The sequence below is a fragment of the Microtetraspora glauca genome (assembly GCF_040656155.1).
Lineage (GTDB): Bacteria > Actinomycetota > Actinomycetes > Streptosporangiales > Streptosporangiaceae > Microtetraspora > Microtetraspora glauca.
Window position 1 is genome coordinate 190,978 of sequence record NZ_JBFALK010000006.1, and the last position, 56,896, is coordinate 247,873.

Consider the following 56,896-nt stretch of genomic DNA (forward strand, 5'->3'; position numbering starts at 1 on the left):
ACGTTGACGACCTCGGTCTCCTCCATGATCACCTGCTGGGTGCGCAGCGCGATCTCGGCGGCCTTCTCCGAGGGCAGCGCGAGCACCTCGTCGAGCGCGTTGGTGTGCAGCGAGTTGGTGCCGCCCAGGACCGCGGCGAGCGCCTCGACGGCGGTGCGGACGATGTTGTTGTCCGGCTGCTGCGCGGTCAGCGAGACCCCTGCCGTCTGGGTGTGGAACCGCAGCCACTGGGCCTTCTCCGTGCGGGCGCCGTACACGTCGCGCATCCAGCGGGCCCAGATCCGGCGCGCGGCCCGGAACTTCGCGATCTCCTCGAAGAAGTCGATGTGCGCGTCGAAGAAGAAGGACAGGCCCGGGGCGAACACGTCCACGTCGAGGCCGCGCGAGAGGCCGAGCTCGACGTAGCCGAAGCCGTCGGCGAGCGTGAAGGCCAGCTCCTGCGCGGCCGTGGATCCGGCCTCCCTGATGTGGTAGCCGGACACCGACAGCGGCTTGTACGCGGGGATCTCGGCGGCGCAGTACTCCATCAGGTCGCCGATCAGGCGCAGGTGCGGCTCCGGGGCGAACAGCCACTCCTTCTGGGCGATGTACTCCTTGAAGATGTCGGTCTGCAACGTCCCGTTGAGCCGACCGGCCGGCACGCCCTGGCGCTCGGCCGCGACGACGTACATGCAGAAGATCGGGACGGCGGGGCCGCTGATCGTCATCGAGGTGGTCACGTCGCCCAGCGGGATGCCCTCGAAGAGCACGTCCATGTCGAGGGCGGAGTCGACGGCCACGCCGCAGTGGCCGACCTCGCCGAGGGCGCGGGGGTCGTCGGAGTCGCGGCCCATGAGCGTCGGCATGTCGAAGGCCACCGAGAGGCCGCCGCCGCCCGCGCCGAGGATCATCTTGTAGCGCTCGTTGGTCTGTCGCGCGTTGCCGAATCCGGCGAACTGCCGGATCGTCCAGGGCCGCCCGCGATATCCGGTCGGGTGCAGGCCCCGCGTGAAGGGATACTCCCCCGGCCAGCCGATGCGCTCGAACCTCGGGTCATCGCCGTCCGGCCCGTAGACCGGCGCCACTTCCACCCCGGACAGCGTCCGGTGCTCCCGCCACGGGGCGCGTGTCACCGCCGCGTCGTACCGCGCCTGCCAGCGGGCCCGTCCGGCCTCGATCTCGTCCGCGTTCATGGTCCCCTCCTCGCGAAAATACTAGGACGTCCTAGTAAATCGCGCCAGGGGATCGCCTCTGCGGTCACTCGCGCCAGCGAATGTCACACCTTGGTCGCAATACTCCACGGATCTATGACAGAGGTCGTCAATACCGAAATATGAGACGCGCATGGTTGATGTCCACAGGGAGGTGGATGTGAAGCGCGTCATTGTCGTCGCCGCAGCCGCGGCACTCGCCGCGGCCACGCTGGCGTCGCCGGCGCAGGCGGTGCGCACCGCGGCCGAACCGGCCGCGGAGACCGAGTACGTCGTCCTTTACAAGGAGGGCGCCAACGCGGCCGATGCCCAGAAGGCGATCGAGGCCGCGGGCGGTTCCATCGTGAAGGTCAACACCGCGGTGGGACTGGCGACGGTCACCACGACCAACAGCGGGTTCTTCGCCGCCGTCAAGGACAACTCCGCGATCGAGGGTGTCGCACGCAACCGCGTCATCGGCACCGCGCCGAAGGCGGCCAGAGTCCAGGCGGGCGCCGCCAAGGCCATCCAGGCCAAGGCCGTCGAGAAGGAGGGCAGGGCCGGAGCCACTCCGGTCAAGAGGGGCAAGAACCCCAAGGCCGAGCCGCTCAGCGATCTGCAGTGGGACATGCAGCAGATCCACGCCAACGAGGCGCACAAGTACGAGACGGGCGACAAGCGCGTGCTCGTCGGCGTTCTCGACACCGGGGTCGACGGATCCCACCCGGACATCGCACCCAACTTCAACAGGGCCCTGAGCCGTAACTTCACCGTCGACATCCCCACGGACGCCAACGGCGACGTCGTGGACGGCCCCTGCGAGGTGGCCTCCTGCGTCGACCCGGCGGACGTGGACGACGACGGCCACGGCACGCACGTCGCCTCGTCGATCGCGTCCCCGGTCAACCGGCTGGGCGTCTCCGGCGTGGCCCCCAACGTCTCGATCGTGAACATCCGGGCGGGTCAGGACTCGGGCTACTTCTTCCTGCAGCCGACCGTGGACGCGCTCACCTACGCGGGCGACATCGGCATCGACGTGGTCAACATGAGCTACTACGTCGACCCGTGGCTCTTCAACTGCGTGGACAACCCCGCCGACTCCCCCGAGAGCCAGCTCGAGCAGGCCACGATCATCCGCGCCACCCAGCGGGCCCTCGACTACGCGCACAACAGGGGTGTGACCCTGATCAGCGCCGCGGGCAACGAGGCGATGGACTACACCAAGACCAACACCGACACGAGCAGCCCGGACTTCGTGAGCGTGCCCGGTCAGGCCCCCTACTCCCGCACGATCCCGCCGAGCTGCAAGTCGATGCCCGGCGAGGGCGACCATGTGATCTCGGTCTCGTCGACCGGCATCAGCAAGCGCAAGGCGTACTACTCCAACTACGGCGACGGCTTCGTCGACGTCGCCTCCCCCGGCGGCGACGTGTACGACACGTCCGACAACACGCGGGACATCACCAAGGCGACCCTCTCGGCGTACCCGAAGTCGCTCGCCGTCGCCAACGGCGAGATCGACGAGAACGGCGAGCCGACGGTCCCCTACGTGGTGAAGGACTGCAACGGCAGCGTCTGCGGGTACTACCAGTACCTTCAGGGCACCTCGATGGCCTCGCCGCGTGCGGTGGGCGTCGCCGCCCTGATCGTCAGCAAGTACGGCAGGCCCGACCACCGGCACCCGGGCGGGCTGACCATGGACCCCGCCGCCGTGGAGCGGATCCTCAAGGGGACGGCCACCCCCACCCCGTGCCCCACTCCGGCGGCGTTCACCTACACGCGGCACCTGCCGGCCGGTTCCACCGTGACCGCGACGCACACGTGTGAGGGCGGCGGCGCCGGCAACGGCTTCTACGGCAGGGGCATCGTCGACGCCCTGCGCGCCGTGGGCCGCTAGCCGGACACCGGCGGCCGGAACCGACGGCCGACACCCCGGACGTACCAAGCGGCACCCCGCTGACGGCACACCGTCGGCGGGGTGTCGCCGGTTCAGGAGGCGAAATCGCCGGCGGCGACCCTGAGGGTCCGCAGGAGGTCGAACATCTCGCCCAGGTCCTCCTCGCCGTACATGGCCAGGCCGAAGTCGGCGGCCATCAGGTCGGCGGTGGCGAGCCGTACGACCTCGCGGCCCCGGTCGGTGATCTCGGCGAGCACGCCGCGCCCGTCCCGAGGGTTGCGCATGCGGCGCACCAGCCCGGCGCGCTCCAGCCGGTCGACCGTGTTGGTCACGCTGGTCGGATGGACCATGAGGCGCTCGCCGATCTTGGAAAGAGGCAGCGAGCCCGCCTTGCTGAACGTGAGCAGAACCAGCGCTTCGTACCGGGCGAAGGTCAAATCGTACGGCTTGAGCAGCGCGTCCAGTTGCGCCAGGAGTATCTGGTGAGCTCTCATGATCGAAGTGACGGCGGCCATCGCGGAGGACGGCCCGAAGTTCGCTCGCCAGCTCTCGGCAGCCCTGTCGATGGGGTCGAACGGGAGATTGAGCGGCTTCGAGATGAACACAGCGATACGGTAGCGCGACGATAGTCCCAATTGCGCTGCGTACGCTGTGTAACCAAATTGATTCCTTGACCCCAGAACTCCGGCGTCAAACATCACGCTCCGTTATGGTTGCCACGTCAAAAGGTGAGGCGGCGGCAAACCCGGAGGGCAACGCGAGCCAAGTCTGCTAGTCGGCAGGCACGGCGCGCACGTCCTGCGGACCAGCGCCACGGGGACCGGCGCGGTCCGACGCCACCGCCCACCCGCACGGGGGGTTTGGTCGATGGGCAACAAGCAGACGACGGCGCTGGAGCAGCGTCGCGCACGACCGTGGGCGTGGCCGCATGCCGCGCCCGGTCGTGGATAGCCGCGGAGGCGTTTCACGCGAGGAACTCAAGCAGGGCGCGGTCGTGCTTCTGGCCGTGCTGCTCGTGCTCGGGCTCGTCTGCGCGTGGAGCGTCCTGATTCCTGGCGTCATGGACTGGGACAACATCGTGGTCGCGGTCATCGGGTCGCTCCGGCTGACCGGTCCGGTCGCCGCGGCCTTCGCCGCGTGGGTCGCGGCGCGCAGACGCCGCGCGGGCCGCCGCCGAGCGCTCACCACATGGCAGGCGATACGACCGCCGCTCGCGATCCTCGTGGTCGTCGTGGGCTCCTTCGCCGCCACCATGACGGTGCTCACCGTGCGCGCCCTGCTGACCGGGGAGGGCAACGGCCTGCTCCCCGGCGGGGTGGCCATGAGCGCCGCCGGACTCGCTCTTTACGTGGTCGCGGGATGGGTCGTCGGCTGGCTCGCACCGGTGGCCGTCGCGCCGCTGGTCGCCGGTTTCGGCACGTACGCGCTGTTCACCTGGGTCGCCTCGGGCGCGCCGTGGGCCGACCGGCTCGCCCCCGCCGCGCGGGAGCCGTACGACGCCTTCCGGCTGATGCCTCTGGGCGCGTTCACCGACCAGGCGCTGTGGCTGGTGGGCATCAGCGCCGCGCTTCTCCTCGGCTGGGCCGCGTTCATCACCAGGCAGGCGCTCGCGCTGGCCGCGGCCATGGTCGCGCTGCTCGCCGCCGGGACCGGCGTGGCGCGGCTGCTGAGCGAGCCGCAGGAGGTCGCGGCGAGCGAGAGCCTCGCCTACAGCTGCCAGGAGTGGCCGATCGTCGTCTGCGTGCATCCGGGGATACGCAGCGGCCTCGGCGAGCTGGGCGGCACCTTCACCACGATCGCGGCCCGCCTGGCCGGCACCCCCGCGGCGTTCAACCGGGTCGAGCAGCGCTCGCGCTCGGACACCGACAAGGTCGGCAAGGGCGTGGTGCCCATCTACGTAGACGATCTCGACGCCGGATACGCGGACCGCGCGGCCTCCGAGTTCGTCGAGCGGCTCGCCCGGCCGTGCCCCGGCTCCCCCGCCGACGGGTACCGGGCGATCGTCATCGCCTGGCTGCGCGACGAGCCGCTGCCCTCCGGCCCCCTGCCCGAGCAGCGGCGCGCCGCGACCTGGTTCGCCCACCTGACCGAGACCCAGCGCCGGGACTGGCTGAGGATGTTCTACACGGACTTCGCCACCTGCCGGTTGCAGAGCAGGTACTTCGGCGGAGACGTCCGGCGGGACGCCCCCGCCACCCCCAGCTATCCCATGAACCCGCCGTACGGCCACGAGACCCCCACGCCGGCGGACGCTCCGGCTGACCACGAAACTTCGCCGGGCGAATCACTACATGCCCCGCCAAGGTGAGATCGGGCCGATCTCGGGAAGATTCCTTCCGTGAACCGCCAGACCGGAGCCCCCCACGGGTCGCCGCCCCCCGCAGAGCCGGCGAACCGGCGCTCCCGACGCGGCTGGCGGTGGCTCGCCGGCCTCCTCTTCGTCGCACTGCTCTTCGTCGTCGGCGCGCGGCTCGCCCTCTCCTGGCTCGACCCGTTCGGCGAGCGGACCGTGGACCGAAGCGGTCCGGTGCTGCTGCAGTCGATCCACAACCTGAGCCGTTTCGAGGCCGCCACCGGCAACTTCCAGGTCGTCGTCGATCTGGAGAAGGACGCCGCGTTCCTCCCCGACGCCATCAAGGGGACCAGGACCCTGTTCGTGGGAGCGGGGAACGTCGACGCCTATGTCGACTTCGGCTCTCTCACCAAGGACGCGATCACCGTCTCGCCCGACCGCACCACCGTCACCGTACGGCTCCCGCGCGCACAGCTGGAGAAGCCCAACCTGGACAACAAGCGGTCGTACGTGTTCGCCCAGCAGCGCGGGCTGCTCGACCGGGTGTCGGACTTCCTCTCGTCCTCGCCGCAGAACCAGCAGGAGCTCTACGTACTGGCCGAGAAGAAGATCGCCGACGCGGCCGTCTCCAGCGACCTGCGCGCCCGAGCCGACCAGAACACCCGGGCCATGCTGGAGGGCATGCTGACGTCGCTCGGCTTCACCAAAGTGGTGATCCAGTACTCGTCCGAGCCCTGACGCCCTCGTACGCCCCGTCGGGGTCAGCCGATCGCGGCGAGCAGGTCGTCGGCGGCGGTGTAGGGGTCGGTCTCGGCCGCCAGCAGGCGTTCGGCGAGGAGGTCGAGCTGCCGCTCGCGGCCCGCCAGCGCGAACCGCGCCCTCAGCTGGGCGAGCGCGATGGACTCGATCTCGTCCCGCGCGCGGGCCAGCCTGCGGCGGCGGAGCTCCCCCGACTCGTCGAGGTAGGCGGCGTGCTTGTCGAGCGCGGCGAGCAGCTCGTCGGCACCCTCGCCTCTCGACGCCACCGTGGAGACGATCGGCGGCTTCCATGGCGCGTGGATCAGCCCGACCATGTTCCGTAGCTCGCGGACCACCGCCTGGGCGCCGTCGCGATCGGCCTTGTTGACCACGAACACGTCCGCGACCTCCAGGATGCCGGCCTTGGCCGCCTGGATGCCGTCGCCCATGCCCGGCGCGAGCAGGACGATCGTGGTGTCGGCGAGCCGCGCCACGTCGACCTCGGCCTGGCCGACCCCCACGGTCTCGATCAGGATCACGTCGCACCCGGCCGCGTCCAGCACGCGGAGGGCCTGGGGGGTGGCCCACGCCAGCCCCCCGAGGTGACCCCGGCTCGCCATGCTCCGGATGAAGACCTCGGGATCGGTCGCGTGCTCCTGCATGCGCACCCGGTCGCCGAGCAGCGCGCCGCCCGTGAACGGGCTGGACGGGTCCACGGCCAGCACGCCGACCCGATGGCCCCGCTTGCGGAACGCCTGGATGAGCATGCCGGTCGAGGTCGACTTCCCCACGCCGGGGGATCCGGTCAGTCCGATCACCCGCGCGCCGTACGGCCCGCGCCCGGCACCGGGGCCCGTCTCCGTCGCGAACGCCGCCATCACCTCGCGCAGCGGATCGTCACCGCCCGGCACCGCGGTCGCGTTCTCGACCAGGGTGATCAGCCGAGCGACGGCGCGGGGCCGTCCCCGCCGCGCGTCCGCCACGAGCGCGCCGACGTCCATGGAAACCTCCCGTTTCGGTCGCCCGGAGTCCAGCCTAGACGCTTGATCGCGTACGGTCCCGCCGCGCGGGCGATGACGCCCGCGCGGACAGGGTGCTCCGCGGTCCGATCAGTCGGCTAGCAATCAGCCGAGTAATCAGCTGAGCAGTCGGCTGGTCAGTCGCGGGAGGGGACGCGGATGATCAGGGCGTCGCCCTGGCCGCCGCCGCCGCACAGGCCCGCCGCGCCGACGCCGCCGCCGCGCCGCCTGAGCTCGTGGGCCAGCGTCAGCACGATGCGCGCGCCGGAGGCGCCGATCGGGTGGCCGAGCGCGATGCCGCCGCCGTTGACGTTGACCTTGTCGAGCGGAACCCCGAGCTCCTTCACGGACTGGAGCACCACCTGGGCGAACGCCTCGTTGATCTCCAGCAGATCGAGATCGTCCGGGGTGAGGCCCTGCTTGCCCAGGGCGTGCTTGATCGCGTTGGCCGGCTGGGACTGGAGGGAGTTGTCCGGACCGGCGACGTTTCCGTGCGCGCCGATCTCGGCCAGCCACTCAAGGCCGAGCTCCTCTGCCTTCGCCCGCGACATGACGACGACCGCGACGGCGCCGTCGGAGATCTGGGAGGCGGATGCCGCCGTGATCGTCCCGTCCTTGACGAAGGCGGGACGCAGCCCGGCGAGCGTCTCGGCCGTGGTGTCGCCGCGGATGCCCTCGTCGGCGGAGAACACGATCGGCTCGCTGCCCTTACGCGAGGGCAGGGTGACGGGCACGATCTCGTCGTCGAAGACGCCGGTCTTGGTCGCCTGGGCCGCGAGCTGGTGGGAGCGGGCGGAGAACTCGTCCTGCTCTTCGCGGGTGATGCCGAACCTGGCGTTGTGCTGCTCGGTCGACTCGCCCATGGCGATCTGGTCGAAGGCGTCGGTGAGCCCGTCGAAGGCCATGGAGTCGACGATGCCGGCCGGGCCGTACTTGACGCCCTTGCGCAGGCCGGGCAGCAGGTGCGGCGCGTTGGTCATGGACTCCATGCCGCCCGCGACCACGATGTCGAACTCACCCGCCCGGATGAGCTGGTCGGCCAGGGCGATGGCGTCCAGCCCCGAGAGGCACACCTTGTTGATCGTCAGGGACGGGATGGTCATGGGGACGCCCGCCCTGACGGCGGCCTGCCGCGACGGGATCTGGCCGGCGCCCGCTTGGAGCACCTGCCCCATGATCACATATTGCACGTCGGAGGGGGCGACGCCGGCACGCTCCAGCGCGGCCTTGATGGCGAGGCCGCCGAGGTCGACTGCGGACAGGCCGGCGAGCGAGCCGAGCAACCGCCCGATGGGCGTACGAGCTCCTGCGACGATCACGGAACCGGACATTGGAGGGGCCTCCATCACGGGATCGGGGCGACGATGTCACGATACCCAGGAGTGTCCGAGCGACCGCCATGGTGGTCGGCCACATGTTCCGTGCCCGGAATCCGGGCCGGTGCCACTGGCGGGAGCGCGGACTGTGACGCGGACGGAGTGAGACATGCTGCTCAGGATCGATCATGTGGGCATCGCCTGCCACAACCTCGAAGAGAAGATCGAGTTCTACGAGTCGACGTTCGGGCTCACGGTGGTGAGCCGGGAGGTCAACGAGGAGCAGGGCGTGAAGGAGGCGATGCTGCACGTGACTGACGGCCCCAGCGGCGCCTCGTACGTGCAACTGCTTGAGCCCCTTCACCCGGACACCGCCGTGGGGAAGTTCCTGGCCAAGCGCGGCGAAGGCGTGCATCACATTGGCTATGGCGTGGCCGATGTCACGCAAGCCTTGCAGGATATCGCCGCAAAGGGCATAAAACTCATCGATGAGCGTCCGAGGCACGGTTCAATGGGCGCGTCAATCGCGTTTCTCCACCCGAAAGACGTGGGAGGAGTGCTGACGGAGCTGGTCGAGACAGCGCGGCTTTGACTCCTGGACGTAAGAAAGGTTCATACGTAACAAGTCGCGCATAAAGTCGGAGGGGGCCGCCAAGGCGGCAGTACCGGAGTACGCTGGCCTATCACCGGACGTGGATCCCGTGATGGGCTCCCCGCCTCGGCTGTCCGAACCCCCCGTCCGGCCCCTGTAGCCGTCTCGACAACCCAGGATCGAGCCTCATGCAGTCCGACATCGACGCCCAACTCAACAATTTCTTTGAAGACGCCCCTTCTCGGGAATTCGACGTGGTGCTCCGGGGCTATGACCGGCACCAGGTCCACGACCACTTGAAGACGCTCGACACCGAACTGCGTCAGGCCCGTGAGCAGGTCGGAGCGCTCCAGCGGGACCTTTCGGACTCGCAGCGCCAGTTGCAGGAGCAGGAGCGTCCGACCTATTCGGGACTCGGCGCCCGCATTGAGCAGTTGCTTCGTCTTGCGGAGGAGCAGGCCACCGAGCTGGTCCAGGCCGCCAGGTCCGAGGCGAACGAGATCAAGGCCGCGGCCAAGGTCGACGCCGCCGACCTGCGCGCCGCCGCCGAGAACGAGGCCGCCGAGAAGCGCGCCCTCGCCTCGCGTGAGGCCGAGGACATGCGCAGCACGGCCGAGCGGGACGCCGAGGAGATCCGTTCGACCGCCAAGCGGGAGGCGGACGAGCTCACCTCGACCACCGAGCGGGAGGTCGCCAAGGTACGCGCCACCGCCGACCACGAGGTCGCGGAGAAGCGCGCGGACGCCGAGCGTGAGATCGCCAAGCTTCGCACCACCACCGAGCGCGAGGTGGCCCAGCTTCGCGCGTCCACCAAGCGCGAGCGTGACGAGGTGCTCACCACCGCCAAGCGCCAGGCGGACGAGATGCGCGCCCAGGCACAGCGTGTGCTGGAGGAGTCCGAGGCCAAGCGGGCACAGGACGAGGCGGAGTTCGAGATCCAGCTCGCGTCCCGCCGCGAGGAGGCGGAGCGGCAGGAGGCCGAGCGCCACGCCACCGCCCAGTCCAACACCCAGAAGCTCGTCGCCGAGGCGGAGCAGCGCGCCGCCACCGCCGAGCAGCGGGCCAGCAAGGCGACCCAGCAGGCCGAGCAGACCCGGCGCGAGGCCGACACCCACGCCAAGCAGCTGCTCGCCAACGCGAGGAAGAACGCCGACCAGCTCGTGGCCGAGGCCAAGTCCAGCGCCGATTCGATAGTGACCGACGCCAAGAACGAGGCCGAGCGCACCCGCACCTCCATGCAGCGCCAGGTCGACGAGCTGACCCGCCAGCGCGACAGCATCACCAGCCACCTCGCGCAGCTGCGTCAGCTGCTCGGTGGCGCCCCGCTGCCCGGCATGGACCCCGAGCCCGCCCCGGTCGCGGCCGCTCCGGCCAAGCCCGCGCTTTCGGCGGCGCCGAGCAGTGTCGACAAGCCCGTCTCGGTCGCCAAGCCCGTCGAGACCAGCAGCAAGGCCGACGACGACGCCGAGTGGTGGCAGGAGTAACGACCGGCGCTTTCGGGGAGTTGGCGACGGCTGCACCGGTACACCGGGTGGGGCCCGGCGGATCATATCCGCCGGGCCCCACTGTGCTTGTTGCGCTCGCTGCGCTCACGCGGGCTCGGGGCGCCTGAAGTCGGCTCGTGCCCTCGTCACGTCCTCGCTCCTTCGTCGCTCCGGGCGTTCCTCGGTTGCTGCACCGCCGCGCCCGAGCGTGATGGCCGGCACCGTAAGGAGTGCCGGTGCGTCAGATCCAGCCGCGACGGGCGGCCTGGACCCCGGCCTGGAACCGGCCGGTCGCACCCAGACGGCCGAGCAGAGAAGCGATCCTGCGCCGCAGGGTCCGCTCGGAGATGCCGAGGTGCCGCAGGATCGCCTCGTCCTTCATCCCGACCGCGAGCAGCTCAAGGATCTGCCGGTCGACCGCGTCCAGAGTCGGTACGGACGGCGTCCCCGCGAGGGGGGCCGCCTCGCGCCACAGCGTCTCGAACAGCGCCACCAGGGCATCCGTGAGCGCGCTGTGCCGTACCACCACGGACGTGAAGCGGATGCCCTCCTCGTTGCCGGTGAGCGGCAGCAGGGCGGTCGTGCCGTCGACGAGCACCAGCTTGATCGGCAGGTTGGCGTGCACCCGTGACTGCTCGCCCAGGCTCATCATCTGCCGGATCTCGTCGAGCTTGGCGGGCAGGTCGAGCACGGCCGACGAGTAGATCGCCCGGCAGCGCACCCCGCGCGCCAGAGCCGACCCCTCGGCGCTGATCGACGTCCCCGAGGCGGCGTACGGCGGGGCGTCCAGCGCGAGCACCTCCTTGGACGCGCCGGCCAGCAACTCGCCCACCCGCCTGCCCGCCGCGGCCGAGCCCTCGACGACCTCGATGACGCGTTCCGGATCGGCGCGCAGCAACCCCTCCTGGAAGGAGGCCGCCAGTTCGTCGGCCTCAAGCGTCAGCCGGTCGAGCTCGGCCCTGCGGCGGCGGATCGCCCCGCCGAGGCCGATCCTCGGGTCGGCGGCGCGCAGGCCGTACCTGTCACCGGACGACTCCAGCAGCCCGAGCTCCATGAGCCGGTCGACCGAGGCCTGCACGGCGTCCGGCGACGCCTCCAGCCGCCGTGCGCACTCTTCCACCGAACAGCGGGGGTCACGGAGCAGCAGGCGGTAGATCCGTTCCTCGAGGACGTCAAGACCGATGGCGTCCCACACGTGCACCTCCGTGGCATGTTCCGGTCAATGGCCGGATCAGGTCACCAGTTTGTACCACAATCGGGGTGTCGCTCCGCAAAGGTAGCGGCATGGGGCGCACACGGAGCCGGGCTTCATGCGCTCCCGAGGGAGGAAGCAGAGGGAGGGGACGCAGGCCTGGACGGTGACCCCGTCCGCCGCGTCCGCCCCTCGCTCATCGTCTCCGGCACCTCGCCCATCATCTCCGCACTTCGCTCGTCATCCCCGTCCCGCGTTCGCGGTCTCCGGATCCTGCGCTCCGCTTCTCCGGATCCGCGCTCCGACCAAGGCTGGATGTCAGGCGACGGACCGGACGAAGTCCGCCACGGCGCGGTTGAACGCCTCGGGCTGTTCCATGGCGGACAGATGGCCCGCCGTCTCGATGACGACGAGTCTGCCGTCGGGCACCGCCCCGGCCATCGCCTCGGCCTCGGAAGGCGGCGACAGCTCGTCCTCGTCCCCCACGACGACCAGAGCGGGCACCTTCAGACCGCGGAGCGTGTCGAAGGAGTCCGGGCGGGCCGCCATCGCGCGCTGTGCCCACGCCACGGCCGCGGGCGGCGCGCTCTGGACGAGGCCGCGGACCCGTCCGGTCACCATGGGTCTGCTGCGCTTCGTGGTCGCGCCGAGCTGCGGCGGCAGGACCTCCTCCACGAGGATCGCCGACCCGTCGCGGAGCACGGCCTCCGCTATCCGCTCCCGGTTGTGCCTGGCGGGCTCCGGGTCGGCCGCCGCCTTCGTGTCGGCGAGAACCACGCCGAGCAGGCGGTCGGGGTGGCGCCGGCAGAAGGCCATCGTGACGTAACCGCCCATCGACTGGCCGCCGACCACCGCCCGCTCGACGCCTTCGCGGTCGAGGAGCCGCGCCACGTCGTCGGCCATGACGTCGAGCGAGGGCGCGTCGTCTCCCAGCGGCGAGCCGCCGAAGCCGCGCATGTCCGGGGTGATCACCTGGCAGGCCGGTGCCAGCCCCTCACGCTGCGCCAGCCACATCGCCGAGGAGAGCGGGAAGGCATGGAGCAGGACCAGGGGCGTCCCGGAGCCGGCCGATCGTGAGTACAGCTGCATCAGGTCACCGTAACCCGCGATCGTCCCCCTGCCATCCCCCTCGGCCCGGGGTCCGCTCACCCGCTCCGTCCAGCCCGCCCCGCCCGGTCCGGCCCCGCTCGGTGGCGGGGTCGCGGCGAGTCCTGACGCGGCGGCCTCAGGCCGTGCGGTCTGGCCTCAGGCCGTGCGGTCTGGCCTCAGGCCGTGCGGTCTGGCCTCAGGCCGTGGCGGTCTGGCCTCCGTCGACGTACATGACCTGCCCGGTCATGTACGCGGAGGCGGGGCTGGCGAGGAAGAGCGCGGGATAGGCCATCTCGTCGGGGGTTCCCCAGCGTCCCATCGGGACCCCGCTGATGGTGGCCCTGCTGGCGTTCTCGTCCTCCCACAGGTTGCGGTTGAGCTCGGTCGCGGTCCATCCCGGGCACAGCGCGTTCACCCGTACGCCACGGGACGCCCACTCCAGCGCGAGGGTCTTGGTCAGGGCCACCAGACCGGCCTTGGCCGCCGCGTACGGGGCGAGGAACGGGGCGCCCTTTGCGGCGACGGACGCGACGTTGATGACCGACCCGCCGCCGCGTTCGAGCAGGTGAGGGGCGAGCGCGTGCAGGACGGCCATCGCCGAGTCCAGGTTGAGCCGCATGAGCTTGTCCCAACCGGGGAGCCGCAGGTCCTTGAACTCGACCAGGAAGCTCGAACCCCCGGCGTTGTTGACGACGATGTCCACGTGACCCAGCGCCTCGATCGCGGCCTGGACGGCCGTCGCGACGGCATCACGATCGGTCACGTCGCAGGGGATGACGTGGGCCCGGCGGCCGAGGTCCTCGACCTCCTTGGCCACCTGGGCGAGGCTCTCCGCGGACCGGGACACCAGAGCGACGTCGGCTCCCGCCTCCGCGTACGTGAGGGCGATGGCCCTGCCGATGCCTCGGGACGCCCCTGTGACGAACGCCTTCTTACCGGAGAGATCGAACGCCTGCACGGTGCCTCCCTGGAACAGAACATAGCTCTACTGTTCCTGTTTTATACCGCTTCGGCATCCCGCACCGCACCCGGTCCCCCGGAAGCGCCGCACCCGCTCCCCCGGAAGCTCAGACCCGCGTGGGCAGCGGGCCCGCCGCAGGGTTCACCCGCTTGACGATCTCGTCGAGCACGATGCGCACGGACGGCTCGCCGACCCACAGGTGCTTGGCGCCGTCCACCCCGACGACCTCGGCCTGCGGCACGCGGACGAACCGCGTACGCGCCTCCTCCGGCCGCAGGTAGTCGTCCAGTTCGGGTACCAGCGCGACCAGCGGCCTGCCGAACTCCGCCCACGCGTCGAGATCGGCGTCCGACGCGCGGCGCAGCGGCGGCGAGAGCAGGATCGCGCCCGCGACGAGGGGATCGCGGCCCCACTTGAGGGCGAGCTCGGTGCCGAACGACCAGCCGACGAGCCACGGCTGCGGCAGGTCGTGGAACTCGGCGTACTCCAGGGCCGCCGCCACGTCGAACCGCTCGTCCTCGCCGTCGCCGAAGGCACCCTGGGACGTCCCCCGCTCGGAGGTCGTGCCACGGGTGTTGAAACGCAGCACCGCGAGGTCGGCGAGCGCCGGCAGGCGGTAGGACGCCTTGCGCAGCACGTGGCTGTCCATCATGCCGCCGTGCGTGGGCAGCGGGTGCAGGCAGACCAGTGTGGCGACCGGCGGCCGGTTCTCGGGCAGCGCGAGCTCCCCGACCAGCGTCAGCCCGTCGGCCGTGTGCAGCTCGATGTTCTCGCGCCGCGCGGGCAACACCGTCGACGCCCGGATCTCCGCCACCATCCCGAAACCTCCTGCACGATCAGATGAATGCCCGCTATGTGAAGCTCGCCCCAGTATTCCGCGCGGGCTCGACTGCCCCGCCCGCCGTACGGCGCCGCCCGTACGGCACCGCCGGGTACGGCAACCCGTACAGCACCACCATTCAGCACCGCTGTCCGTGCCGCCCGTTCAGCAACGCCGTTCAGCTGCGCCGTTCGACAGCGCCGTTCGGCGGCACGGTTCGACAGCGCCGTCAGTAGCGGGTACGGCCGGGCCCGCGGTTGACCCGGTTGCGCCAGCAGGCGGTGTGCCAGTGGCGCCGCTCGTTCTCGCCGCCGGTCCAGTTCGGCCAGGACACGACGTGTGCGAGGCCGACCCGGATCTCCTGGTCGCAACCGGGACAGCGGTAGACCTTGTCCGCCGCTCCGCCCACGATGCGCCGTACCTGCCACTCGCCGTCCGGCCACTCCTCGACCTGGCCGATGCCGAACCGCCCGGCGAAACCGAGCCCCTCGTCGTCGCCTCCGCCGGAGGCCGGACGCCGCGAGCGGCGCGAGGCGCCGTCCGAACGGCGGGCGCGGCGCGGGCTCACCGGACCTCCTCGCGCGTACGGCGCGGGCGCGTCACGGCCTCGTCGCGCGTACGACGGGCCGGGGTGACGGTGGGCGTGGCAGAGAACGCGGCCGGCGTGACAGGGGGCATGGACGGCGAGACGGGGGTCATGTCAGACAGAACGGACGGTCAGCCGGCGTATTCCCGGATGCTCGGCACTCCGGCGGTGACGAGCTGGTCGAGCAGCGGCACGGGCGCGAAGGACGGCTCACGGTACTCCGCGTAGAGGGCGCGGAGCCCGTCCCTGACCGTCTCCAGGCCGATGGCGTCGAGCATCTCCAGCGGCCCGGCGGGGTATCCGCAGCCGAGCCTCATCCCGGTGTCGATGTCGCCCGCCGAGGCGTACCCCGACTCCAGCATGCGGACGGCGTCGTTGAGATACGCGTACAGCAGGGCGTTGACGACGAACTCCGCCCGGTCCCCGCACATCACCGGCGTCCGTCCGAGGATCTTCACCAGATCGCGTACGGCGCCGGCGGTCTCCTCGGAGGTCAGCACGGTGGAGGCGACCTCGGCCACGTCGTCGCCCACGAGGTGCAGCCCGGCCAGCCGGTCGGGGTGCGGGATCCGTACGGCGAGCTCGACGATGGGGCGGTCGGACAGCGCGACGATCACGTCGGCGTCCGCCACCGGCGCCAGGTCGGAGTTCTCCGCGACCACGGCCTTGAACCCCGCGCCGTCGAGGGCCGCGACGAGCGCGGCCGCCTCCGGCCCGGCGCCGACGATCCCGACGGTGGAGACGGACGCCGCCCGCCGGTCTCCCTCGGCAGCGGGGGCGCCTTCCGCGTCGGAGTAGAACCCGCGGCCGGTCTTGCGGCCGAGCAGCCCGGCGGTGACCAGCTCGCGCAGTACGGGCGCGGGCGCGTGCCGCCGGTCCCGGGTCTCGCGGAACAACACCTCGCACACCTCGTAGGAGGTGTCCAGGCCGATCAGGTCGAGCAGCGTGAACGGCCCCATCGGCAGGCCGACGCCCAGCTTCATGGCGGCGTCGATGTCGTCCCGGCCGGCCAGGCCGGACTCCAGCAGGGCGCAGGCGTGGTTGAGATAGCCGAGCAGCAGCCGGTTGACCACGAACCCGGCCCGGTCACCGGCCGTGATCGGCGTCTTGCCCAGCCGCCGGGCGAGCGCGGCGATGTCGTCGGCCAGACCGTCGTCGGTGACGACCGTGTGCACGACCTCGACGAGCTTCATCACCGGGGCGGGGTTGAAGAAGTGCATGCCGATGACCCGTCCGGGCCGCGACGTGCTCGCGGCGATCGCGGTGACGGAGAGCGACGAGGTGTTGGTGGCGAGCACCGCCGACGGCTTGCAGATGCGGTCCAGGTCCGCGAACAGGCCGCGCTTGAACTCCATGATCTCGGGAATCGCCTCGATCACCAGGTCGGCGTCCGCCAGGTCCTCGCGCGACGTGGTGAGGGTGATCCGGCCGAGGATCTCGCTCCGGTCGTCCTCGGTGAGCTTGCCCTTCGTCACGGCCCTGCCGGTCGAACGGTCCAGGTGCCCGCGCCCCCGGTCCAGGGCCGCGTCGTCGGCCTCTACCCCGATCACCTGGACGCCCGCGCGGGCGAAGACCTCGGCGATCCCCGCTCCCATCGTGCCCAGTCCCACCACACCGACAGTCTCAAACGTCTGCGCCATGGGGTCAGTCTCGCAGAGGGGTCCGATCCGGCAGAGAGCAGGCGGCCCGACCGGTAGGGTTGGCGGCTATGCGGCTGGTCATCGCGCGGTGCAGCGTGGATTACGTGGGGAGGCTGACGGCCCATCTGCCCATGGCGCCCCGCCTCATCTTGATCAAGGCGGACGGCAGCGTCTCGATCCACGCCGACGACCGGGCGTTCAAACCGCTCAACTGGATGAACCCCCCGTGCAAGCTGCGCGAGGACGAGGGCACCTGGACCGTGACCCACGGCAAGACCGGCGAGAAGCTCATCCTCACGATCGAGGACGTGCTGCACGACACCAGCCATGAGCTGGGCATCGATCCCGGGCTCCAGAAGGACGGCGTCGAGGCGCATCTCCAGGAACTGCTCGCCGAGCACATCACCACGCTCGGCGACGGCTGGACGCTGGTCCGCCGCGAGTACATGACGGCCATAGGCCCGGTGGACATCCTCTGCCGCGACCAGCGCGGCGGCACGGTCGCCGTGGAGATCAAGCGCCGCGGCGAGATCGACGGCGTCGAACAGCTCACCCGCTACCTGGAACTGCTCAACCGCGATCCGCTGCTCGCCCCGGTCAAGGGTGTCTTCGCGGCCCAGGAGATCAAGCCCCAGGCCCGGGTGCTGGCCGCCGACCGCGGCATCGACTGCGTCACCCTCGACTACGACGCGCTGCGCGGCATCGAGCCGGAGAACCCGACGCTCTTCTGAGGAGCCCGCCGGGTCGTGTGTCCACCGATCGATGGACACACGGATTCATCCGGGTGGGGGTGTCCAAGGACAAAGGCCAGGTAGATCCTTATGGCATGACAAACGCCATACAGGTCCGTGGACTGACGAAGCGGTACGGGGACGTACAGGCGGTCAAGGGCATCGACCTCGACATCCGGCAGGGCGAGGTGTTCGCTATCCTCGGCCCGAACGGGGCGGGCAAGTCCACGACGGTGGAGATCCTCGAGGGGTACCGCAAGCGCGACTCGGGCGAGGTCTCCGTGCTCGGCGTCGACCCGGCCCGGCCGACCCGGGAATGGCGGTCACGCATCGGCATCGTCCTGCAGACCGCCAACGACGCCGCCGAGCTGAGCGTGCGGGAGACCGTACGCCATTTCGCGGACTACTACCCGAACCCCAGGGACCCCGACGAGGTGATCGCCGCCGTCGGGCTCACTGAGAGCGCGAACAAGCGGGTCCGCCAGCTCTCCGGCGGGCAGCGGCGGCGGGTCGACGTCGCCCTCGGCGTCCTGGGCCGGCCCGAGCTGATCTTCCTGGACGAGCCCACCACCGGTTTCGACCCCGAAGCCCGGCGACAGTTCTGGGAGCTGATCGAAGGGCTGGCACACGACGGCAGCACGATCGTGCTGACCACGCACTACCTGGACGAGGCCGAGGCGCTCGCCGACCGGGTCGCGGTCATCGCGGGCGGCACGATCGTCGCCGAGGGCGAGCCGGGAACGCTCGGCGGCCGGGCCACCGCGAAGGCCACGGTGAGCTGGGCGGATGGCTCCGTCGAGACCGACACCCCGACCAAGACCGTCCTGGAGCTCAGCCGCCGATTCGACGGGGAGGTCCCCGGCCTCACCGTCGCCCGCCCCACGCTCGAAGACATCTACCTCACGCTGATCGAGGCCCCCCGTGACTGAGACCGCCACCGGCTCCGCCCCCCGTACGGCCACCACACGCGCGCTGCCCTCCACGCTGAAGCTGGGCCTGTCCCGCGGCGCGGTGGAGACGAAGATGTTCTTCCGCGAGAAGGACGCCGTCATCTTCACCTTCGCCTTCCCGATCATCATGCTCGTCCTGTTCGGCTCGATCTTCGCCGGCAGCCTGGAGGGGACCGGGGTCACCGTCTCCCAGCTCTACACCGCCGGGCTGATCGGCGCCGGCGTGATGGGCGCCGGTTTCCAGAACCTGGGCATCGGCATCGCGGCCGACAGAGACGACGGCACGCTCAAGCGGCTGGCCGGTACGCCGATGCCGCGCAGCGCCTACTTCATCGGCAAGATCGTCAACGTGCTGGTGATCGCGTTTCTCGAAGTGGTGATCCTGCTCGCCATCGGCGTCCTGCTGTACGACCTCGACCTGCCCTCGCAGGTGTCGAGCTGGGTGACGTTCGCCTGGGTGTTCGTGCTCGGCGTCACGGCCGCGGCGCTGCTGGGCACCGCCGCGAGCAGCCTGCCCCGCTCGGCCAAGAGCGCGGCGGCGGTCATCAGCATGCCCTTCGTGGTGCTGCAGTTCATCTCGGGGGTCTTCATCCCGTTCACCCAGATGCCCGAGTGGCTGACCAACATCGCCTCGGTGTTCCCGCTGAAGTGGATGTGCCAGGGGTTCCGGGCCGTGTTCCTCGGTGACGGCGGCGTCACGCTGGAGCTGACGAAGTCGTACGAGCTGGACCGGGTGGCCCTGGTCCTGGCCGCATGGGTGGTCGGGGGCCTCGTGCTGTGCCTGACGACCTTCCGCTGGAAGGGCCGCCGGGACGGATGAGCACGGCCTGGCGCCGGAACCGGCGCTCCCTCGCCGAGGGCGTCGCCGCTCCCGGCGAGGACGGCGAGCCCGGCGACGGCCACGCGTGGAAGGCGTTCCGCGGCTGGGAGACGCTGTACTCCGTGGTCTTGGCCGTCACGATCGCGCTCGTGTTCGCGGACGACGACCTGACCCCGGCCACCAGGACGATCGCGCTCGCGCTGCTCGGCTGCTGCGCGGCCGGGTATCTGCTCCTCGGCCGCCCAGCGCTCGGGGATGGCGGCGCCCGCGACCGCCGCGGCCTGCTCTATGTGGGCGTGATGATCGCGACCTTCGTCCCGGCCACCATCATCACGACTTCGGCGGCCATCGGGCTGTTCGCGCTCTGCCCGCAGGTGTTCATGCTCCTGCGTGACCGATACGCCGTCGCGGTACTGCTGGCGCTGAACGTCGGCCCCGTGACCATGTTCCTGGCGGCGTACGGCGGGACCGGGCAGCTCGGGTTCGTCTCCATCGTTTTGATCGGCGTCGCGTTCGCCGCCGTCCTCGGGTCGTGGATCAGCCGTATCATCACCCAAAGCACCGAACGCGCGCGGCTCATCGAGGAGCTGTCCGCCAGCCGCGCCGAGGTCGCCCGCCTGTCCGCCGAGCGTGGCGCGCTGACCGAGCGCGAGCGGCTGGCCCGTGAGATCCACGACACCCTCGCCCAGGGGTTCACCAGCATCATCATGCTCATCCAGGCCGCGGAGGCGCAGCCGGGGACGGCGCCGGGATCACGGCATCTGGCGCTTGCCGTACAGACCGCCAGGGAGAACCTGGCGGAGGCGCGCGCCCTCGTCGCGGCGCTCAGCCCGGCCCCGCTGGACGGCTCCACCCTGGATGAGGCGCTGCGGCGGCTCACCGCCCGGCTGGGCGAGGAGCTGGGCCTCCACGCGTCCTTCGCGGTCGAGGGCGTTTCGCGCGCGCTGCCGGCCAACACCGAGGTGGTGCTGGTGCGAGCGGCGCAGGAGGCCCTGGCCAACGTCCGCAAGCACGCCGCCGCGTCGACCGTCCAGGTCCACCTCGTGTACGGCGTGGCCGAGGTGACGCTGACGGTCCGCGACGACGGGTGCGGGCTCGGCCCCGGCCCGACCTCGGGGTACGGCCTGCGCGCCATGCGCACCCGCGTCGAGCAGGAGGGCGGCTCAGTGTCCGTAACCGACGCCATGTCCGTAACCGACGCCATGTCCGTAACCGACACCATGTCCGTAACCGACACCGCGTCCCCACCCGGAGCCGCGTCGGTCGTAGCCGACGCCGCGTCTACACCCGGGGCCGTACCCATCACCGGGGCCGTGTCCGTGGCCGACACCGTGGCCGACACCGTGGCCGACACCGTGGCCGCACCCGGCACGACCCTGACCGTCACCCTGCCCGCGGCCCCGCCGGCGCCAGGTACCCGAGATGGAGAGTGATCCTCCCGTGATCCGCCTGATGATCGTGGATGATCATCCCGTCGTGCGCGAAGGGCTGCGCGGCATGTTGGAGTCCGACCCCGGCGTCGACGTCGTCGGCGAGGCCGGATCGGGCGACGAGGCGGTCGCCCGCGCCCGCGAGCTGCGGCCGGACGTCATCCTGATGGACCTGCGCATGCCGTCGGGCGATGGCGTCAGCGCGACCAGCCGGATCCTGGCGGACCGCCCGGAGAGCCGGGTGATCGTCCTGACCACGTACGAGACGGACCAGGACATCGTGCGCGCGGTCGAGGCCGGGGCGGCGGGGTACCTGCTCAAGGACATCTCCCGGGCCGACCTGCTCGCCGCCGTCGCGTCGGCACTGCGGGGCGAGACCGTGCTGGCCCCTTCCGTCGCCACCAGGCTCGTCACGCGGATGCGCGCGCCCGTCGCCGAGTCCCTGTCCAAGCGCGAGACCGAGGTGCTCTCGCTCGTCGCCCGGGGACTCACGAACGCGGAGATCGGGACGGCGCTCTTCATCAGCGAGGCCACCGTGAAGACCCATCTGCTCCGGGTCTTCGCCAAACTCGGCGTCTCCGACCGCACGGCGGCGGTCACGACCGCGCTCGGCCGCGGTTTTCTGTGAGCCGTCCGGATGCCCGTGAAAACGGCGAATCAAGATCGAATAGAGGGCTGTCTTGACGCCCTTGTCAAGGAAAAGATCTTCCTTTCGGGCGCCCGAAAGCGCTAATTTATAGATACTTTCGCATAAAGGATCTTGCGTCCATAATGGTTGCTCCTGGGGGGCCATGACGGCGCGAGGTGAAGTAGTGGCGGGACGGGAATACCGGGGGATGTCAGCCGAGCAACGGCTGGCCGACCGAAGAGAGCGGTTGATCACTGCCGCATATACGTTGTTTGCCAATCCAGGCTTTCACGGCACGACGATCGAGCGGCTCTGCGCGACCGCCCGCATCTCGAACCGGGCGTTCTACGAGTGCTTCTCGGGCCGGGACGATCTCATGCGCGCGGTCTACGACCGCTGCGTCGACGAGACGCTCGCGTCCGTCTCAGCGGCCATCGAGCAGGCACCGCCCACGCTGGACGACCGCATCGTGGCGGGCATCGGGGAGTACGTCCGGTTCGTGACCAAGGACGTCCGGCGGGCGCGCGTCATGCACCTGGAGGTCCGCCGCGCGGGGGACGTCCTGAGCGTCGCACGGCAGCGCTCGGTGCACGAGTTCACCGATGTGATCGAGCGAGCCGTCCACGACGTACGGCACCGGCCCCCGCTGGAGCCGCACCTGCTCTCGCTCGGCCTGATCGGGGCCATCACGGAGCTGCTCATCGAGTGGGTGCTGACCGACCCCGCACCGCCCGTGGACCGGCTCGTCGCCACGGCCATCCACATCTTCCGCAGCTCGTTCGAGACGTGATCTCGGGACGGCGGGACCGGGATCAGATCCACCCCATGTCCTGGGCGGCGCGGATCGCGGTGATGCGGTTTCCGGCCCCCAGCTTGCTGATGGCGTTGGACAGGTAGTTCCGTACGGTCCCCTCGGTGAGGTGCAGCGAGGCGGCGATCTGCGCCACCGACGCGCCCTTCGCCGCCAGGGCGAGGGCGTCGCGCTCCCGCTCCGTCAGCGGGCTCTCTCCCGCGGTCATCGCGGCGGCCGCCATCTCCGGGTCCAGATAGCGGCCGCCCGCGTGCACCTTACGGATGGCGCCCGCCAGCTCGTCGGCGGACGCGTCCTTGGGCACGAACCCGCGCACCCCGGCCGCGAGCGCCCGTCGCAGATATCCGGGCCGCCCGAAGCTGGTGAGGATCAGCATCGCCCGGCCGGGGAGGCTCTCCGCGACGGACAACCCGTCCATGCCCGGCATCTCGACGTCCAGCACGAGCACATCCGGCTCGTGCTCGCGTACGGCCTGGGCCACCGCGTCGCCCCGGCCTACCTGGGCGACGACCTCGATGTCGGGCTCCAGGCCGAGCAGCATCGCGACCGCCTGCCGGATGAGCCGCTCGTCGTCGGCGAGCAGGACGCGGATCACGCGCCGACCTTCGCGGGAATCGGGGCGACGGCCCGCAGGACGAACTCGCCCGACCCCGTGGGCCGGGCGTTCAGCGTTCCGCCGACCGCCGCCAGGCGCTCACCCAGGCCCGCCAGTCCGCTCCCGACATCCTCGACCGCCCGCCGCGCGACCCCGTCGTTGCGCACCTCGAGCACCGCCTCCTCCTCCGAGTGGCGCACGGTGATGTCACACCGAGACGCCGAACTGTGCCGCAGGATGTTGGTCGCCGCCTCACGGATCACCCACGCGAACACCGCGGCCACGTCGTCCGGCACCCCACGGTAGGGCAGGTGGAGGTGGCAGCTCACCCCCGCCGCCTCCAGCACTCCGCGTATCGTCGCCAGTTCGGCGCCCAGGTCGAGCGTCCGGTAGCCGCGCACCGTCTCCCGCAGCTCGCGCAACGCCGTACGGGCCAGGCCGCGTACCTCGGCCATCTCGTCCCTGGCCGCTGCCGCGTCCTCGGCGGCGGACAGCCGTACGGCGAGCTCGCTCTTGACCGCTATGGCGGAGAGCTGGTGGCCGACCAGGTCGTGCAGGTCGCGGGCGAACCGCAGCCGCTCCTCGGCCACGGCCAGCCGGGCCTGCGCCTCGCGACCCGCGTGCGCCTCCTCGGCGAGCCGCCAGATCCACACCCAGAGCCGGTTGGTCCAGGGGAAGAGGGCGCACATCACCACGTAGTAGAAAGCCACGCCGGCGATCACACCGGCGACGCTCGCCTCGTCGGTCGGGAAGGTGGGGTCTCCCCCGGCCAGCGTCGAGATCACGGCCAGAGGGATCACCACCACGGCCGTACCCGCCCCGAGTGCCACCGCGGCCTTCTTGGACAGCCCGACCGCGGCGATCGACAGCCACGCCAGCGGCACGAACCCCCAGCCCAGCGCCTGGGATCCGCCCACGACCATGACGAACAGGGAGAGGGGACCGGACGCCACGACCTCGCGTCGCGCGTAGCGGTGGTCCAGGACCGCGCCCGTGATCCGGAAGAAGAGCCAGCTGAACACGACCAAGCCGGCGACGGCGGGCAGGACGCGATGCCAGCCGGTCGTGTCGGTGGCGAACCCGGCGAGCACGGCGACGCCCACGACGAACCAGACAGCGACCAACGTCACGTTCAGCGTCCATCGGACGATCTTGCGTGCGCGTCCGAGCCCATCAGCCACCATTTACTCCACTTTATCGAGACGTGACCACATCGCGGAGCCGGACCCGCGCCCCCGTCCGGAGCACAGCCCGCTCGTAGATCCGGGCGGCCAGCAGCACGACGCCCACGACGGCCAGGACCATCAGCCCGGCGGAGACCAGCACCTGCCAGAAGGGGATCTCCGCGGCGGCCGACCGCACCGGCATCACCATCGACGAGAACGGCGGGACGTACGAGGCGATCGTGGCCACCACGCTCGTGGGCTCCGTGACGGAATAGAAGGCCACACCGTAGGACGCCATCATCGTCATGGTCATCGGGGTCAGGACGTTGCCGACCTCCTCCTGCCTGGAGACGAGCGACCCCAGCGCGGCGGCGAACGCGGCGAAGAACGTGTAGCCGAGCACGAACCACACGACCACGCCGGCCACGATCCCGGCCATCCCCGGCGGGAAGTCGACCGCCAGCCCGGAGGCCAGCGCGCCGCCGAGGCCCGCCACCAGCACCGCGACCAGGTTGATCAGGCCCACCGCGCCCAAGCCGAGGATCTTGCCGCCGAGGAGCTGCCAGGGCCGTACCGAGGTGAGCAGGATCTCGACGATCCGGCTGCCCTTCTCCTCGACCACACCCATCGCGACCATCATGGGCGTACCGATGATCAGCATGAAGAGCACGATCACCAGCACGACCGCGATACCGGACCGGGTCTTCTGGTACCGCGTGTCCGCGCCGACCGACTCCATGGCGAGCGGAGTGATCTTCACTCCGGCCGAGCCGATCTGGGCCTCACGGTTGGCGCTCTGCAGCAGCAGGCCGAGCTGGTCGTCGATCTCACCGTCGGTCAGCACCCTGGTACCGCCGACGAGGGCGGCGTCCACGTCGCCGTCGAGCACCGCCCGGCGGGCCCCGGCCTCGTCGGCGTAGTCCTTCCACTCGATCGGCGTGTCACCCCAGACCGGCAACTTCTGGGAGGAGACGACACCCACCCGGTACGAGTCCGGGCCGCCCAGGAGCTTGGGCGCGAACGAGATCGCCCCCACCAGCAGCACCATGATGACGAGGCCGACGACGAATCCCTTCGACCGCACCTGGGTCCGGATTTCGCGCCCGGCCACCAACAACAGCCCGTTCACGCCACGGCCTCCTTGAAGATCTCGGTGAGCGTCGACCGCTCGACCCCGAAGTGTTCGACCCGCCCCGCGCTCACAGCGGCGCGCAGGACCCGCTGGTCGTCGTCCTCCGTCGTGACCAGCACGTCACGGCCGCCTTCGACGGTGAGCTCGCCGGGCAAGCCGTCCGCCCATCCCGGCGTGGGGTCGGCGACGACCACCCGCAGCTTGCGCCCCTCGGCCGCCCGCAGCTCGTCCACCGTGCCGCTCGCCACCATCCGCCCGGCGGAGATGATGCCGACCGAGTCGCACAGCCGCTCCACCAGATCGAGCTGGTGGCTGGAGAAGATCACCGGTACGCCGCCCCTGGCGCGCTCACGCAGCGCCTCCGCCAGGGCGTCCACCGCGATCGGGTCGAGCCCGGAGAACGGCTCGTCCAGGATGAGGACGTCAGGATCGTGGACCAGGGCGACGGCCAGCTGCACCCGCTGCTGATTGCCCAGGGACAGCGACTCGACGGCGTCCTTCGTCCGCTCGGTGAGCCCCAGCCGCTCGACCAGCTCGGCGGTCGCCTTACGGGAGGCCGCGGGCGACAGTCCGTGCAGCCGCCCGAAGTAGTCGATCTGCTCGGCGACCCTCATCTTCTGGTACAGGCCGCGCTCTTCCGGCATGTACCCGAACCGCCGCCGTTCGGCGAACCCCAGCGGGCCGCCCTTCCAGCGGACCTCGCCGGCGTCGGCCTGGAGAACCCCCATCACGATGCGCATCGTCGTGGTCTTCCCCGCGCCGTTCGCGCCGACGAACCCGAACATCTCGCCCGGCCGTACGGCGAAGCTCACCCGGTCGAGGGCCACCTTGCCCGTCCCGAACGTCTTGCGCAGCTCCTCTGTCTCCAACATGTGATCGATGATGTCCCGCCCGGCCCACCGACCAGAAGACGTCGATATCAGCGCTTCCGGATGACATCTGTCATCTCGCTACGCTGATCCGTATGACGCGTGCTGACAACGACAAGCCGGTCGTCCTGTCGAAGATCTATACGAAGACGGGCGACGACGGCACCACCGCTCTCGGGGACATGAGCCGTACGACCAAGACCGACCCCAGGCTGGCCGCCTACGCCGACGTGGAGGAGGCCAACGCCGCCATCGGAGCCGCGCAGGCGCTCGGCCCGCTCCCCGAGGACATCACCGCCACGCTGACCCGGGTGCAGAACGAGCTCTTCGATCTGGGGGCGGATCTGTGCACCCCGGTCACGGAGAACCCCGAGTATCCCCCGCTGCGGGTGGAGGCGTCCTACATCACCTGGCTGGAAGAGCAGTGTGACCGGTTCAACGAGGAGCTGAAGCCGCTGCGCAGCTTCATCCTGCCCGGTGGAGCCCCCGGGGTCGCGCTCCTGCACCTCGCCCGCACGACGGTACGCCGGGCCGAGCGGTCCACCTGGGCCGCGCTGGAGGTCCACGACGACATCAACCCGCTGACGGCGAAGTACCTCAACCGGTTGTCGGACCTGATGTTCATCCTGTGCCGTGTCGCGGCCGCCGGCGACGAGATCCTCTGGGTTCCCGGCGCCTCACGCCACTGACCCGCCCCACCCCGTCATCGACACCTACGACGCCCAGCCATCCCGCTCGGGGCGCGGCGGTGAAGTAACCGAGGAACGCCCGGAGCGACGAAGGAGTGAGGATGTGACGAGGGCACGAGCCGACTTCGGGCGCCCCGGGCCCGCCGGGCCGAAGGCGCGGTAAATCCTAAGCGGCGTCGAGGTGGGCGCTGGGTGGGGCGGATTCGAGCCAGGCGAGGAAACCGGTGAGGGCGTCCTCGCTCATGGCGAGGGCGAGTGCGCCCCGCTCGGCCGAGCACTCGACGGTCCAGTAGCCCTCGGGCCCCTCACCGGTGCCGAGCCTCCTGCGCCGGGAAACCGTGAGGCCGCGCCTCGCGATTGCGTGGCGCGGCCTCAGGCGGAGTCCGAAGAACGGGATCCAGTGCAGCTCTCCCCCGGCGTAGCGGGCTACACCGGCTTTCCAGCCCTGGTTTCCCGTGCGTACCCGACAGACGACAGTGCCCCGGCTCCGGGCCAGGGCGATACCGCGTACGACGAGGAGGGCAGCGACAAGAGATACGCCTGCGAGAACGTCGAGCGCCGTCATCGCCGCCCTCCTTCACAAAAGAATCAAACCTCTTCCCCGGCTGCGCGCAGCCGGGCCCTGGCACGCTTGGCCGCGAGACGGATGTCCGCGTCCTCCTGGCCGGCCTCGATCGAGGCCTGCGCCCGCTGCAGCGCGTCCCTGGCGGCGGCGACGTCGACCTCGGAGCCGAGCTCGGCGGCCTCGGCCAGGATCGACACATCGTTGTTCGCGACCGAGATGAACCCGCCGTGGACGGCGGCCACCAAGTCACTCTCGCCGCCGCGCTTGACGCGCAGCACACCGCCCTCGACGAGAACGCCGAGCACGGGAGCGTGTTCCGGCATAATACCGATCTCGCCGTCCACGGTCTTCGCAATCACCATGTCGGCTTCGCCCGACCAGATCTCACGTTCCGGCGACACGACGCCAACGCGAAGCTTTGCCACTTCTGGCTCCCTTTCGATAGACGCCTGTACGGCTCACGCGGAGCCGTACAGGCGTCGGAGGCGTCTTAGCGCTCGAGTTCCTTCGCCTTCGCGATGGCCTGGTCGATGCCGCCCACCATGAAGAACGCCTGCTCGGGCAGGTGGTCGTACTCACCGGCGCAGAGGCCCTTGAAGGAGGCGATGGTCTCGTCCAGCGGCACGAACTCGCCCGGCTGGCCGGTGAACGCCTCGGCGGCGTACATCGGGTGCGAGAGGAACCGCTCGATACGGCGGGCCCGGTTGACCGTGACCCGGTCCTCCTCGGAGAGCTCGTCGATGCCCAGGATGGCGATGATGTCCTGCAGTTCCTTGTACTTCTGCAGGATCCGCTTGGTCTCCTGGGCCACCGCGTAGTGCTCGTCGCCGACGACCTGCGGGTCGAGGATCCGCGAGGAGGAGTCGAGCGGGTCCACCGCGGGGTAGATGCCCTTCTCCGAGATCGGACGGGAGAGCACCGTCTGGGCGTCGAGGTGCGCGAACGCGTTGTGCGGCGCCGGGTCGGTGATGTCGTCCGCGGGGACGTAGATCGCCTGCATGGAGGTGATCGAGTGACCGCGGGTCGAGGTGATGCGCTCCTGGAGGACACCCATCTCGTCGGCCAGGGTCGGCTGGTAACCCACCGCGGACGGCATACGGCCGAGCAGGGTGGACACCTCGGAGCCGGCCTGGGTGAACCGGAAGATGTTGTCGATGAAGAGCAGCACGTCCTGCTTCTGCACGTCGCGGAAGTACTCCGCCATGGTCAGAGCGGACAGGGCGACCCGGAGACGGGTGCCCGGCGGCTCGTCCATCTGGCCGAAGACGAGCGCCGTGTCCTTGAGGACGTTGGCCTCCTCCATCTCCAGCCAGAGGTCATTGCCCTCACGAGTGCGCTCGCCGACGCCCGCGAACACCGAGGTGCCCGAGAACTTCAGCGCGACGCGGCGGATCATCTCCTGGATCAGAACGGTCTTGCCGACGCCCGCGCCGCCGAACAGACCGATCTTGCCGCCCTTGACGTACGGCGTGAGCAGGTCGATGACCTTGATGCCGGTGGGCAGCATCTCGGTGCGCGACTCGAGCTGGTCGAACGCCGGGGACGGACGGTGGATGCCCCACTTCTCGGTGATCTGGAGCGACGCGGTCGGCACGTCCAGCGCCTCGCCGAGGGCGTTCCAGACGTGGCCCTTGACGACGTCGCCGACCGGCACCGAGATCGGCTTACCGGAGTCGGTCACCGCGGCGCCGCGCACGAGGCCGTCGGTGGGCTGCATGGAGATGGCCCGGACCAGGTTGTCACCCAGGTGCTGGGCGACCTCCATGGTCAGGGTCTTGGTCTCGTCGCCGACGGTGACGTCGACGTTCAGAGCGTTGTAGATGTCCGGCATCGCCTCGACGGGGAACTCCACGTCGACGACGGGACCCGTGACGCGCGCCACGCGACCAACGGTGGCCACGGCGGTCTCAACAGTCATTGTGGTTACTCACTCTTTCCCCGCTGCGGCGTCAGCGAGCGCGTTGGCGCCACCGACGATCTCGCTGATTTCCTGGGTGATCTCGGCCTGCCTCGCCTGGTTCATCTGCATGGTGAACACGCGGATGAGCTCGTTGGCGTTGTCGGTCGCCGACTTCATGGCCCGGCGACGCGAGGCCTCTTCCGACGCCGCGGACTGGAGCAGCGCGTTGAAGATGCGCGACTCCACGTACCGCGGCAGCAGCGAGTCGAGCACCTCTGCGGCGTTCGGCTCGAACTCGAAGTACGGCGGGATCGTGTCGGTGGACTCGGCCTCCGACTCGACGACCTCCAGCGGCAGGATGCGCCTGACCACGACGTTCTGCGTGAGCATCGAGACGAACTCGGTGGAGACGATGTGGATCTCGTCGATCCCGTTCTCCTCCTTGAACGACTCGATCAGCGTGTCGGCGATCGCCTTGGCGTCGGCGTACGACGGCCTGCGCGAGAAGCCCTCCCAGCGGCCGCCCATCTTGCGACTGCGGAAGGTGTGCCAGGTGACACCCTTGCGGCCGACGACGAACGGCACGGCGCGGATGCCGCGCTCCTCCAGGAGGCCGCGCAGGGCCTCCGCCTCACGGAGGATGTTGGCGTTGAAGCCGCCGCAGAACCCGCTGTCGCTGGTGACGATCAGCACGCCCGCGCTGGACGGCTTCTCCTTCTCGACGGTCAGCGGGTGATCGACGCTCGCCGTGTTGCTGACGACGCCGGACACCGCCCGCGTGATCTCCTGCTCGTACGGCACCGCCGCCTGCATGCGCTGCTGCGCCTTGACGATGCGCGACGACGCGATCAGCTCCTGCGCGCGGGTGATCTTCGCCGTGGACTTGACCGACTTGATCCGCCGCCGCAGCAATCTCAGCTGGGCACCCATGGGCTACTTCTTCTCGGTCTTGCGGACGTGCTTGACGATCTTCTCCTGGCCGACCTCTTCGGCCTCCAGGGCCTCGACCGGGACGTCCCTGACCAGCAGCTCACCCGACGAGGTGGTGAAGCCCTTCTTGAACTCCGTGATCGCGTCCTTGAGGACGGTGATCGTGTCGTCCGAGAGGTCCTTGGTCTCGCGGATGCTGTCGAACACACCCTTGGCCTGGCTGGACAGGTAGTCCAGGAACTCGCCCTCGAAGCGGCGGATGTCCTCGACCGGGACGTCGTCCAGCTCACCGGTGGTGCCGGCCCAGATGGAGACGACCTCCTTCTCGACCGGGAAGGGGCTGTACTGCGCCTGCTTGAGCAGCTCGACCAGGCGCTGGCCGCGCTCGAGCTGCGCCTTGGACGCGGCGTCGAGGTCGGACGCGAAGGCGGCGAAGGCCTCCAGGTCGCGGTACTGGGAGAGCGCCAGACGGAGCGTGCCGGCGACCTTCCGCATCGCCTTGCTCTGCGCCGAGCCACCGACTCGGGAGACCGACACACCGACGTTGATGGCGGGACGAACACCGGCGTTGAACAGGTCGGTCTCGAGGAAGACCTGGCCGTCGGTGATGGAGATGACGTTGGTCGGGATGAACGCCGACACGTCGTTGCCCTTGGTCTCGATGACCGGGAGACCGGTCATCGACCCGGCGCCCATGTCGTCGGAGAGCTTGGCGCAGCGCTCCAGCAGACGCGAGTGCAGGTAGAACACGTCACCGGGGTACGCCTCACGACCCGGCGGACGACGCAGCAGCAGCGACACGGCGCGGTAGGCGTCGGCCTGCTTGGTCAGGTCGTCGAAGACGATCAGGACGTGCTTGCCCTGGTACATCCAGTGCTGGCCGATGGCCGAACCGGTGTAGGGGGCGAGGTATTTGTAGCCCGCGGGGTCGGACGCCGGAGCGGCGACGATGGTGGTGTACTCCATCGCGCCCGCCTCCTCGAGGCGGCCCTTCACCTGGGCGATGGTGGAGCCCTTCTGGCCGACGGCGACGTAGACGCAGCGGACCTGCCGTGCCGGGTCGCCGGAGAGCCAGTTCTCCTTCTGGTTCAGGATGGTGTCCACGGCGATCGCGGTCTTGCCGGTGCCACGGTCACCGATGATCAGCTGGCGCTGGCCACGGCCGATCGCGGTCATGGCGTCGATCGCCTTGATGCCGGTGGCGAGGGACTCCTTGACCGGCTGGCGCTGCACGACCGACGGGGCCTGCAGCTCCAGGGCGCGGACACCCTCGGCCTCGATCGCGCCCTTGCCGTCCAGCGGGTTGCCCAGCGGGTCGACGACGCGGCCGAGGAAGTTGTCACCGACGGGAACGGAAAGGACCTCGCCGGTGCGGCGAACCTGCTGCCCTTCCTCGATCTTGCTGAAGTCGCCCAGGATAACGACACCGATCTCCCGGACGTCCAGGTTCAGTGCCAGGCCACGCGTGCCGTCCTCGAACTCGAGCAGCTCGTTCGCCATCGTCGAGGGCAGGCCGGAGACATGGGCGATGCCGTCGCCACAGTCGACGACGGTCCCGATCTCCTCGCGCGCGGCACCTTCCGGCTCGTACGCCTGGACGAAGCGCTCAAGCGCGTCCCGGATCTCGTCCGGCCGGATCGTAAGCTCCGCCATCTCTCTTCTGTCTCCCTATTCGCCTAGCCGGCCAACCGGCGGCGGACTTCTTCGATACGTCCAGCGATGGTGCTGTCGATCAGATCGTCACCGATCTGGACCGAGAACCCACCGAGCACCTTGGGATCCACCTCGACGTTCAGGTGGACGTCACGGCCGTACGTGTTGCTCAGCCAGGCGGCGAGGCGCTGCTTCTGGCCATCGCCGAGCGGTACGGCACAGCGCACCAGCCCGACCAGACGCTGCCGCTGCTGGGCGACGATCCAGCCGTACTCGTCGAGGCCTGCCTCCAGGCTACGTCCTCGCGGGTGTGCGGAAAGCTGCGTGACCAGGCGCAGGGTGGAGGGCGCGACCTTGTCCGCCAGCAGGCCGGCGAGCAGCTCCCGCTTACGCTCCCCCGAAACGGCGGCGTCGCTCAGCACGCGCCGCAGATCCGGGTTCGCCGCGAGGATGCGACCGAACCGGAACAGCTCGTCCTCGACGTCGTCGAGCCGACTCTGGCTCTCGGCCTCGGCCGCGCTGGCCACCACCGACAGCCGCTCCAGGGCGTCGGCGAGGTCACCGCTCCGCGACCACTTGGCCTCGACGGCCGCGACCGTCGTCTCCAGCGCGGGCTCGCTCACCTTGCCGGCCAGCAGCGCCCGTACGGCCTGGGCCTTCTGCTCGGCGGGACGTGAAGCGTCGGAGAAGCCGCGGCGCAGCCCGTGCTCGCGGTCGAACAGGTCGGCCACCGCGCTGAGCTCATCGGCCAGCGTGCCCAGGTCGGCGGACCCGGCCACGCTGTTGAACCGCTCTTCGACCTCTGCCAGCGAGGCCCTGCTCAGGCCGCGCATCAGCGGACCGCCTGCGACGTTCCCTCGAGCTCCTCAAGGAACCTGTCGACGACGCGCCGCTGGCGGGCCTCGTCCTCAAGGGATTCGCCCACGATGCGACCGGCGAGGTCGGTGGAGAGGCGGCCGATCTCACCGCGCAGCTGGGCGAAAGCCTGCTGGCGGTCGGCCTCGATCTGGGCGTGAGCGGCCTGGATGAGGCGGCGAGCCTCTTCCTGGGCCTCCTCGCGCAGCTCGGCCTTGATCTGGGCGCCCTGCTCGCGCGCCTCTTCCCGCAGCCGGGCCGCCTCCTGGCGGGCCTCGGCGAGCTGGGCGCGGTACTGCTCCAGCGTCCGCTGAGCCTCCGCCTGGGCGTCCTCGGCCTTCTTGATGCCGCCTTCGATCGCCTCGGTGCGCTCGTTCAGCGTCTTCTGGATGCGCGGCGTCAGGATCCTGCCGACGAAGATCAGGACGAAGAGGAACGCGAAGACGCCGACGACGAGTTCGTACAGGTGCGGCATGATCGGGCTGTTGCCCTCAGCCGCGAGAAGCGTAGCTGCCGCTTTCATGGATGCAGCCTTCCGTCAGGGGTCTTGCGTCAGCCGTAGATGAACGGCGCGACAAGACCGATCAGAGCGAGGGCCTCGACGAGAACGAAGCCGAGGAGCATGTTCTGCCGGATCAGGCCGTACGCCTCGGGCTGGCGCGCGATGGCCTGGAGGCCGTTGCCGAAGATGAGGCCGACGCCGATGCCGGGGCCAAGGGTGGCCAGGCCGTAACCGATGGCACCGATGTTGCCGGAGACCTCAGCGAGAACGCTCATTGCTTTTCCTTTACTGGACGGCCGGTGCAGGGTGTCACCGGTCTGGACTAGGCGGGAAGGGGTCTTAGTGCTCGGCGTGCAGGGAACCGCCGATGTACATGGCGGCGAGCAGCGCGAACAGGAAGGCCTGCAGGAACTGGATGAACAACTCGAAGCCGGTCATGGCGATCGTGAAGACGACACCCAGTACTCCCACCGGCGCTCCGAGCGGAGTCAGCTTCTCGAAGAGGAACCAGAAGCCGACCATGCTGAAGAACGCGAGGATGATGTGACCGGCGAACATGTTCGCGAACAGTCGCACCGCGTGCGTGAACGGGGCCACGATCATGTTGGAGAGGAACTCGATCGGGGCCAGCAGCACGTAGATCGGCTTGGGCAGCCCGGGCGGGAACATCATGTTCTTGAAGTAGCCGAGCGCGCCCTGGTGCTTCATGCCCAGGTAGATCTTCATGCCGTAGACCACCAGCGCCAGCACGGCGGGGAAGGCGATGTGCGCGGCGACCGGGAACTGCAGGACGGGCACGACGCCCATCAGGTTCCAGATCCAGACCAGGAAGAAAAGGCTGAGCAGCAGGCCCATGTAGCGGTCGGCGTCCTTGCCCAGGAACGGGCGTGCCACCTGATCCCGCACGAACATGTAGCCGTACTCGCCGATGTTCTGCACGCCCCGCGGCACCAGCTTGGGATTGCCGAAGGCCGACCAGCAGAAGCCGACGACCACCAGTGAGCTCAGGATCGCGAGAAGGACCGGCTTCGTCAGCCAGAAGGGCGCCCCCGCCCAGAGTGTGGGGAAGTCGAACAGTTCAAGCCCCGGGGCCTTGAACTCGTCGGCGGCGAGAACCGTCAGCGCGCTCACGCGGCGTTCCCTTCAACGTGGTGATGGATCAGAATGGCTTGCCCAGAGGGGTGACCGTCAGCTGAGTTCAGCGACCGTACTTCACGTAGACGAGGTAGATCGCGAGCACTACCCCGGTGAGGATGCCTATGGGAATGAAGGCATGCACGCCAGTCCAGCGGCTCAGCAACCAGCCGGAGCCGCCCCAGATAATCATTCCCGAGATCAGATAGCTGGGAATCGACCAGGCGGCGTTGGCGAAGTCGCGGCCGTCCTGTTCGGGGCTGCGCTCCATTTCGCTCATCGCGGGCACGACGATAGCAGGCGAGGAGCGGACTAGTCATATCGGACTGCTCCATGAGCATGGTCACGGGGAGCATGGTCACGGGTGTCCCTGCCCGGAGATCCGGGCCTCGGGCTCGACGTAGAGCAGTTTCAGCTTCATGAAGCCGCGCATCTCACCCACGGTCCAGGCGACGGTGCAGGCGACGACGGTCAGCGCGAACGCGCGCGGGTGGAAAGCGGTGGCGCTCTCGAATGCCTTCAGCAGGGCGATGATGAGCAGGACCTTCACGGCATAGGTCGCGACCGCGGCCATCATCATCATCGCGGGCGAGATCCGCCCCGCCCAGGAGACCGCGGCCAGGCCGACGGTGAAGAAGACACCGACCAGCGCGATGCCGATGAGTGCGCCGAACGCGCCCTGAAGTCCGGCGAAGATCACCGCGACGACCACGGCGACCAGGCCCACCGCGAGGGTGGGGATGGCGGCGCCCTTGAGCACGCGCACGTCGTTGGCCTGCATCGGAACTCCATCAACCGGTTGTCAAGCGAGCGATTGCTTCCTTAGGGATTCCAGCATATGAAACCCCTGCTAGTGAAAGCTATCACAAGCTCGGCGGGGGCTGCCTTTACCTGCCTGTTCGTCGGCAGGTGTTCACAGTGTCGTCGCCCGCGCGCGTGTCGTGGCGCTCGCGGCCGCCGTACCCGGGTCGGACGGATCCGTGGTTCCGAGCCCGGAGGCGTGACCACCCGGAAGGTGCGCGCCTCCCTGCCCCGGTTCGCCCTTGTCACGCGCGCGCTTGTCGCGCCGCCCGCCCTTGCGCGACCTCCATCGCGGCGAGGCCATCATGATCAGTACGGCGATCGCCAGCACCACGGTCAGCGGGAACACGATCAGCGGAACGCCGCCGATCGACAGGCCGACCAGCGTGAACGAGAACAGGAACGTCCAGCCGTACATGATCAGGACGCTGCGGCGCTGCGAGTGGCCGATGTCGAGCAGGCGATGGTGCAGATGGCCGCGGTCGGGCGCGAACGGCGACAGGCCGGCGGACGTCCTGCGGACCACCGCCATGACCAGATCGAGCAGCGGAAGGATCATGACCGCGATCGGCAGCAGGAGTGGCAGCACGACCGGGAACTTGTTCATCCGGTCGATGGCGCCGGAGTCGACCGACGAGATGATGGTGATCAGCGAGGTGGCGAGGAGCATCCCGATCAGCATCGCCCCGGTGTCGCCCATGAAGATCTTGGCCGGGTTGAAGTTGTGGGGCAGGAAGCCCAGGCACATCCCGATAAGGATCGCCGCGATGGCCGCCGTCACGTTGATGCGGGATCCGCTGCTGTCCTGGGAGAGCGCGATGGAGTAGGCGAAGGTCGCGAGCGCGGCGATCCCCACGATGCCCGCGGCCAGGCCGTCCAGGCCGTCCACGAAGTTGACCGCGTTGATCACGACCACCACGATCATGATCGTGATGATCGTGCGTAGGTTGGGGTCGAGCCCGGTCGAGCCACCCATGTCCTTGGGCAGCGGCAGCCAGGGCAGGTACATCCCGAAGTAGACGAGGAGGCCGCCCGCCGCGACCTGCCCACCGAGCTTGACCAGCGCGTCCATGCCGAGCCAGTCGTCCAGGAAACCGGTCAGCACGATCACCCCGCCCGCGACGAGCAGGGCCGTCACCGTCTGCCCCGCCTGACCGGTGGCGAGCGCGCCCCCGACGTAGGGCAGATGTGTCGCGAGTAACAGCCCGGCGGCCATCCCGCCGAACATCGCCAGGCCGCCCAGTCTCGGGATCGGCACCTTGTGCACGTCCCGCTCCCGCACCTCCGGGGCCGCGCCGATGCGCAGTGCGAACACCCGGACCGGAGGCACCAGCAGGTAGGTGACCGCGGCCGTGACGAGCGCCAGGAGCAGATATTCGCGCACGGACCTAGTTTCTCGCTTGGGCGGACCAGTTGTGACGGGAAAACGTCGCGAAACGCCTCATTCGCCGGGATAAGCCGGATGCGTGGCGGTCAGCGCCCTTACCCGTTCGATCACTGACGTTATAGCACCAGGGTTGCACACGGCTTGCACGACAGCGGAAGCGATCTCTTTCATCTCCCCCGGCCCCATCCCCTGGGTCGTCACGCACGCGGTGCCCACTCTGATGCCGGAGGTGATCGTGGGCGGTTCCGGGTCGTACGGGATGGCGTTGCGGTTGAGCGTGATCGCCGCCTCCTCACAGCGGCCCTCCGCCTCCGCGCCGGTGACGCCGGCCCCGCGCACGTCGAGCAGCACCAGGTGGGTGTCCGTGCCGCCCGACACCGGGCGCAACCCCTCGGTGGCGACGGCCTCGGCGAAGGCCGCGGCGTTCTCCACCACCGCCGCGGCGTACGTGCGGAACTCCGGCCGCAGCGCCTCGCCGAACGCGACCGCCTTCGCCGCCACGGAGTGCATCAGCGGGCCGCTCTGCGAGAACGGGAACACCGCGCGGTCGATCCTGGCCGCCAGCTCGGCGGTGCAGAGGATCGCGCCGCCGCGCGGCCCCCGCAGCGTCTTGTGCGTCGTGAACGTCACCACGTCGGCGTACGGCACGGCGGACGGAACGGCCTCCCCCGCCATCAGCCCGATCGTGTGCGCGGCGTCCACGAGCAGCCAGGCGCCGGTCTCGTCGGCGATCCCGCGGAACGCCGCGTAGTCGATCAGCCTGGAGTAGGTCGCCGCGCCACAGATGATCATTTTCGGCCGGTGCATGAGCGCGAGGTCGCGCACCTCGTCGTAGTCGATGAGCTCGTTGTCCCTGCGCACGCCGTAGGCGACGACGTCGAACCACCTGCCGGAGAAGTTGACCTTGGAACCGTGGGTCAGGTGGCCGCCGTGCGAGAGCGCCATCGCGAGCACGGTGTCGCCCGGCCGCAGCAGGGCCGCGTAGGCCGCGAAGTTCGCCGACGCCCCGGTGTGCGGCTGGACGTTGGCGTGGTCGGCGCGGAACAGCTTCTTCGCCCGGTCGATCGCGAGCCGTTCGGCCTGGTCGACCACCTCGCAGCCGCCGTAGTACCGGTGGCCGGGATAGCCCTCGGCGTACTTGTTGGTGAGCGTCGAGCCGAGGGCCGCCATCACGGCGGGCGAGGTGAAGTTCTCGCCCGCGATGAGCTGGAGCCCGCCGCGCAGCCGGGCGACCTCGTCCAGAAGCAGTTGGGCGACCTCCGGATCCTGCCGCTCCAGCCGGGAGAAGTCGGGGCCGTAGAACGGTTGTGTCTCATTCATAAACCGGGCTCACATCCCAGGGGTGACCGTTCTCCCAATGTAAGCCCGGCAATGCGCGCCACCAGGGTCTCCATCGGGCTTTACGCAAGCTGTACCAAATATCACCGAAATGTCGGCGGAGTATCGAGGATTCCCGCGAGGAGGCCGGTTGGCGGCACGCGAACGCGTATTACCGCATGCCGATCACGCCTGCCGCTTCGGGATGATCCGCTTGATGGCGACCGCCGCGGAGACCAGGGTGAACGCGCCCAGAGCGACCCAGAAAGCGTTCCATCCGAGGAACGGAGCGGACAGCGCGGCACCCCCGAAACCCGCCGCGACACCGCCGATGGGTGGATTGTTGTACATTTACCATTTCCTTTCTCTACGCCATGCGGCGTCCCAGAAGGCTTTCGCCTGAGCGACCTGAAGAAACACGTCGAAAACCATCTCCACGAGCAGGAGGCTCGCGATCGCCATCTGCGCGACGCCCCTGCTCTTCACCGTCACGATCCGCTCGATCATGAAGATGACGGTGATTCCCAGCCACAGGGGATGGATCACCAGCCCACCCGCGACGGCGATCGACCAGACCGTCGCACCCAGATACGCGAAGATCACGATGATGCCGACGAGCGACAGCAACTGCCGCCCCCAGTAGGGCAGGGTCACCCGCGTCCAGCCGTAGTCCGTGAGGTTCTCCAGCGCGCCGCGCTTCCACCTGAGGCGCTGCTTGAAGAGGTCCTGCCAGGTCTCCATGACCTCGGTGGTGAGCGTGCACTCCGCCGGACAGAGGATCCGGAACCTCAGATGCAACAGGGCCAGGGTCAACTCGTTGTCCTCGGTGAGGACGCGCACGTCGTACACCTGGTCGCGGCCGGGGAGTCGGCCGGTGCGCCGGGCCCTGACGACCTCCTTGAGCGCGAGGGCGCGGAACAGCGTCGCCGTGCCGGTCAGTACGAGGGCCTTGCCCTGGAGCCTGCTGACGTCCCTGGCGTAGCGCGCGTACTCGTTCCGCTGGAACATCCCCACGACGCCGCCTCCGGGCTTGCCGGTGAACGTACCGCCGATCGCGGCCAGTTTCCCCGTCGCCAGCCTCGCCACCGCGTGGTCGATGAATCCGGGGTGCAGCGCCGAATCCGCGTCCATGACCAGCACCGCGTGCCCGCCGCCGAGACGCGGCAGCAGCACCTCCAGAACCTGGTTGAGCGCGCCGGCCTTCTTGTGGCGGTTGCCCACCGTCCTGATCACCTCGGCGCCGTGCGACCTCGCGATCTCCTCCGTCGCGTCGGTGCAGTTGTCGGCGATCACGATGATCCTGTCGGGCTTGCGCCGCTGCCGGTGGAGCGACTGGATCGTCTCGCCGATCTGCCCCTCCTCGTTGTGCGCGGGGACGAGCACGGTGACCCGCATCGACGAGGGCGCCAGCGGGGGAAGGTCCCGTCGTCCGTCCGTCCCGTCGGAGGACCGATGACGTCCACCCGGGCGGGCATGCGCCCGCGGCCCGGCCTCGGGGCTCCGCAGGCGTCGCATCTCATGGGGCACACGCCGGATTCCCGCCCGAACCATCACTGACCGTCCTGGACAAACGATTTAGATCGGTCCATACGGTATCAAAGGTAGATTTGGGGTTTATGGGACGGGTGGTGAATCTGACGTGAAACCAATGAAAAACGATCAAAACCGACGAAGTGGGGTAGGCCGGCCGCTCGCCGTGGTCGTCGCCGTCCTGGGCCTCCTCACGGTGGCCGCCGTCACTGTGTTCACGCTCGACCGGTCCTCCGGCGCCGCGCCGGTGCCTCCTGCTCCACCCGCGAGCGCGGCCACACCGGACGCGGAACCCACGCCCTCGACCGCCCCTGCGATGGCGCCCGCGTCCCCTGTGCTGCTGGAGATTCCCAGGATCGGCGTGCGTACGGGTCTCATGACGCTCGGGAAGAATCCGGACGGCACCCTGGAGGTTCCGCCGCTCTCCCGTGTGGACGAGGCGGGCTGGTATCGGCTCGGTCCTTCTCCGGGAGCGACCGGTCCCGCCGTGATCGTGGGACACGTCGACTCGAAGCAGGGCCCGGGGGTCTTCTTCCGGCTCGGTGACCTACGGCCGGGCGACAGGGTGAAAGTGTCACGACAGGACGGGACCGTCGCGACATTCCAGTTGGATTCACTGGAAAGTGCGCCAAAGGATCACTTCCCGACATCCCGGGTGTACGGAATGACCGACTTCCCGGCGCTGCGACTGATCACCTGCGGTGGGACGTTCGACCGCGGAAGCGGCCACTATCTCGACAATGTGATCGTTTACGCGCACCTCGTGTCAGCGAAGTGACCCACGGTCGGGACGGCGGCCACGCGCGGGCCCGCGCGGTGCGGTCCGCGCCTCAAAGCGGCCCGCGGAGCTTCCGGCACGATCTTCCGAATCCGATCCGCGGGTGTGCGATGGGTGCGTCCAGGGCGGTTCTGACCTGGGGCCGTATCAGGAGAACGCGCGCGGCGTTTTGACACCGCCCGGTATCCACCGCGGCGTGTCGGCCGCCTGGTCGCTGATCGCGGTCAGCACGGCCTGGCGATACATCGCCAGGCGGTTGCGCCACTCCCCCACATCGTCCACGTAGCGTTTCGCCACCGGAGCGTCCCAGACGTCGTTGCTCCGCGCCATCTCGTACGGCTTGTCGAGGGACCGGGTGAGCTGCTCCATCATCGGCAGGACCTGGAGCCAGAGATCGACGAGCCGCTGGTACTCGGGGTTGAACACCCACGTCGTCTGCTGCCCACCCGGTGTCAGCAGGTCGGTGCTCGACGGTGCCGGCGGCGTCTCGCCCGGCTGGAGCGGAACCGGCGCGGGCGGATCCCCATAGATCACGTCTTGCCTCCACTGGTGTCGACACTCGCCGCGCGTACGGACTCCGGCGTGCCGGGTATGGCGTCTCCGCCACCCGTGGCGAACGGATCCTCCGTGACGTTGTCCTCCGCCGTTCCCACGTAGTCGCCGAGAGGATCTCCGGGAGCGAGCCCTTCCTGGCGTACGGTCTGCTTGATCGGCTCCAACGGCTCGACGAATCCCGGCGGTCCGTCAGGATGCGGCCCGGGCGCCGTACCGGACGCGCCTTGAGCCGCGGTCCCGCCCGTTCCCCCGGTGCCCGCCGCTGCCCCGGACGTTCCCGCCGTACCGGCGCCCGTGGTACCCGTTGCGGCATGCCCGGTGGTGGGCTGGACCTGCACCGCGCTTCCGTCCACCGAAGCGAGGGACACGTCGCCGACGTGGTTCATCGGAGTGGAGACGACCTTCACGCCGTCCACCACGATCACCTGACGCCCGACCGTCTGGTCTATGTCGTCGGGATGATCCTTCCGAGGGGTGTCGATGATCTGGGAATCGTCCGTCGGAAGGCCCGGGTTGCCCGCCCCCGAGGTCACCTGACCACCACCAGCGCCCGTCGTGGCGTCACCAGTCGTTACGGCACCCGTCGCCGCACCGGTCGTGGCGTCACCAGTCGTTACGGCACCCGTGGCAGCACCGGCCGCAGTCGACCCGGTGGAGGCACCCCCCGCAACGTCTCCAGCCACCCCAGCAGCCGAACCGCCCGACACACCACCCGTCGCAGCACCCGACGTGGCGTCGCCGGTCGTGCCGACGATCGAACTTCCCCACGAGTCACCTGGCGCGACAGAGGCCGAGCCGCTTGCCGCACCGGACAGATCACCGGAAGGCACCGGACCCGTGGCCGCCGCCGTCCCACCGTAGGATGCCGTGCTCACACCACCTGTGGCTCCGCCCGTCGTACCGGTGGACGCGACCGTAGATGCACCATCGGTCGTGCCGGTGGACGCTGTCCCCGTTGAAACGGTGGTCGTTCCGTTGACGACATCACCGGAAGCACCACCGGACACGCCGCCAGGCGTGCTGCCGGATGTGCCATCGGAGCCGCCAGGCGTGCTGCCGGACGTGCCGGTGGAGGTGCCGGTGGACGTGCCGGTGGAGATCTGGCTTCCCTCGGCGCCGTTCCATGTGTCGTAGACCGCGTCCGGATGCGGGTTGTCGACCGCCGACTTCGGCGTCGTCCCTGCGGAGGTGTCCCGGTGGAGATCATTGGACGCCACGTCCACCCGGACGGGCTCGTCGACGGGCTTGCCTCCGGATCCCTTGTCGTCGCCGGAGGAACCGCTGGTCTTCGGCGTGTGTTCCTTGGACTTCTCGCCGTCCTTGCCGGGGTTGTCCGCGCCGCCCCTGCCGTCCGTCTCCCTGACGTTCGTTCCGTCACCGGACGCCTTGCCACCGGCCGCCTTGGACTTGTCGTCCTTCGCCGGGTCGTCGGCCGGTCTCGTGGTGTCGCGCTCATCGCCGGAGCCCTTGGCTCCGCCCTGGTCCGAGGACTTGGCCTTCTTCTGGTCCGCGTCGTCGGTCGTGCCGTGCGCGCCCTTGCCCGAATGCGATTCCTTTGGCTTGTCGTCCTTCGCCGGGTCGTCGGCCGGCTTCGTGGTGTCGCGCTCACCACCGGAGGGCGACGACGACGGGGGCTTGCTCGCCCCGGCCGACTGCTTCTCCTTCTTCTCCAGGAGGACGAGGCGGGAGGTCACGTCCTTCACCATGGTCCCGCAGGCGTCCGCCACCTGGGCGGGCCGGTGCGTCGTCTGTACGGCGACGCCTGCCGCGCGGGTGAGCCGGGTGACCTGGGCATCGATGGCGTCCATCTGCTTCGCAGCCTGCCCGACGTGGGCGAGCAGTTCGCGTACCAGCTTCGGATCCATCCCGTCCAGCTTGGCCATGGGCACGCCTCCACGAAGACATCGGCGCACTTACCGTAACCGTGACGTTAGTCCGACATGGCGTTGATAGCCAGACGGCATGATTGACCCGGTTTGCTGGCCTTGAGTCAGTCTCCGGTGGCGATGTAACTGACGACGCCCCGCAACTTGTCAGCGGGGATCGCGCCCTTGCGCAGCACCCGGGGCACCGCGCTGGTCAGGTCCACGATCGTGGAGGGCACGTCGTCGGCGCACTTGCCGCCGTCGAGGTAGACGGCGACGGACTCGCCGAGCTGCGCCTCGGCCTCCTCCGCGGTCGTCGCGGGCGCGGCGCCGGAGCGGTTGGCGCTCGACACCGCCATGGGGCCCGTCTCCTTGAGCAGGTCCAGCGCCACCGCGTGCAGCGGCATCCGGACGGCGACGGTTCCCTTGGTGTCGCCGAGATCCCACGACAACGAGCGGTTGGCCCGGCAGATCAGCGTCAGCGGACCGGGCCAGAAGGCATCCACCAGGTCCTGACCGTAGGGGCCGAGGTCCTCCACCAGCGCGGTCGCCGCGCGTACGGTGCCGACGAGCACGGGGACCGGCATGTCACGGCCGCGTCCCTTGGCCTCAAGCAGCGCGGCCACCGCCGAGGGGGTGAAGGCGTCGGCGCCGATGCCGTAGACCGTGTCCGTCGGCAGGACCACCAGTTCGCCTCGCCGTACGACCGACGCGGCGTCGATCAGCCCAGAGGTGCGCTCACCCTGGTTCGCGCAGTCATAGCGCCTGCTCATGCGTCCCATCCTTCCACGTACGGCACGGCTCTCAGTCCTGCCCGAGGCGCGCGGTGACGAAGCGGTCCCGTCCTGTGAGGTCCTGCCGCAGCCGCACGTCACGCCAGCCGTTGTCCTCGGAGAACAGCCAGTACACCGGGTTTCCCTGCTGGTCGGCGTGCTCCACGGCGACGAACCCGCCCGGCCGCAGCAGCCGCCGTGCCGTGCGCTCGACCGCTCTGACCTCGTCCAGGCCGTCCTCTCCCGAACCGTACAGGGCGCGGGAGGGGTCGTAGTCACGGACCTCGGGGTCGCGCGGGATGGCCCCCGGCGGGATGTACGGCGGATTGGAGATCACCAGATCGACCTTGCCGTTCAGCTCCCGCAGGCAGTCGGTGAGGTCCTCCGGATGGAGCATGGTCCTGCCCTGGCCGTGCTCCAGGATGTTCCGCCTGGCCCAGCCGTACGCCACGGGGTCGATCTCGACGGCGTGCACCTGGGCGAGCGCCACCTCCTGTGCGATCGACAGCGCGATGGCGCCGGATCCGGTGCCGAGGTCGACCACGACGGGAGACGCGACGTCCATCTCGCGCAGCCTGTCGATCGCCCAACCGGCCACGACTTCGGTCTCCGGGCGCGGCACGAACACTCCCGGACCCACTTCGAGGGAGAGATAGCGGAAGTAGGCCCGGCCGGTGATGTGCTGCAGCGGCTCACGGGCCTCCCTGCGCGCGATGCCCTCCCAGAAGAGGGCGTCGAAGTCCGCGTCCTTGACGGTGTGCAGCTTGCCGCGCGGCACGCCGTGCACAAAGGCCGCGATCTCCTCGGCGTCGGTACGCGGTGACGGCACGCCCGCCTCGGCGAGCCGGGCGGTGGCGAGTGCGATCTCGTCAAGCAGGAAGGTCATGGGTCCACTTACGAATGGGCGGCGAGCTTTTCCGCCAGTTCGGCGTCGAGCAATGCCTGTATCACCGCGTCCAGATCCCCGTCCAGGACTTGGTCGAGGTTATAGGCCTTGAAGCCCACCCGATGGTCGGAAATGCGATTCTCAGGGAAGTTGTACGTGCGGACCCGCTCGGAACGGTCGACCGTACGCACCTGGGATTTCCGCTCGGCCATGGCCGCCGCCTCGGCCTCTTCCTGGGCCATCGCGAGCAGCCGGGCCCGCAGGATGCGCATCGCCGACTCCTTGTTCTGGAGCTGGCTCTTCTCGTTCTGGCAGGAGACGACCACACCCGTCGGGAGGTGGGTGATCCGGACGGCGGAGTCGGTCGTGTTGACGCTCTGCCCTCCGGGACCGCTCGACCGGAACACGTCGATCCGCAGGTCGTTCGGGTCGATCTGGACGTCCACGTCCTCGGCCTCGGGATAGACGAGCACGCCGGCCGCCGAGGTGTGGATGCGGCCCTGGGACTCGGTCACCGGGACGCGCTGGACGCGGTGGACGCCGCCCTCGAACTTGAGGCGGGCCCAGACGCCCTCCTTGCCCTTGATCGCGACGGTGACGTCCTTGTAGCCGCCGAGGTCGGAGTGCTGGGAGTCGATGATCTCGGTCTTGTATCCGGCGCGCTCGGCGTATCGCAGGTACATCCGGAGGAGGTCGCCGGCGAACAGGGCCGACTCCTGGCCGCCCTCACCCGCCTTGATCTCCATGATGATGTCCTTGTCGTCGTTCGGGTCGCGCGGGACGAGGAGGTGCGTCAGCCGCTCCTCCAGGCCCGGGATGCGGCCTTCCAGCTCCGACGCCTCGTCGGCGAACGCCGCGTCCTCGGCCGCCAGTTCCCGTGCCGCCGCGAGGTCCTCACGGACGCCCTCAAGCTCGCGGTACGTCGTGACGATGGGTGTGAGCGTCGCGTAGCGCTTGCCGTACGTCCGCGCCTTCGCCTGGTCGGCGTGCACGGAGGGATCGGCGAGCTTCAACTCCAGATCCGCGTACTCACTGATGATCTCGTCGAGATTCACCGCGCGCTCCTTTCCTTGGGGCGGCTATCGGGACATGGCCTCCATCACGAAGAACGCCGACCCGGGCACGCCTCGGTCGAATTCGACAGAGGCGCGTCCGAGCCGGCGTCCGTGCAGAGCTACTGGCTCTTCTGGGCCTTCTTCCCGAAGCGCGCCTCGAAGCGCGCCACCCGGCCGCCCGTGTCGAGGATCTTCTGCTTGCCCGTGTAGAACGGGTGGCAGGCGGAGCAGACGTCGGCGTGGATGACACCGTTCTTGGCGGTGCTGCGGGTGGTGAAGCTGTTCCCGCAGGTGCAGGTCACCTGGGTGACGACGTAGTCCGGGTGAATCTCGGCCTTCATTGTTCAGTCCTAACGCTAGGCGCGGTCGCCGGGTCGCTTGTTCACCGTGCAGGATCGCCCGTGCAGGCTTACGCGCGTCGGGCACACTCGGGACGCGCGCGCGGGAACCGGTACCGCTGCGGTTCGGCTACCAGTGTGCCAGATCGAGAAACCCCTCAAGGCCGCCGCCTATTCCCGGCGTATCCGCGTGCCGCCCGGTGGGCCTCGGCGCACTGCGCGGGCCGCCCTTCTCGTCTCGTCACGCGGCCTCGGCCGTCCCCGGAATGCCGGGCCCCGTACGAGAGGGGGCGGATGTGTCCTATGCCACTCTTGGCGACTGAAGATCGGTTTCTCATGCCCTTCCCGGAATGCCGCGACAGGCCGTCCGGGGATGTGGATCAACGACCGACTTCCCAGGTCACAGCACACAACACAACAATCCGGAACATCGCGGAAAGCGCCCGGTAAATGGGGAGCTACTTCTCGATCCGGGTGGACGAGTCACACAGGCCCCACTAGGCTCCGGTGTTCAAACCCGACTTTTCCCTCAATTTTACCAATGTAAGGGGTATCCATGAGGAAGAGCCTGCGGCTTGCAGTAGCGGCCGCAACGGGGGCAGCACTCTTCGCTACCGGTGCGGCCATCACCGTAGCCTCCCCCGCAAACGCTGTGTCCGCTGTTGCCCTTCGAGCGGCCGGCGACATCTCGGATCTGAAGGTCGGCGGCGACCTGTTCATCCCGCCCACCGGCAGTGACAAGATCACCTTCTCCTTCACCATCGCCAACCCCTATGAGGAGACCGGCGACAAGAAGGGTGAGGCGAAGTACAAGGTCTGGGCCCGGTTCACCACCGACTCCTCGGCCACGTCCCCGGCCTGGAAGTCCGGTGACGTCACCCAGCTTTCGAAGAACAGCGAGACCAACCCGCCCGACAAGGCGGCGATGACCGGCTCGATCTCCATCTCCTCCAGCGACAAGCCTGGGGACAAGTGGAAGCTCCAGCTCGCCCGCACCTTGGCCAGCGCGACCTCCGCCCCGGCTGAGAGTGCGACCGACTGGAGCGACGCGGTCACGTTCGAGGTCAAGGCCGCTACCCGTGTCAACGGGGCGAGCGTCTCTCCGAACCCCGTCAAGCTGAAGTCGGGTTCGGAAGTCGACGTCTTCGTGGCGTTCGAGCTGGAGAAGTCCGGCGACGAGAAGGTCACCGACGTCCGGCTCGAGAGCAAGAGCTACGACGACTACTACTCGCTCGGCACCGGCATGGAGTCGGACGGCAAGTCGTACCACGACTCGGCCGCCTTCGACTACAGCACCTCGACCGGCGCCTGGCAGCTGAAGATCACGGTCACCCGTGGTTCGAAGACCTACAGCTTCGTCAAGGGCTTCGAGGTCTCGAAGACCGGCTCGTCCAAGGCCAAGTCGAAGGTCAAGCTGTCCGTCTCGCCGTCCAAGGTGAAGAAGGGCAAGACCGTCAAGCTGTACGGCAAGGCCTACCGCGGCTCCGCCGGCTGGGGCAAGAAGATCATGAAGCTCTACTTCAAGAAGAAGGGCTCCTCGAAGTGGTCGTTCGTCGGCTACGTCGGCTCCACCTCGACCGGTAAGTTCAGCAAGACCGTCAAGCCGAAGTACACCGGCTACTGGCGTCTGGCGGCCACGGGTACCAGCAAGACCTACGGCTCCTACTCCAACTACAAGCTGGTGACGGTCAAGTAGCACTCAGGGGTTTCTGCACGTCTCGCGTCACCAACCCCTGGCGCAATTCGTACAGCACCAGGAAGGGCCCGCATGGTTCACACCGTGCGGGCCTTTTTTCATGTCCGGCGGTCGGATGTCCGGAAGCGAGAAGCGAGGCCCGATCGGGACGGCGCCGCCTGTCGTGGTCGCTCGCGGGGCTCGCGGTCCTCGCGGCCTCCGTGGTCGAGACCATGGCCGTGATCCGGCGTCCGGCGTCCTGGACACCGCGGCGAGCGTCCACAGCCGCGCGTGTCCTGACGCGTCCCCGCTACCGCGACAGACCCGCATGCCGCCCGTACGCGAGTCGTCGGACGCGGCGCCGTCCGTACCGGGCGCGCGCAGGGAAACGCCCCGGGTGGTGAACCACCCGGGGCGTCTCGCCGTACAGGAACTCAGTCGCGGTCGTTGCTGACCGTCGTCTTCTGCACCTGGAGCAGGAACTCGGCGTTGGACTTGGTCTCCCGCATCTTCTCCAGCAGGAGCTCGAGAGCCTGCTGCATGTCGAGGGCGTGGAGCACGCGCCGCAGCTTCCAGACGATCTGGAGCTCGTCCTTCGACATGAGGATCTCCTCCTTGCGGGTGCCGGACGCGTCGACGTCCACCGCGGGGAAGATCCGCTTGTCGGCGAGGGACCGGTTGAGCTTGAGCTCCATGTTTCCGGTGCCCTTGAACTCCTCGAAGATGACCTCGTCCATCTTGGAGCCGGTCTCGACCAGCGCCGTGGCGAGGATCGTCAGGGAGCCGCCGTTCTCGATGTTGCGGGCGGCACCGAAGAAGCGCTTCGGCGGGTACAGCGCGGTGGAGTCCACACCACCGGACAGGATGCGGCCCGACGCGGGCGCGGCCAGGTTGTAGGCGCGGCCCAGACGGGTGATCGAGTCCAGCAGCACGACGACGTCGTGGCCGAGCTCCACCAGACGCTTGGCCCGCTCGATGGCGAGCTCGGCGACCGTGGTGTGGTCCTCGGCGGGACGGTCGAAGGTCGAGTGGATGACCTCGCCCTTGACCGACCGCTGCATGTCGGTGACCTCTTCCGGACGCTCGTCGACGAGGACGACCATCAGGTGGCACTCGGGGTTGTTGCGCGTGATCGCGTTGGCGATCGACTGCAGCACCATCGTCTTACCGGCCTTCGGCGGCGAGACGATCAGACCACGCTGGCCCTTGCCGATCGGCGAGACCAGGTCGATGATCCGCGTGGTGAGGACGTTCGGCTCGGTCTCCAGACGCAGGCGCTCCTGCGGGTAGAGCGGCGTGAGCTTGTTGAAGTCGGGCCGCTGACGGGCCTGCTCCGGCTCCATGCCGTTGACCGTGTCGAGGCGGACGAGCGCGTTGAACTTCTCGCGCCGCTCGCCCTCGCGCGGCTGCCGGACGGCGCCGGTGACGACGTCGCCCTTGCGCAGGCCGTTGCGGCGGATCTGCGCCAGCGACACGTACACGTCGTTCGCGCCGGGCAGGTAGCCGCTGGTGCGCACGAACGCGTAGTTGTCGAGGATGTCCAGGATGCCGGCGATCGGGATGAGGACGTCGTCCTCGCTGATCACGGGCTCGTTGCTGTCGAAGCGGTCGCGGCCACGGCGGTTGCGCTCGCGGAACCGGCCGCGACGCCCACGAGCGTCGTCGCCCTGGTCGCCGCCGCGGCTGTCACCGCGATCGCCACGGCTGTCACCGCGGTCACCACGGCTGTCGCCACGGTCACCACGGCTGTCGCCACGGTCACCGCGGCTCTCGCCCCGGCTGTCACCACGGTCACCGCGGTCGCCACGGCTGTCGCGGCTGTCGCCCCGGCCGTCGCGGCCATCACGTCCGTCGCGGCCCTGCTGGTCGCGGCCACGCGTCTGACCGTCGCCCGCGTCCGCGGCCCGCTGGTCCGTACGGCTGTCGCGGTCGCCGGAACGCTCGGCCGAGCGGTCGCGGTCGCCGGAACGCTCGCGCCGGTCGCCGCGGCCGCGCCGCTCACGGCGGTCGGACCGCTCGCCCCGGGCGTCGCCACGGGTCTCACCCTGGGCGTCGCCCTGGGGCTCGGTGGTGGCGAGGACGTCGGCACCGGCGGAGGCGCCGGTCGAGTTGGTGGCGGGAGCGGCGGCGGGAGCGCTGTCCACGCGCTCGACGGCGGGCTGCTCCTCGCGGGTCTCCACAACGGGAGCGGCGGGCGCGACGGGCTCGGCGGGCGCGGCGGCGGCGCGGGAACGTTCCCTGCGGCCTCGAGCGGGGCGTTCCGCGACGGCGACCGGCGCCTCGGCGGCCGGCTTCGGCTCCGCCTGCGCCTCTCCCGTCACTCCCTGCTTCTCCTGGATGGCCGCGATGAGCTGGCTCTTGCGCATCCGCCCGATCCCGCTGATGCCGAGACCGGTGGCCATGGCCTGCAGCTCGGGCAGCACCATGCCGGCCAGGCCGGTGCCGGAGCGACGACGCGGTCGAGCCGGAGCAGTGGTGGGGGTGTCGCCGGCGGCCTGGCCGTCGGAGAGGAGTTCGGTGGTGTCGCTCAACTAAGGGTCCTTCCCAGGGGTCGGGCACCGGACTCGTGCGTCCTGGTGTCCCGGTGGTGCGACCCGGCGGGACAGACCGGGTCGGGCTTCGCGAATCTCAGGTGTTGATGACGCTCCGGACTCGCGAGCTGCCAGATGTCGAAGTGGTTCGAACGCGCATGCCTCCGAGAACCCCACCTCTCGTCACGCCGAACGGGGCAACGGGAGGAAACGGTTTCGGGAAAATCGCCCTGCCCGCGTCGAAGGACGCGGAGCGAAGTGCAGCGATGTGCGAATGACAAGCACGCACCCAACACGGGGGCACCTGGTGCGGCTATCAGCCTAACATCACCAGCGCACACAGCTATTCCCTGGAGGTCGAAGAGGCATCAGCGTGTCTCGGGAAACTGAACGCCCGCACCATTCAGGTCGACGTTCAACGGCTGGATGAGCCAGTCCGTACCCACTTCTGGTGCGATCAAATCCTCGGTGTCCGATGTGGAAAACGCAAGGACCGTCGGACCCGCTCCCGAGACGACCGCGGGAACTCCCGCGGCGCGCAGCCGTCGTACCAGGTCGGCGGTCCGCGGCATTGCGGGCGCGCGATAGTCCTGGTGGAGGCGGTCTTCGGTGGCGGCGAGAAGCAGGCCGGATTCCGGCATCCGGGTCAGCGCCGCGATGAGCAGCGCCGCCCGCCCCGCGTTGACGGCGGCGTCGGCGTGCGGGACGTCCTTCGGCAGGAGTCCGCGCGCCTCCTCCGTCGACAACCGGAAGGCCGGGATCAACACGACCGGCCGGATGTCGCCGTGCGGGGCGAGCTTCACCATACGTGCTGTTCCGGACTGCTCGGTCCACGCGATGGTCAGCCCGCCCGCGAGGCACGGCGCCACGTTGTCCGGATGGCCTTCCAGCTCCGTGGCCAGCGCGAACGCCTCGTCATCCGACATGGTCGGCGGCTCCGCCGGGGCGCCGGCCGTACCGGCGACGGCGGGTGCGAGCGCACGCGCGGCGAGGATGCCGGCGCAGATGGCGGCGGAGGACGAGCCGAGCCCGCGCGCGTGCGGGATGCGGTTGCGGCAGCGGAGGGCGATGCCGGCGGGCTGCGGGACGCCGATGCGGTCGAACGTGGCCCGCATGGTCTTGATGATCAGATGGCCCTCGCCCGCGTCCAGCTCTCCCTCGCCCTGGCCCTCGACCTCGATGGTCACGCCGTCGCCGGTGAGCGCGGCCTCGACCTCGTCGTACAGGTCGAGCGCGATGCCGAGGGTGTCGAATCCGGGCCCGAGGTTGGCGCTCGTCGCCGGAACCCGGACGAGGACGCTGTTGCTAGCGGTCATTCATCACCAGAATCCACTACATGATCAGGACGGGATCGGCGCCGGCCGGGCGGCCGTACCGGCGCCGGGTGCGCGACGGGGAACGGCGCGGGCCGGAGAGCCGGCGCCGTTCCGGTGGTCGCGCGGGGTCAGGCGAGTTCGAGCGCGGTGGCCGCGGCGTAGGCGTCGACGGGGATCGTCACCGGAGCGGGAGCGCCGGAGATCGCCCAGTCGGGGTCCTTGAGGCCGTTGCCGGTCACCGTGCAGACGACGCGCTGGCCCGGGGTGAGCAGCCCCTGCTCGTGGGCCTGCAGCAGGCCCGCGACGCTCGCCGCCGACGCGAGTTCGACGAAGACGCCCTCGCTCTGCGCGAGCAGCTTGTACGCCGAGGCGATCTGGCGGTCGGTCACCGCCTGGATGTCGCCGCCGGACTCGTCCCGCGCGGCCTCGGCGAGCTTCCAGGAGGCGGGGTTGCCGATCCTGATCGCGGTCGCGATGGTGTGCGGGTGGGTCACCGGCGCGCCGCCGACGATGGGCGCGGCGCCGCTCGCCTGGAAGCCGAGCATCCGCGGCGTCCTGGTCGCGATGCCGTCCGCGGCGTACTCCTTGTAGCCCATCCAGTACGCCGAGATGTTGCCGGCGTTGCCGACGGGGATGCAGTGGACGTCGGGCGCGTCACCGAGAGTGTCGACGATCTCGAACGCGGCCGTCTTCTGGCCCTGCAGGCGGTACGGGTTGACCGAGTTGACCAGCGCGATGGGGTAGTTCTCGGCGAGCTTCCTGGTCATCTCGAGGCAGTCGTCGAACGAGCCCTCGACCTGGAGCAGCCGGGCCCCGTGGACGAGCGCCTGGGCCAGCTTGCCCATGGCGATCTTGCCGCGCGGGACGAGCACCGCGCAGGTCAGCCCGGCGCGTACGGCATAGGCGGCGGCGGAGGCGCTGGTGTTCCCCGTGGAGGCGCAGATCACCGCCTGGGCGCCGTCCTCCACGGCCTTGCTGATGGCCATGGTCATGCCACGGTCCTTGAAGCTGCCGGTCGGGTTGAGCCCCTCGACCTTGAGATAGACGTCGCAGCCGGTCAGCTCGGAGACGCGCCTGGCGGGCACGAGCGGCGTGCCGCCCTCGAGCAGGGTGACCACGGGCGTCGTAGTGGTCACCGGAAGCCGGTCACGGTACTCCTCGATGAGGCCACGCCAAGCCCTGGTCATGATCGCTCCTTCTACGCGGGCTCCGTCACACGGGCCCACCTGCGGTATCAGCCATCGAGTTTACGGCCAACCGCTCTACCTGCGGGATCCGCTGTCCAGCTTATGGACATATTTATGGACATGCTGACGAGATACCGGGATTACTGAATGTTCCAGCTATCAGCGAACTACAAGTCAGCTTCGCTAGGGTCGATCCCTAACTTGACTCGACCAGTGACAAGCGAGGAGGGGGTCGTGACGGGCGACGAGACCCGGCCGAGGATTCGGCACAACGACTATTCTCCCCTGACCCCCGCGCCGATCGGCCGGTGGCGTCCCGAGCTGCCGGTCAGCGTGATCATCCCGGCGCACGGTGGCCAGCACCGGCTCGACCTCGCCCTCGCCTCCCTCGCGGCGCAGACCTATCCGGCCCACCTGACAGAGGTCGTCATCGTCGACGACGGCAGCTCGCCGCCCCTGCGATTACCGGAGATCCGCCCGGAGAACACCCGGATGATCGCCACCACGAACGGCTGGGGCCCGGGGCACGCCTTCAACACCGGCGTCGCCGCGACGGAAGGGACGGTCGTGCAGCGCCTGGACGCCGACATGGTCGTCCATCGCGAGCACCTGGAGGCGCTGCTGCGCTGGCACCACCTGACCGACTATCTGGTCACGATCGGCGCCAAGCGGTTCATCGAGGAGCCTCCCGTCACCGCCGCCGAGGTCCACCAGGCCGTCGCCGGGGGCACGCTGAAGCGGCTCTTCGACCCCGACAAGGCGATTCCCAGCACGACGGAGATGACCATCCTCCGCCTGGACGGCCTGCGGAGCAGCAAGAATCCCTACCACGTCTGCACCGGCCCCACTCTTTCCCTCTATCGCACGCTTTTTCGCGAGATAGGTGGATTCGATCAGGAGGTCCAGCGGGGCGAGGACACGGAGCTGGGATACCGGCTGGCCCAGGCGGGGGCGGTCTTCGTGCCGGACCTCGAGGCGCGTGCCGTCCATCTCGGCCTGCCCGCGCAGCGGCGCGACCGCGGAGCGACCGTCCGGGCCGTCGAGCCCTACCTGGCCCATCGCGTGCCGCTGCGCCGTGATCTGCGCAAGGAGCGGGGCCGGCGCTGGCGTGTGCCGTACGTCGAGGTGGTCCTGCGCGTGGCCGAGGCCGGCGAGCGGGAGACACGCGCGGCGGTGAACGCGGCGCTGGACGGGACGCTGCCCGACGTCGCGGTCACGCTGGTCGCGCCGTGGTCCGCGCTGCCCACCGGACGCCATTCCGTGCTGGAGGCCCCGGGCTTCGACTTGCGCATGATTCGGGAGGGATTCCACGACGACCCGCGCGTACGGCTGGCCGAGGACGTGACGCCGAGCGCGGCGCCCGTGCCGTTCCGCTACTCGGGTCCCGTGGACGTGCCACCGGCACCGGCGACGCTGGAGCGGATGGTCAAGGCGCTGCTCGACGAACGGCTCGGCCTGCTCGTGGTCGATTTCCCCGACGGTCGCACCGCGACTCTGGAACGTACCGAAGCCGTCGGCCGGGCCCGCCTGCTGGCCGCACCCGGCGAGCCGCTCGCGGACGTCATCCACCAGACCCACGGCGTACGGCACAGCCCGGCCGGGGACTTCTGGCCCTCGCTCGCGGGACGACCCGCCGTCACACCTGCCCCTTCGCAGGCTCCAGCGAGTGGGGGCCGTCCGCTCGACGGCCGTTCCTCGGGAGCGTCTCCCTCCGAGACCGGGAGATCACAGCCCGCAGAGTCACGGCCTGGCTCACAGCCTGAGTCACGGCCTGGATCAGGGTCCGAGTTGCGGGCGAGCACGGCGTTGTCGGCGGAGACGCGGTCCGCGATGGCCGGGCTCACTCAGGCGTGGACGCCTGGAGGAGCCCGTCGGGAGCGTTCCTGGATCCGGCGGGTGCGCACGGCTCTCCGAAGCCGCTACCTCTGACGCCACCCTCTCCGGCTCACGGGGCTCCATGATCGTGCGGATACGCGGCTTGAACGATCAGTGACCCACCGGCATCGACGCCCCGCCCGGGAGCTCCCACCACGAGCCCTTCGTGAACCCGAAGGAGTCCACCGCGCGCATGGCGCCGGTCCGGATGTCGACGGTCCGCTTCACCGCACCCAGCCAACCGCCCTTGTCCGCGCGGACACTCCAGAACGTGAGTGCGCCGGTGGAATCCCAGAACAGGCTCTGCGCTTTCTCCTTCGGGAAGACTCCGAGGCGGATTCCCTTGGTGAGGGTGCCGGACGCCAGGTCATAGGTGCGCAGACGCCACACGTCCGACCCGACGGTGGCGATCAGTACCACCGTCCTGCCGTCGGCGGCCAGGGCGACCGGATAGGCGTCGGACACCGCCTTCGGCACGATCCGGCTCGCTGTCGTGCGGCCGTCGGCATCGAGGACGGCGAACGTCGTGGGACCGGTGTCGGTACCGGTGCTCCGATCGACGAGCACGTGTTTGCCACCAGGGCTGAAGCTCAGCACCGAGTCGCTTTCGGAGACCGGGAACACCTTGCCGGTCTCGACGTTGGCGACCACGCTCGGGAGCGTGACGGCCTTGTCCTCGTCGCCGTCCTCAAGGTAGGTGACCTCGACGATCGAACCGTCGGGAGACAGCGTGGTGCCGACGTCGTCCAGGGTCAGGCCCCTGGGCGCGGTGGCGGCCGTGCCCGGCAGCGGACGGATCCGGCCACTGCCGACGTCGTGGACCACAAGCCTGCCGTCCTTGACGTAGTGCGCGACACGGCCGTCGGCGCTGATCCCGAGCAACGTTGTCTCGCCCGTATTCCCCTTGATCAGTTTGATGGTCTTGCCGCTGCGCATGACCAGCGTCCATGTGTCGCAGGAGGCTGTGCCCGTGCCGGGCTTCTTGGGGCATTCCGTGAGCCGGGCATACCGGACGGTGTCCGGGGCCGACGGGACTCCCGTGAACGCCTGCGCCTGGGGAGTGATCACGCTGGAGACGGTGGTGACGGTCAGAAACAGCGCGGCGAGACCGCGCTCAGAGCAGTTGCGGCTCATCGGATATTCCTCTCGCTATCCGATCAGATACGACGCGGACGCGAAAAGTTGTGCTTCGCATCGACAGACTTCCCTTCTCCACCGCCCCGGCCGCTTTCCGGGTTCGGCCGCCGCCGTGCTTTCACCCGTCAAGGCCGTACGGAACACCGGCGACCGCGCATGACGGCCGCCGGAAAGCGCGGGAGAGACTCTCCCCTGCCTCATGGGTTCTCGCCGCCTTGCCGCGCGGGCTCTCACCTCGCCACGCGGGCTCTCACAGCAGCTATCGATAGATCACGCGGCGGACGATGGCCTTGATGCTCCGTTTCCGGCGTAGCGAGCCGATCTCCTTGCGCAGGGAGCCGACCTCGCGGCGCAGTTCCACTGCGGATTTCCGCCATTTGGCCGCTTCGTCGCGCCATTTCCCGACCTGGCCGCGTAACCGCTCGACCTCCTTGGTGAGCTTGGCCACCTCGGCCTCCGCCTCCACCCTGGCCCGGTAGGCGCTGCGCCTGCCGACGGGAGCGGGCGCCTCCTCCGCCGGGAGGATGCCGAGAGGGCGTCCGTCGAGCCACACCGCGCCGAACGTGTCCGCCACGGCGTCGTCCAGCGCCTCCTGCGACGTCGCCTCCGCCGACTCGGCGACAGCGGAGACGTCCGGGATGCGGTGGGCGGCACCGTGGGCACCGTCGTGCATGACGTCCTGCGCGGCAGCGTGGGCGGCGTTCTGGGCGGGGTCCACGAGGAAGGCCGCCCGGCTGAACGCCGCCGTGCGCTCCAACCGCGCCACCGCCACGCCGCCGGAGTTCACCGTGGCGGAGTCCGCGGGTCCGGAATCCATCGTGCCGGACTCCGCACCGCCGTCCTCCCCACCGCCGACGGGGCCGATGCCTTCTTCTGCCAGGAGGACGCTGACCAGGCCGAGCGCCCGCTCCTCCATGACGTCGAGGAGCCGCGCCAGGGAGTCCTCTCCGAGTGCCCACCCGGCGGGGACGCGCAACCGGAACGGCGCCGGAGCCCCCGACTCGGTGAACCGTACGCGCGCCTCGTGGGCGTAGTGGCCGCGGACGAGCGTGCGGTCGAGGCACGGATCGGTCAGCGGCGCCCGCCGTTCCCGCACCTCCGGCTCGGGCACTCCGGTCACGGCCACCGCCACGTCGGGGACGGTGCCCGCGAGCGCGGTGTCCACCGTGGCCCGAACGTCCTCGTAGGTGGCGTTCCCGCCGTCCACCACCACCTCGACGTACGGCACGAGCCACTGCCGTGACGGGTGGGAACGGAGCCAGCGGTACTGCGCGACACGGTCGGCGACGAAGGCGTGGCTGACCCGGGTGACCGGGTCCATGTTCCGCATCCGCATCGTCGGGCCGAGGTGGTAGGCCCGGGACCGCGGTTCCGGGATGAACACCGCGCCCGCCTGGGCCAGCCGGTATCCCATCTCGGTGTCCTGGCCGAGCATCAGGTCGGTGTCCATCGGGCCGGCCATCTCGATCAGCCGCCGGCTGACGGAGGTCGATCCCCCGACGTGCAGGCTGTACGCGCGGCGCGCGTCACGCAGTCCACCCGTGCGCTCCACGAGGTCGACGATCCAGCCGTGCGGATCGGCGGGTTCGAAGATCGCGGCCAGCCCGTCGGCGGCCGCGATGTCGGCGGGCCGGGGCGGCGGCACCGTGGTGAACCGCAGGTATCCCGTCACGGAGAGGTAGGGGGCGAGGTGGTGCCAGCGCATCTGCGCCTCGACGGCGTCGCGCTCCAGCA

General features: G+C 69.6%; 55 protein-coding genes (2 of these 55 running past the window's edge). 15 read left to right on the top strand and 40 right to left on the bottom strand.

Annotation, left to right across the window (positions count from 1 at the left end):
* On the bottom strand, positions 1–1,172 hold the 5' portion of the coding sequence (gene icmA / locus AB0I59_RS13840; protein WP_061254853.1) for a coenzyme B12-dependent isobutyryl-CoA mutase large subunit. Its footprint begins 502 nt before the window's first position; 1,172 of the gene's 1,674 nt are visible here — the first part of the coding sequence; the start codon lies at positions 1,170–1,172; its stop codon lies beyond the left edge, outside the window.
* Between the two features lie 178 nt (positions 1,173–1,350).
* On the opposite strand from icmA, the gene AB0I59_RS13845 reads away from it, so the two are divergent.
* A complete protein-coding gene (locus AB0I59_RS13845) occupies positions 1,351–3,066 on the top strand; it encodes a S8 family serine peptidase (RefSeq protein WP_061255212.1) in 1,716 nt (571 codons plus the stop codon).
* Between the two features lie 92 nt (positions 3,067–3,158).
* Here the strand turns inward: AB0I59_RS13845 and AB0I59_RS13850 are convergent, their stop codons facing one another.
* A complete protein-coding gene (locus AB0I59_RS13850) occupies positions 3,159–3,665 on the bottom strand; it encodes a MarR family winged helix-turn-helix transcriptional regulator (RefSeq protein WP_061255213.1) in 507 nt (168 codons plus the stop codon).
* A 344-nt stretch (positions 3,666–4,009) separates the two neighbouring features.
* Here AB0I59_RS13850 and AB0I59_RS13855 point away from each other — a divergent pair, with 344 nt between their 5' ends.
* Both AB0I59_RS13855 and AB0I59_RS13860 read left to right on the top strand, forming a co-directional pair.
* Positions 4,010–5,374 (top strand): hypothetical protein, encoded by a 1,365-nt coding sequence (locus AB0I59_RS13855; protein WP_358132706.1) that lies wholly within the window; start codon positions 4,010–4,012, stop codon positions 5,372–5,374.
* A gap of 30 nt (positions 5,375–5,404) precedes the next feature.
* Entirely contained in the window at positions 5,405–6,097 is a 693-nt protein-coding gene (locus AB0I59_RS13860; protein ID WP_061254855.1) for a DUF4230 domain-containing protein, read from the top strand.
* Between the two features lie 23 nt (positions 6,098–6,120).
* Here the strand turns inward: AB0I59_RS13860 and meaB are convergent, their stop codons facing one another.
* Both meaB and AB0I59_RS13870 read right to left on the bottom strand, forming a co-directional pair.
* A complete protein-coding gene (gene meaB, locus AB0I59_RS13865) occupies positions 6,121–7,098 on the bottom strand; it encodes a methylmalonyl Co-A mutase-associated GTPase MeaB (RefSeq protein WP_061254856.1) in 978 nt (325 codons plus the stop codon).
* A 155-nt stretch (positions 7,099–7,253) separates the two neighbouring features.
* Entirely contained in the window at positions 7,254–8,447 is a 1,194-nt protein-coding gene (locus AB0I59_RS13870) for an acetyl-CoA C-acetyltransferase (RefSeq protein ID WP_358132709.1), read from the bottom strand.
* Positions 8,448–8,601: 154 nt separating this feature from the next.
* On the opposite strand from AB0I59_RS13870, the gene mce reads away from it, so the two are divergent.
* Both mce and AB0I59_RS13880 read left to right on the top strand, forming a co-directional pair.
* On the top strand, positions 8,602–9,024 hold the full coding sequence (gene mce / locus AB0I59_RS13875) for a methylmalonyl-CoA epimerase (RefSeq protein ID WP_061254858.1): 423 nt from the start codon (positions 8,602–8,604) through the stop codon (positions 9,022–9,024).
* Between the two features lie 188 nt (positions 9,025–9,212).
* Complete coding sequence (locus tag AB0I59_RS13880) at positions 9,213–10,508, top strand: DivIVA domain-containing protein (protein WP_061254859.1); 1,296 nt, start codon at positions 9,213–9,215, stop codon at positions 10,506–10,508.
* A 241-nt stretch (positions 10,509–10,749) separates the two neighbouring features.
* Here the strand turns inward: AB0I59_RS13880 and AB0I59_RS13885 are convergent, their stop codons facing one another.
* From AB0I59_RS13885 to AB0I59_RS13910, 6 genes are all read right to left on the bottom strand, one after another.
* A complete protein-coding gene (locus tag AB0I59_RS13885; RefSeq protein ID WP_061254860.1) occupies positions 10,750–11,703 on the bottom strand; it encodes a helix-turn-helix transcriptional regulator in 954 nt (317 codons plus the stop codon).
* A gap of 315 nt (positions 11,704–12,018) precedes the next feature.
* Positions 12,019–12,789 carry an alpha/beta fold hydrolase gene (locus tag AB0I59_RS13890; protein WP_061255214.1) on the bottom strand — a complete coding sequence of 257 codons (771 nt, stop codon included), beginning with the start codon at positions 12,787–12,789 and terminating at the stop codon, positions 12,019–12,021.
* Positions 12,790–12,985: 196 nt separating this feature from the next.
* The gene (locus AB0I59_RS13895) at positions 12,986–13,747 is read right to left on the bottom strand and encodes an SDR family NAD(P)-dependent oxidoreductase (RefSeq protein WP_061254861.1); all 762 of its coding nucleotides are present in this window, start codon (positions 13,745–13,747) and stop codon (positions 12,986–12,988) included.
* 109 nt (positions 13,748–13,856) lie between these two features.
* A complete protein-coding gene (locus AB0I59_RS13900; RefSeq protein ID WP_358132713.1) occupies positions 13,857–14,567 on the bottom strand; it encodes an alpha/beta hydrolase in 711 nt (236 codons plus the stop codon).
* Positions 14,568–14,799: 232 nt separating this feature from the next.
* Positions 14,800–15,138 (bottom strand): Rv1322 family protein, encoded by a 339-nt coding sequence (locus AB0I59_RS13905; protein ID WP_061254863.1) that lies wholly within the window; start codon positions 15,136–15,138, stop codon positions 14,800–14,802.
* Positions 15,139–15,287: 149 nt separating this feature from the next.
* Positions 15,288–16,796, bottom strand: a complete 1,509-nt coding sequence (locus tag AB0I59_RS13910; protein WP_061254864.1) for a 3-hydroxyacyl-CoA dehydrogenase family protein — start codon at positions 16,794–16,796, stop codon at positions 15,288–15,290.
* A gap of 68 nt (positions 16,797–16,864) precedes the next feature.
* On the opposite strand from AB0I59_RS13910, the gene nucS reads away from it, so the two are divergent.
* The 6 genes from nucS to AB0I59_RS13940 all read left to right on the top strand — a co-directional run bounded on the left by nucS (position 16,865) and on the right by AB0I59_RS13940 (position 22,145).
* A complete protein-coding gene (gene nucS / locus AB0I59_RS13915; protein ID WP_061254865.1) occupies positions 16,865–17,527 on the top strand; it encodes an endonuclease NucS in 663 nt (220 codons plus the stop codon).
* Between the two features lie 95 nt (positions 17,528–17,622).
* Positions 17,623–18,456, top strand: a complete 834-nt coding sequence (locus tag AB0I59_RS13920; protein ID WP_358132716.1) for an ABC transporter ATP-binding protein — start codon at positions 17,623–17,625, stop codon at positions 18,454–18,456.
* The gene (locus AB0I59_RS13925) at positions 18,449–19,297 is read left to right on the top strand and encodes an ABC transporter permease (protein WP_358132718.1); all 849 of its coding nucleotides are present in this window, start codon (positions 18,449–18,451) and stop codon (positions 19,295–19,297) included. The genes AB0I59_RS13920 and AB0I59_RS13925 overlap by 8 nt, the downstream gene beginning before the upstream one ends.
* A complete protein-coding gene (locus tag AB0I59_RS13930; protein WP_358132720.1) occupies positions 19,294–20,730 on the top strand; it encodes a sensor histidine kinase in 1,437 nt (478 codons plus the stop codon). Before AB0I59_RS13925 ends, AB0I59_RS13930 begins: the two co-directional genes overlap by 4 nt.
* 7 nt (positions 20,731–20,737) lie before the next feature.
* A complete protein-coding gene (locus AB0I59_RS13935; protein WP_061254868.1) occupies positions 20,738–21,355 on the top strand; it encodes a response regulator in 618 nt (205 codons plus the stop codon).
* Between the two features lie 208 nt (positions 21,356–21,563).
* On the top strand, positions 21,564–22,145 hold the full coding sequence (locus AB0I59_RS13940; protein ID WP_358132863.1) for a TetR/AcrR family transcriptional regulator: 582 nt from the start codon (positions 21,564–21,566) through the stop codon (positions 22,143–22,145).
* Positions 22,146–22,167: 22 nt separating this feature from the next.
* On the opposite strand, the gene AB0I59_RS13945 is transcribed toward AB0I59_RS13940, so the two are convergent.
* From AB0I59_RS13945 to AB0I59_RS13960, 4 genes are read right to left on the bottom strand one after another with little or no spacing between them, the layout of a single operon-like run.
* On the bottom strand, positions 22,168–22,761 hold the full coding sequence (locus AB0I59_RS13945) for a response regulator transcription factor (protein ID WP_061254870.1): 594 nt from the start codon (positions 22,759–22,761) through the stop codon (positions 22,168–22,170).
* Positions 22,758–23,945 carry a sensor histidine kinase gene (locus AB0I59_RS13950; protein WP_061254871.1) on the bottom strand — a complete coding sequence of 396 codons (1,188 nt, stop codon included), beginning with the start codon at positions 23,943–23,945 and terminating at the stop codon, positions 22,758–22,760. Before AB0I59_RS13950 ends, AB0I59_RS13945 begins: the two co-directional genes overlap by 4 nt.
* A 10-nt stretch (positions 23,946–23,955) precedes the next feature.
* The gene (locus AB0I59_RS13955; RefSeq protein ID WP_061254872.1) at positions 23,956–25,056 is read right to left on the bottom strand and encodes an ABC transporter permease; all 1,101 of its coding nucleotides are present in this window, start codon (positions 25,054–25,056) and stop codon (positions 23,956–23,958) included.
* Positions 25,053–25,931, bottom strand: a complete 879-nt coding sequence (locus AB0I59_RS13960; RefSeq protein ID WP_358132723.1) for an ABC transporter ATP-binding protein — start codon at positions 25,929–25,931, stop codon at positions 25,053–25,055. The genes AB0I59_RS13955 and AB0I59_RS13960 overlap by 4 nt, the downstream gene beginning before the upstream one ends.
* Positions 25,932–26,023: 92 nt before the next feature.
* Here AB0I59_RS13960 and AB0I59_RS13965 point away from each other — a divergent pair, with 92 nt between their 5' ends.
* The gene (locus tag AB0I59_RS13965; RefSeq protein ID WP_358132725.1) at positions 26,024–26,617 is read left to right on the top strand and encodes a cob(I)yrinic acid a,c-diamide adenosyltransferase; all 594 of its coding nucleotides are present in this window, start codon (positions 26,024–26,026) and stop codon (positions 26,615–26,617) included.
* Between the two features lie 166 nt (positions 26,618–26,783).
* On the opposite strand, the gene AB0I59_RS13970 is transcribed toward AB0I59_RS13965, so the two are convergent.
* The 15 genes from AB0I59_RS13970 to AB0I59_RS14040 all read right to left on the bottom strand — a co-directional run bounded on the left by AB0I59_RS13970 (position 26,784) and on the right by AB0I59_RS14040 (position 39,056).
* A complete protein-coding gene (locus AB0I59_RS13970; RefSeq protein WP_061254882.1) occupies positions 26,784–27,182 on the bottom strand; it encodes a DUF2550 domain-containing protein in 399 nt (132 codons plus the stop codon).
* A 23-nt stretch (positions 27,183–27,205) separates the two neighbouring features.
* On the bottom strand, positions 27,206–27,607 hold the full coding sequence (locus AB0I59_RS13975) for a F0F1 ATP synthase subunit epsilon (protein WP_061254883.1): 402 nt from the start codon (positions 27,605–27,607) through the stop codon (positions 27,206–27,208).
* A 65-nt stretch (positions 27,608–27,672) separates the two neighbouring features.
* On the bottom strand, positions 27,673–29,100 hold the full coding sequence (gene atpD / locus AB0I59_RS13980) for a F0F1 ATP synthase subunit beta (RefSeq protein WP_358132728.1): 1,428 nt from the start codon (positions 29,098–29,100) through the stop codon (positions 27,673–27,675).
* Between the two features lie 9 nt (positions 29,101–29,109).
* Positions 29,110–30,012, bottom strand: coding sequence for a F0F1 ATP synthase subunit gamma (locus AB0I59_RS13985; RefSeq protein ID WP_061254885.1), 903 nt, complete (start codon positions 30,010–30,012; stop codon positions 29,110–29,112).
* Between the two features lie 3 nt (positions 30,013–30,015).
* Positions 30,016–31,665: a F0F1 ATP synthase subunit alpha gene (atpA, locus tag AB0I59_RS13990; RefSeq protein WP_061254886.1), complete on the bottom strand. Its 1,650-nt coding sequence runs from the start codon at positions 31,663–31,665 to the stop codon at positions 30,016–30,018.
* A gap of 23 nt (positions 31,666–31,688) precedes the next feature.
* Complete coding sequence (locus AB0I59_RS13995) at positions 31,689–32,498, bottom strand: F0F1 ATP synthase subunit delta (RefSeq protein WP_358132730.1); 810 nt, start codon at positions 32,496–32,498, stop codon at positions 31,689–31,691.
* A complete protein-coding gene (locus AB0I59_RS14000) occupies positions 32,498–33,043 on the bottom strand; it encodes a F0F1 ATP synthase subunit B (RefSeq protein WP_358132732.1) in 546 nt (181 codons plus the stop codon). Before AB0I59_RS14000 ends, AB0I59_RS13995 begins: the two co-directional genes overlap by 1 nt.
* Positions 33,044–33,072: 29 nt before the next feature.
* Positions 33,073–33,297 carry an ATP synthase F0 subunit C gene (atpE, locus tag AB0I59_RS14005; protein ID WP_061254889.1) on the bottom strand — a complete coding sequence of 75 codons (225 nt, stop codon included), beginning with the start codon at positions 33,295–33,297 and terminating at the stop codon, positions 33,073–33,075.
* A gap of 64 nt (positions 33,298–33,361) precedes the next feature.
* The gene (atpB, locus tag AB0I59_RS14010) at positions 33,362–34,153 is read right to left on the bottom strand and encodes a F0F1 ATP synthase subunit A (RefSeq protein WP_061254890.1); all 792 of its coding nucleotides are present in this window, start codon (positions 34,151–34,153) and stop codon (positions 33,362–33,364) included.
* A gap of 67 nt (positions 34,154–34,220) precedes the next feature.
* On the bottom strand, positions 34,221–34,436 hold the full coding sequence (locus tag AB0I59_RS14015; protein ID WP_061255217.1) for a hypothetical protein: 216 nt from the start codon (positions 34,434–34,436) through the stop codon (positions 34,221–34,223).
* A gap of 78 nt (positions 34,437–34,514) precedes the next feature.
* On the bottom strand, positions 34,515–34,937 hold the full coding sequence (locus AB0I59_RS14020) for a Cg1360 family ATP-synthase-associated protein (RefSeq protein WP_061254891.1): 423 nt from the start codon (positions 34,935–34,937) through the stop codon (positions 34,515–34,517).
* A 132-nt stretch (positions 34,938–35,069) separates the two neighbouring features.
* The gene (locus tag AB0I59_RS14025; RefSeq protein WP_082776760.1) at positions 35,070–36,341 is read right to left on the bottom strand and encodes a glycosyltransferase family 4 protein; all 1,272 of its coding nucleotides are present in this window, start codon (positions 36,339–36,341) and stop codon (positions 35,070–35,072) included.
* A gap of 57 nt (positions 36,342–36,398) precedes the next feature.
* On the bottom strand, positions 36,399–37,664 hold the full coding sequence (gene glyA / locus AB0I59_RS14030) for a serine hydroxymethyltransferase (protein ID WP_061254892.1): 1,266 nt from the start codon (positions 37,662–37,664) through the stop codon (positions 36,399–36,401).
* Between the two features lie 183 nt (positions 37,665–37,847).
* Positions 37,848–38,012, bottom strand: coding sequence for a hypothetical protein (locus AB0I59_RS14035; RefSeq protein WP_358132736.1), 165 nt, complete (start codon positions 38,010–38,012; stop codon positions 37,848–37,850).
* A complete protein-coding gene (locus tag AB0I59_RS14040) occupies positions 38,013–39,056 on the bottom strand; it encodes a glycosyltransferase family 2 protein (protein WP_358132738.1) in 1,044 nt (347 codons plus the stop codon).
* Positions 39,057–39,387: 331 nt separating this feature from the next.
* Here AB0I59_RS14040 and AB0I59_RS14045 point away from each other — a divergent pair, with 331 nt between their 5' ends.
* The gene (locus AB0I59_RS14045) at positions 39,388–39,969 is read left to right on the top strand and encodes a class F sortase (RefSeq protein WP_358132739.1); all 582 of its coding nucleotides are present in this window, start codon (positions 39,388–39,390) and stop codon (positions 39,967–39,969) included.
* A gap of 147 nt (positions 39,970–40,116) precedes the next feature.
* Here the strand turns inward: AB0I59_RS14045 and AB0I59_RS14050 are convergent, their stop codons facing one another.
* The 6 genes from AB0I59_RS14050 to rpmE form a co-directional block, all read right to left on the bottom strand.
* Positions 40,117–40,503, bottom strand: coding sequence for a hypothetical protein (locus tag AB0I59_RS14050; protein WP_228636715.1), 387 nt, complete (start codon positions 40,501–40,503; stop codon positions 40,117–40,119).
* Positions 40,500–42,407, bottom strand: coding sequence for a hypothetical protein (locus tag AB0I59_RS14055; RefSeq protein ID WP_358132741.1), 1,908 nt, complete (start codon positions 42,405–42,407; stop codon positions 40,500–40,502). Before AB0I59_RS14055 ends, AB0I59_RS14050 begins: the two co-directional genes overlap by 4 nt.
* Before the next feature lie 107 nt (positions 42,408–42,514).
* Positions 42,515–43,162 carry an L-threonylcarbamoyladenylate synthase gene (locus tag AB0I59_RS14060; RefSeq protein ID WP_061254896.1) on the bottom strand — a complete coding sequence of 216 codons (648 nt, stop codon included), beginning with the start codon at positions 43,160–43,162 and terminating at the stop codon, positions 42,515–42,517.
* Between the two features lie 31 nt (positions 43,163–43,193).
* Entirely contained in the window at positions 43,194–44,048 is an 855-nt protein-coding gene (prmC, locus tag AB0I59_RS14065) for a peptide chain release factor N(5)-glutamine methyltransferase (protein ID WP_061254897.1), read from the bottom strand.
* 8 nt (positions 44,049–44,056) lie between these two features.
* The gene (gene prfA / locus AB0I59_RS14070) at positions 44,057–45,103 is read right to left on the bottom strand and encodes a peptide chain release factor 1 (protein ID WP_061254898.1); all 1,047 of its coding nucleotides are present in this window, start codon (positions 45,101–45,103) and stop codon (positions 44,057–44,059) included.
* Positions 45,104–45,222: 119 nt separating this feature from the next.
* On the bottom strand, positions 45,223–45,444 hold the full coding sequence (gene rpmE / locus AB0I59_RS14075; RefSeq protein ID WP_061254899.1) for a 50S ribosomal protein L31: 222 nt from the start codon (positions 45,442–45,444) through the stop codon (positions 45,223–45,225).
* Between the two features lie 649 nt (positions 45,445–46,093).
* On the opposite strand from rpmE, the gene AB0I59_RS14080 reads away from it, so the two are divergent.
* Positions 46,094–47,137, top strand: a complete 1,044-nt coding sequence (locus AB0I59_RS14080) for a hypothetical protein (protein ID WP_358132744.1) — start codon at positions 46,094–46,096, stop codon at positions 47,135–47,137.
* Positions 47,138–47,550: 413 nt separating this feature from the next.
* Here AB0I59_RS14080 and rho read toward each other — a convergent pair whose 3' ends face one another.
* The 3 genes from rho to thrC form a co-directional block, all read right to left on the bottom strand.
* On the bottom strand, positions 47,551–49,647 hold the full coding sequence (gene rho, locus AB0I59_RS14085) for a transcription termination factor Rho (protein WP_358132746.1): 2,097 nt from the start codon (positions 49,645–49,647) through the stop codon (positions 47,551–47,553).
* A 368-nt stretch (positions 49,648–50,015) separates the two neighbouring features.
* Positions 50,016–50,963 (bottom strand): homoserine kinase, encoded by a 948-nt coding sequence (gene thrB / locus AB0I59_RS14090; RefSeq protein ID WP_358132748.1) that lies wholly within the window; start codon positions 50,961–50,963, stop codon positions 50,016–50,018.
* A gap of 128 nt (positions 50,964–51,091) precedes the next feature.
* On the bottom strand, positions 51,092–52,150 hold the full coding sequence (gene thrC, locus AB0I59_RS14095) for a threonine synthase (RefSeq protein ID WP_061254903.1): 1,059 nt from the start codon (positions 52,148–52,150) through the stop codon (positions 51,092–51,094).
* A 234-nt stretch (positions 52,151–52,384) separates the two neighbouring features.
* On the opposite strand from thrC, the gene AB0I59_RS14100 reads away from it, so the two are divergent.
* Complete coding sequence (locus AB0I59_RS14100; RefSeq protein WP_358132750.1) at positions 52,385–54,079, top strand: glycosyltransferase family 2 protein; 1,695 nt, start codon at positions 52,385–52,387, stop codon at positions 54,077–54,079.
* Between the two features lie 57 nt (positions 54,080–54,136).
* Here the strand turns inward: AB0I59_RS14100 and AB0I59_RS14105 are convergent, their stop codons facing one another.
* Positions 54,137–55,159, bottom strand: coding sequence for a hypothetical protein (locus AB0I59_RS14105; protein WP_358132752.1), 1,023 nt, complete (start codon positions 55,157–55,159; stop codon positions 54,137–54,139).
* A 262-nt stretch (positions 55,160–55,421) separates the two neighbouring features.
* Positions 55,422–56,896: the 3' portion of a glycosyltransferase gene (locus tag AB0I59_RS14110; RefSeq protein ID WP_358132754.1), read on the bottom strand. Its footprint extends 367 nt past the window's final position; only the last 1,475 of its 1,842 coding nucleotides appear in the window; its start codon lies beyond the right edge, outside the window — the gene reads right to left on this strand; the stop codon is at positions 55,422–55,424.

Excerpts from the sequence above, each read along its gene's own strand:
- meaB (WP_061254856.1), bottom strand. The coding sequence starts at position 7,098 with ATGGACGTCGGCGCGCTCGTGGCGGACGCGCGGCGGGGACGGCCCCGC.
- AB0I59_RS13870 (WP_358132709.1), bottom strand. The coding sequence starts at position 8,447 with ATGTCCGGTTCCGTGATCGTCGCAGGAGCTCGTACGCCCATCGGGCGG.
- mce (WP_061254858.1), top strand. The coding sequence starts at position 8,602 with ATGCTGCTCAGGATCGATCATGTGGGCATCGCCTGCCACAACCTCGAA.
- AB0I59_RS13880 (WP_061254859.1), top strand. The coding sequence starts at position 9,213 with ATGCAGTCCGACATCGACGCCCAACTCAACAATTTCTTTGAAGACGCC.
- AB0I59_RS13890 (WP_061255214.1), bottom strand. The coding sequence starts at position 12,789 with ATGCAGCTGTACTCACGATCGGCCGGCTCCGGGACGCCCCTGGTCCTG.
- AB0I59_RS13900 (WP_358132713.1), bottom strand. The coding sequence starts at position 14,567 with ATGGTGGCGGAGATCCGGGCGTCGACGGTGTTGCCCGCGCGGCGCGAG.
- AB0I59_RS13910 (WP_061254864.1), bottom strand. The coding sequence starts at position 16,796 with ATGGCGCAGACGTTTGAGACTGTCGGTGTGGTGGGACTGGGCACGATG.
- nucS (WP_061254865.1), top strand. The coding sequence starts at position 16,865 with ATGCGGCTGGTCATCGCGCGGTGCAGCGTGGATTACGTGGGGAGGCTG.
- AB0I59_RS13920 (WP_358132716.1), top strand. The coding sequence starts at position 17,623 with ATGACAAACGCCATACAGGTCCGTGGACTGACGAAGCGGTACGGGGAC.
- AB0I59_RS13930 (WP_358132720.1), top strand. The coding sequence starts at position 19,294 with ATGAGCACGGCCTGGCGCCGGAACCGGCGCTCCCTCGCCGAGGGCGTC.
- AB0I59_RS13940 (WP_358132863.1), top strand. The coding sequence starts at position 21,564 with ATGTCAGCCGAGCAACGGCTGGCCGACCGAAGAGAGCGGTTGATCACT.
- AB0I59_RS13950 (WP_061254871.1), bottom strand. The coding sequence starts at position 23,945 with ATGGTGGCTGATGGGCTCGGACGCGCACGCAAGATCGTCCGATGGACG.
- AB0I59_RS13960 (WP_358132723.1), bottom strand. The coding sequence starts at position 25,931 with ATGTTGGAGACAGAGGAGCTGCGCAAGACGTTCGGGACGGGCAAGGTG.
- AB0I59_RS13965 (WP_358132725.1), top strand. The coding sequence starts at position 26,024 with ATGACGCGTGCTGACAACGACAAGCCGGTCGTCCTGTCGAAGATCTAT.
- AB0I59_RS13970 (WP_061254882.1), bottom strand. The coding sequence starts at position 27,182 with ATGACGGCGCTCGACGTTCTCGCAGGCGTATCTCTTGTCGCTGCCCTC.
- atpD (WP_358132728.1), bottom strand. The coding sequence starts at position 29,100 with ATGACTGTTGAGACCGCCGTGGCCACCGTTGGTCGCGTGGCGCGCGTC.
- AB0I59_RS13985 (WP_061254885.1), bottom strand. The coding sequence starts at position 30,012 with ATGGGTGCCCAGCTGAGATTGCTGCGGCGGCGGATCAAGTCGGTCAAG.
- atpA (WP_061254886.1), bottom strand. The coding sequence starts at position 31,665 with ATGGCGGAGCTTACGATCCGGCCGGACGAGATCCGGGACGCGCTTGAG.
- AB0I59_RS13995 (WP_358132730.1), bottom strand. The coding sequence starts at position 32,498 with ATGCGCGGCCTGAGCAGGGCCTCGCTGGCAGAGGTCGAAGAGCGGTTC.
- AB0I59_RS14000 (WP_358132732.1), bottom strand. The coding sequence starts at position 33,043 with ATGAAAGCGGCAGCTACGCTTCTCGCGGCTGAGGGCAACAGCCCGATC.
- atpE (WP_061254889.1), bottom strand. The coding sequence starts at position 33,297 with ATGAGCGTTCTCGCTGAGGTCTCCGGCAACATCGGTGCCATCGGTTAC.
- AB0I59_RS14015 (WP_061255217.1), bottom strand. The coding sequence starts at position 34,436 with ATGAGCGAAATGGAGCGCAGCCCCGAACAGGACGGCCGCGACTTCGCC.
- AB0I59_RS14020 (WP_061254891.1), bottom strand. The coding sequence starts at position 34,937 with ATGCAGGCCAACGACGTGCGCGTGCTCAAGGGCGCCGCCATCCCCACC.
- glyA (WP_061254892.1), bottom strand. The coding sequence starts at position 37,664 with ATGAATGAGACACAACCGTTCTACGGCCCCGACTTCTCCCGGCTGGAG.
- AB0I59_RS14035 (WP_358132736.1), bottom strand. The coding sequence starts at position 38,012 with ATGTACAACAATCCACCCATCGGCGGTGTCGCGGCGGGTTTCGGGGGT.
- AB0I59_RS14040 (WP_358132738.1), bottom strand. The coding sequence starts at position 39,056 with ATGCGGGTCACCGTGCTCGTCCCCGCGCACAACGAGGAGGGGCAGATC.
- AB0I59_RS14055 (WP_358132741.1), bottom strand. The coding sequence starts at position 42,407 with ATGGCCAAGCTGGACGGGATGGATCCGAAGCTGGTACGCGAACTGCTC.
- AB0I59_RS14060 (WP_061254896.1), bottom strand. The coding sequence starts at position 43,162 with ATGAGCAGGCGCTATGACTGCGCGAACCAGGGTGAGCGCACCTCTGGG.
- prmC (WP_061254897.1), bottom strand. The coding sequence starts at position 44,048 with ATGACCTTCCTGCTTGACGAGATCGCACTCGCCACCGCCCGGCTCGCC.
- rpmE (WP_061254899.1), bottom strand. The coding sequence starts at position 45,444 with ATGAAGGCCGAGATTCACCCGGACTACGTCGTCACCCAGGTGACCTGC.
- thrB (WP_358132748.1), bottom strand. The coding sequence starts at position 50,963 with ATGACCGCTAGCAACAGCGTCCTCGTCCGGGTTCCGGCGACGAGCGCC.
- thrC (WP_061254903.1), bottom strand. The coding sequence starts at position 52,150 with ATGACCAGGGCTTGGCGTGGCCTCATCGAGGAGTACCGTGACCGGCTT.
- AB0I59_RS14105 (WP_358132752.1), bottom strand. The coding sequence starts at position 55,159 with ATGAGCCGCAACTGCTCTGAGCGCGGTCTCGCCGCGCTGTTTCTGACC.